Genomic DNA, 47,150 nt, shown 5'->3' with positions numbered 1-47,150 from the left:
CCGACGACGCGGCCCGCAGCAGGCCGTCGCGGTCCGCCGTCAGCAGGCCGTCGGTGTCCTCGAGGTCGACCGCCCGGGTGGCGTTCACGGCGCGGCCTTCGCGCCCGCCCCGTTGGCCGAGGCCGCGCTGATCTCGGCGCTGATCTGGGCGACCACCGCGGCCACGTCCTCGGCCGTGCGGGCCTCGACGTTGAGCCGCAGCAGCGGCTCGGTGTTGGAGCTGCGCAGGTTGAACCAGCTGCCGCCGCCCAGGTCGGCCGTCACCCCGTCCACGTGATCGAGGGAGTGGATCCGGGTGCCGAACGATTTGAGCACCGCTTCGGTGCAGCGCGCGGCGTCGGCGACCGTGAAGTTGATCTCGCCGGACGACTCGTAGCGCTGGTAGTCCGCGGTCAGCTCCGACAGCGGGCGGTCCTGCTCGCCGAGCGCGGCCAGCACGTACAGCGCCGCCAGCATGCCGGAGTCGGCGCCCCAGAAGTCGCGGAAGTAATAGTGCGCCGAATGCTCGCCGCCGAAGATCGCGCCGGTGTCGGCCATCAGCGCCTTGATATAGGAGTGCCCCACCCGGGACCGCAGCGGCGTGCCGCCGCGCTCGGCGACCAGTTCGGGCACCGCCCGCGAGGTGATCACGTTGTGGATGATCGTCGCGCCGATCTCGCGGCCCAGCTCGCGGGCGGCCACCAGGCTGGTGACCGTCGACGGCGACACGGGGTTGCCCTGCTCGTCGACCACGAAACAGCGGTCGGCGTCCCCGTCGAAGGCCAGCCCGATGTCGGCGCCGGTCTCGCGCACGAAGGCCTGCAGGTCCACCAGGTTGGCGGGGTCGAGCGGGTTGGCCTCGTGATTGGGGAAGGACCCGTCCAACTCGAAGTACAACGGCTGCAACGTGATCGAGCCGATCGGGCCGAGCACCGCGGGCGTGGTCAGACCGGCCATGCCGTTGCCCGCGTCCACGGCCACCCGCAGCGGGCGCAGCCCGGCGGTGTCCACCAGCGACCGGAGAAACTGCCCGTAGTCGGCTAGCACGTCGCGATCGCTGACGGTGCCGGGCTGTCCGTCGTAGGCGTCGACGCCGGCGATCACGTCGTCGGCGACCAGCCGCAGCCCGGTGTCGGCGCCGACCGGTTTGGCCCCCGCCCGGCACAGCTTGATGCCGTTGTAGGCCGCCGGGTTGTGGCTCGCGGTGAACATGGCGCCGGGGCAGTCCAGCTGCCCGGAGGCGAAGTAGAGCTGATCGGTGGACGCCAGGCCGATGCGCACCACGTCCAGCCCCTGGCTCGTCACGCCGGTGGCGAACGCTGCGGCCAGCGTGGGCGAGCTGTCGCGCATGTCGTGGCCGATCACGACCTGCCCGGCGCCCTCGGCGCGCATCAGTTTGGCGAAGGCTGCGCCGAGGTCGGTGACCAGCGGCTGGTCGAGCTCTTCGCCGACCAGCCCACGCACGTCGTACGCCTTGACGACACGGTGGACAGTCGCGGCGGGCCGAGACATGCGGGACTCCTGACGACGTGAACTCTTGGCCGTCAGCCTATCGGGCCGCGAAGAGCTGGAGCGGGGCTAGTGGCGATCGCAAGCGCGGCGGAGCCGGGCGCAGCGGGTCGCCACCATCGAGGCTAGTGGCGATCGCAAGCGCGGCGGAGCCGGGCGCGGCGGATCGCCACCATCGGGGCTAGTCGCTCGGATCGGGCAACACGCGCAGATGCCCGCGGCGCCGTCCGGACCGATGCTCGGGCGGTGCCAGCACGCTGCTGCTGGGCGCGGTCGCCTGGGCGCCGCCGTGATGGAGGTGCGCATCGGCGAAGCCATTCACCGGTGTCACGGCGCACGGCACGCCGCGATTGCCGCCCTCGCGCACCGCGTCCGCGAGAGCGACCAGGTCGTCCTCGTCGGGATGGGCGGGCTCGGAAAGGAGGGGTCCGGCGTGGCGCACCAGCTCCCATCCGCGGGGCGCGGTGATCCGGCCGGCATGATTGACGCACAAGTCCCAGGAATGCGGTTCCCGCGCGGTCGCCAACGGACCGACGACTGCCGTCGAGTCCGAATAGACGAACGTCAGGGTCGCCACGGCGTAGTGCGGGCACCCGGGCCGGCAACAGCGACGGGGAACGTTCACGAGCGAAAGGCTATCGTGCGCAAACGCCCCGGAAGCGCCGGACACGCGCAACTGGCCGGCCCTCGATGTGCAACCGTTACCATCGGCGCGTGGGCGATTCGCGCAGCTCCCCGCGAAGAGATCGGTTTCACGACGGATCGGCCCCGCGCCGAGCCGCCGGCCATCGACTCTTCCGCCGCGGCCGCGATATGCGCGGCCCGCTATTGCCGCCGACCGTGCCGGGCTGGCGCAGCCGCGCCGAGCGGTTCGACATGGCGGTGCTGGAAGCCTACGAACCCATCGAGCGGAGCTGGCAGGACCGGCTGAGCGAATTGGACGTGGCGGTCGACGAGATTCCGCGCATCTCGGCCAAGGACCCCGACAGCGTGCAGTGGCCACCCGAGGTGATCGCCGACGGGCCGATCCCGCTGGCGCGCTTGATCCCGGCCGGCGTCGACACCCGCGGTAACTCCACGCGGGCGCGAATTGTGTTGTTCCGCAAGCCGATTGAACGACGAGCGAAGGACACCATCGAGCTCGGCGACCTGCTGCACGAAATCCTAGTGGCTCAGGTCGCCATCTACCTCGACGTTGAGCCGTCGGTCATCGATCCGACGATCGACGACGAATAACTTTCCTGGCGCGCCGAGCGTTCGAGCGCTGCGCGCGCGGTGCGAGCAGCGTGCGTCAGATTATGCCGCGCTTGAGGCGGCGGCGCTCGCGTTCGGACAAACCGCCCCAGATTCCGAAGCGCTCGTCGTGCTCGAGGGCGTACTCGAGGCATTCATGACGGACCTCGCAACCCAGGCAGATTTTCTTTGCCTCGCGGGTGGAACCACCCTTTTCCGGGAAGAAGGCCTCGGGGTCGGTCTGGGCGCACAGCGCGCGGTCCTGCCACTGATCGGCGGCCGGCTCGGGCATGGGCTCGGGCTCGAAAGCGATTGGGGCGTCAGGGACCACGGTCAAATGGGGCCGAGCGGGGCGGTCCAGTGCCGGGTCGATGTCGGTGTGCGGCGTGCTCGCCATAGCGCTTCGAAACGTTTCGTAAGACATACGGTCGTCCGCCTCCTCAGCTGGATTGAGAGAGAGATTCATTGGTTTCCCACTGTTCTGATGTAACAGCCAATTCGAACAAGTGATCGAATCTCGGTCTGCGACACCGGAGTCGGCCGGCCAACCGGGAAATGACACTGTTGTGATTAGACACGGGTTGATCTGCCGGGTCAAGCACTTCGGCGCATTTCCATACCATCTCGTGATCGAATTTCGGCGTTTCTGTTGTTTTGGGCCTTCGGCGTGTTGATCACACAGCCCTCAACTTTCCCACGAGTTGCCCACAAGCGGTGGGGAACCGCAACTTTGAGGCACCCCCGACGGGCCCGCCACGGCGCGCTCGCCGGGCAGTACTGTCGTGCAATGTGAAGGTCACCGTTCTGGTCGGTGGGGTTGGCGGCGCCCGCTTCCTGCTGGGTGTTCAACAGCTGTTCGGGCTCGGTCAGTTTCAAACGCAACGGCATCCGGACCCGGAACCCGGCAGCCACGAACTGACGGCCATCGTCAACATTGGCGATGACGCCTGGATCCACGGACTGCGAGTCTGCCCCGATTTGGACACCTGCATGTACACCTTAGGTGGAGGTGTAGATCCGGAGCGAGGGTGGGGGCACCGCAACGAAACCTGGCACGCCAAAGAGGAATTGGCGCGCTACGGGGTGCAGCCGGACTGGTTCGGACTCGGCGACCGGGACCTGGGCACCCACCTGGTCCGCACCCAGATGCTTAACGCCGGCTATCCCCTCTCACAGATCACCACCGCGCTGTGCGACCGCTGGCAGCCCGGCGCGCGGCTGCTGCCCGCCAGCGACGACCGCTGCGAGACCCACGTGGTGATAACCGATCCCGACGACGGCAGCCGGCGGGCCATCCACTTTCAGGAGTGGTGGGTGCGCTACCGCGCCCAGGTGCCCACCCACAGCTTCGCGTTCGTCGGCGCCGAAAAGGCGGCCGCCACAACCGATGCCACGGCGGCCATCGCGGACGCCGACGTCATCCTGCTGGCGCCGTCGAACCCGGTCGTGAGCGTCGGCGCCATCCTGGCCGTCCCCGGCATCCGCGGCGCGTTGCGCGCCGCGCGCGCCCCGATCGTCGGCTACTCCCCGATCATCGGCGGAAAGCCCTTGCGCGGCATGGCCGATGCCTGCCTGTCGGTGATCGGGGTCGAATCCACCGCCGAAGCGGTCGGCCGCCATTACGGCGCGCGCCGCGACACCGGCATCCTGGACGGCTGGCTGGTGAGCGAGGACGACCGCGCCGACATCGACGGCGTGGCCGTGCGCTCGGTGCCGCTGGTGATGACCGACCCGAAGGCGACCGCCGAGATGGTCCGCGCCGGGCTGGACCTGGCGGGGGTGAGCCCGTGACGACACCGCCGGGCGAGCACGGCGCCGCCGCCGCGATCGAAATCCTGCCCGTGGCCGGGCTGCCCGAATTCCGGCCCGGCGACGATCTAGGTGCGGCCCTCGCCGCGGCCGCGCCGTGGCTGCGCGACGGCGACGTCGTGGTGGTCACCAGCAAGGCAGTGTCCAAATGCGAGGGCCGGCTGGTGCCGGCGCCGCGCGACCCCGAGGAGCGCGACCGACTGCGACGCAAGCTGGTCGACGACGAAGCCGTCCGGGTGCTGGCCCGCAAGGGCCGGACCCTGATCACCGAGAACCGGATCGGCCTGGTGCAGGCCGCCGCCGGCGTGGACGGATCCAACGTCGGGCGCGACGAACTCGCGCTGCTGCCGGTCGACCCCGACGGCAGCGCCGCGGCGCTGCGGACCGCGCTGCGCGAGCGGCTCGGGGTCGAGGTCGCCGTCGTCATCACCGACACGATGGGCCGCGCCTGGCGCAACGGCCAGACGGACGCGGCCGTGGGCGCGGCGGGACTGGCTGTGCTGCACGGCTATTCGGGGGCCGTCGACCAGCACGGCAACGAGCTGCTGGTCACCGAGGTGGCGATCGCCGACGAGATCGCCGCGGCCGCCGATCTGGTCAAGGGCAAACTGACCGCGATGCCCGTGGCGGTGGTGCGCGGCCTGGCGGTGACCGACGACGGGTCGACGGCGCGGCGGTTGTTGCGGCCGGGCACCGAGGACCTGTTCTGGCTCGGCACCGCCGAGGCCCTCGACATGGGCCGGCGCGAGGCGCAGCTGCTGCGCCGCTCGGTGCGCCGGTTCAGCGCCGAGCCGGTGCCGGCGGACCTGCTGGAGGCCGCCGTCGCCGAGGCCCTGACCGCGCCGGCTCCCCACCACACCCGCCCGGTGCGGTTCGTCTGGCTGCGGACCCCGGCCACCCGGACCCGGCTGCTGGACCGCATGAAGGACAAGTGGCGCGCCGACCTCGCCGGTGACGGCCGGCCCGCGGACTCGATCGATCGCCGGGTGGCGCGCGGCCAGATCCTCTACGACGCGCCCGAAGTCGTCATCCCGTTCCTGGTGCCCGACGGCGCCCACTCCTATCCCGACGCCGAGCGCACCGGCGCCGAGCACACCATGTTCACCGTGGCGGTCGGTGCGGCCGTGCAGGCCCTGCTGGTCGCCCTGGCGGTGCGCGGGGTGGGCAGCTGCTGGATCGGGTCGACGATCTTCGCCGCCGACCTGGTGCGCGCCGAACTCGACCTGCCCGCCGACTGGGAGCCCTTGGGCGCCATCGCCATCGGCTACGCCGCCGAACCGGCCGGGCCGCGCGATCCGGCGCAGATCGGTGATCTGCTGATCCGCAAGTGATACTGAGCCCATGACGTTCGCGGGCAAGGCGGCGGCCACGGCCGACAAGGTCCGCGGCGGCTACTACACCCCCGCGCCGGTGGCCCGCTTCCTGGCCGGCTGGGTCCGCGCGGCCGGGCCCAGGATCGTCGAACCCTCCTGCGGCGACGGCGCCATCCTGCGCGAGCTGGCCCGCCGCAGCGACCAGGTCCGCGGCGTCGAGCTGATCGAGAGCGAGGCGGCCAAGTCGCGCCGGTTCGCGCCCGTCGACCACGCGAGCCTGTTCGCCTGGCTGGCCACCGCCGAGCCCGGCGGCTGGGACGGCGTCGCCGGCAACCCGCCCTACATCCGATTCGGCAACTGGCCCGCGCACCAGCGCGATCCGGCGCTGGAGCTGATGCGGCGCGAGGGGCTGCGCCCCACCCGGCTGACCAACGCCTGGGTGCCGTTCGTGGTCGCGAGCGCCGTGCTGGCGCGCGACGGCGGACGGGTGGGACTGGTGCTTCCGGCCGAACTGCTCCAGGTCAGCTACGCCGCCCAGCTGCGCGAGTTCCTGCTGAGCCGATTCCGCGAGATCACCCTGCTGACCTTCGAGCGCCTGGTGTTCGACGGCATCCTGCAGGAGGTCGTGTTGTTCTGCGGTGTGGTGGGCCCCGGGCCCGCGCGCATCCGCACCGTGCACCTGCCGGACGCCGACGCGCTGGCGCGCGCGGACCTGGACGGCGAATGGGCACCGGCGCTGCTGCACGAAAACGAGAAGTGGACCAAGTACTTCTTGGACCCCGCCGCGATCGGGCTGCTGCGCGCCCTCAAGGGATCCGGCGCCTTGCCCAGGCTCGGCTCCGTCGCCGAGGTGGACGTCGGCATCGTGACCGGGCGCAACGCCTTCTTCACCTTCACCGACGCCCGCGCCGGCGAGCTGGGGTTGCGGCCGCACTGCGTCCCGCTCGTCTCGCGCAGCGCCCAGCTGTCCGGACTGATCTACGACAACGATTGCCGGACAAGCGATGTCGCCGCCGGGCACCGCAGCTGGCTGCTCAACGCGCCGCGCGAGCCGGCCGACGCCGCGCTGAGCGCCCACATCCGCGCCGGCGAAGCCGCCGGGGTGCACCGCGGCTACAAGTGCTCGATCCGCAAGCCCTGGTGGCGCACGCCGTCGCTGTGGCAGCCCGACCTGTTCCTGCTGCGCCAGATCCACCGGGCGCCGCGGCTGACCGTCAACGCCGCCGCGGCCACGAGCACCGACACCGTGCACCGGGTGCGCCTGAGAACCGACGTCGCCCCGGCCGCGCTGGCCGCGGCCTTCCACAACAGCGTGACGTTCGCCTTCGCCGAGATCCTGGGCCGCAGCTACGGCGGGGGCGTTCTAGAGCTCGAGCCCCGCGAGGCCGAGGAGCTGCCCATCCCCCCGCCGGCGCTCGCCGATGCGGAGCTCGCCTGCGACGTGGACCTGTTGCTGAAGGCCAACGAGACCGACAAGGCGCTCGACGTCGTCGACCGGCGCGTGCTGATCGACGGGCTGGGACTGCCGGCCGAGGTGGTGGCCGGCTGCCGCGCGGCGTGGGCGTCGTTGCGGGACCGGCGCAACCGGCGGGGGTCGCGATGAGCGTTCGGGAGTCGGCGATCGCGCTGCTGTCCGGCTGGGAACCGCCCGACGCGGCCCAGGATTCGTTGCGGCACGCCGTGCTGGCCTTCGTGCACGCCCGCGGCGACGCCTGCCAGCGCGAGTGCGTGCCCGGCCACGTCACCGCGTCGGCGCTGGTGCTCGACCACTCCGGGGACCAGGTGCTGCTGACCCTGCATCGCCGGCTGGGCCGGTGGGTGCAGCTGGGCGGTCACTGCGATGACGACGACAGCGACATCGTCGCCGCGGCGCTGCGCGAGGCCACCGAGGAGTCCGGGATCGAGGGGCTGCGCATAGGACCCCGACTGGCCGCGGTGCACGTGCATCCGGTGGTCTGCTCGCTGGGCGTGCCCACCCGCCACCTGGATCTGCAGTTCGTCGCGCATGCGCCGGCCGGGGCGCGGATCGCGATCAGCGACGAGTCCGAGGACCTGCGGTGGTGGCCGGCCGGCGCCCTGCCGGACGGGACCGATTACGCGCTCGAGTATTTGGTCGCCCAGGCCACGCGCCCGTAGCCACCCACCGAGTGTGAAGTTAGTTTCACGCTGGCAGCCGAGCGTGAAATTAGTTTCACGCTCGGCACATCCCGCTCCCTCACACGTCGGACGAGTAGCGGATCCCGCCGTCGGGAATCGACACACCGGGCCACACCCGGGCCCCGCGCAACAGCTCGCAGCGCGCCCCGATGTCGGCGCCGTCGCCGATCACCCCGTCGCGGATCAGCGCCCGCGGGCCGATGCGCGCGCCGAACCCGATGATCGAGCGCTCGATCACGCTGCCCGCCTCGACCTTGACGCCGTCGAAGATCACCGCGCCGTCCAGCCGCACCCCCGGGCCGATCTCGGCGCCGCGCCCGACGACCGTCCCCCCGACCAGCACCGCGCCCGGCGACACGGCCGCGCCGTCGTGCACCAACTGCTCGCCGCGGTGGCCGTGCAGGGCCGGCGACGGCGCGATGCCGCGCACCAGATCCGCCGAACCGCGCACGAAGTCCTCCGGGGTGCCCATGTCGCGCCAGTAGCTGGCGTCGACGTAGCCGCAGACCTTGACGCCGGGATCGGCGAGCAGCGCGGGAAACACCTCGCGTTCCACCGACACCTCCCGGCCGCGCGGGATCCGGTCGATCACCGCGCGCGAGAACACGTAGGTGCCGGCGTTGATCTGGTCGGTCGGCGGGTCCTGCGTCTTCTCCACGAAGGCGGTGACCCGGCCGGCGTCGTCGGTGGTCACGCAGCCGAACGCCCGCGGGTCACCGACCCGGACCAGGTGCAGGGTGACGTCGGATTCCTGGGCGGAGTGGAAGTCGAGCATCTGGCCCAGGTCGGCCCCGGACAGCACGTCGCCGTTGAACACCATCACCGTGTCGTGGCGCAGGTGCCCGGCGACGTTGGCGATGCCGCCGCCGGTGCCCAGCGGGTGCTCCTCGGTGACGTATTCGATCTGCAGGCCCAGCTTGGAGCCGTCGCCGAACTCCGCCTCGAACACCGCGGCCTGATACGACGTGCTGAGGATGACGTGCTCGATGCCCGCCGCCGCGACCCGCGACAGCAGATGCGTGAGGAACGGCAGCCCCGCGGTGGGCAGCATCGGCTTGGGCGCCGACAACGTCAGCGGCCGCAGCCGGGTGCCCTTGCCCCCGACCAGGATCACCACATCGACTTGCGGACCGCCCGCGGGATCTGCCACCTCAGTGTCGCCCTTCTAGGAGTTTCTGCCGCCCGGCCGCGCGCACCGCACTGCGCACCATCAGGCGGGACCGCACCGCCAGCGAGGCGCGCAGCGTCCAGCGCAGCGGAGCGCGCAACCAACCGGAATGCCGGTCGGCCAGGAACATATACGTGCTCTTGTGGTGCGCGGCCAGGTGGTTGGCGGGGTCCCCGCCGGTCGAGTGGCCCTTGTGGTGCAGCACCTCCGCCGACGGCACGTAGACGGACAGCCAGCCGGCCTTACCGAGCCGGTCGCCCAGGTCGACGTCCTCCATGTACATGAAGTAGCGCTCGTCGAACCCGCCGATCTGGCCGAACGCCGACCGGCGCACCAGCAGGCACGACCCCGACAGCCAGCCCACCGGCCGCTCGCTGGGCTCCAGGCGCTCCTGGCGGTATGCCGCCGACCACGGATTGCCCTTCCAGAACGGCCCGACGACCGCGTGCATGCCGCCGCGGATCAGGCTGGGCAGGTGGCGGGCCGACGGGTACACCGACCCGTCGGGATCGCGGACCAGCGGGCCCAGCGCCCCGGCGCGGGGCCAGCGCGACGCGGCGTCGAGCAACGCGTCGATGCTGCCCGGGCCCCACTGCACGTCGGGGTTGGCGACGATCACCCAGTCGGCGTCGCGGTCCAATTGCGCGACGGCGCGATTCACCGCCGTCCCGTAGCCCAGGTTGGCGCCGGTGTGGAACAGCCGGACGTTGGGGTAGCGCTCGACGGCCGCCTGCGGGGTGCCGTCGGTGGAGCCGTTGTCGGCCAGCAGCACGCACACCTCGCGCTCCGTGGCCAGCGACAGCGAGGCCAGGAAGCGCTCCAGGTGCGGGCCCGGTGAGTAGGTCACCGTCACGACCGGCAGGACGTCAGTCACGCGTAGAGGGTAACGGTCGATCGGCCGCGACAGCGCCGGCTGCGTCGGTTTGCGAGGCGGCCAGCGCCGCGACAAGCGCGGGGCGCCAGGGCCGCAGCGGCCGCAGGCCCGCCGCGACGGACTGACCGCTGCCCAGCGCCGAATAGACCGGCCGGGGGGCCGGCCGGGGGAAGCGGTCGGTGGAGACCGGTCGCACCCGCTGCGGGTCGGCGCCGCATTCCTCGAAGACCGCGCGGGCCTGGTCGAACCGCGAGCACGCGCCCTCGTTGGCGGCGTGCAGGATCGGCCCCGGCACGCGGTCGTCGACGATCTGCAACAGCGCGGCGGCCAGGTCACCCACGTAGGTCGGCGAACCGGTCTGGTCGTCGACCACGTCGATCGGTCCGTCCCCGGCGGCCAGCCGGCGCATGACCGCTACGAAGTCCTTGCCGGTGCCGCCGGTGTAGACCCAGGCGGTGCGGACGACGACCGCCTCGGGCAGGGCCGCGAGTACGGCGCGCTCCCCCGCGACCTTGCTGCGGGCATAGACGCCCTGCGGCGCGGTCTGGTCGGTGGGCTCGTACGGCCGGGGCGCGGCGCCGCCGAAATCCCCGTTGAACACGTAGTCGGTGGAGACATGGATCAGCTGGGCGCCGGCCTTCGCGCAGGCCACCGCGATGTGGCCGGGGCCGGCTTCGTTGACCGCGAACGCGCCGGCCTCGTCGGTCTCGGCGGCGTCGACGTTGGTGTAGGCCGCGCAGTTGATGACGACGTCGCCGCGCTGCACGATCCGCTCGGCGGCGTCGGGATCGGTGATGTCCCACTGCGACGACGTCAGCGCCAGCGTGTCGCGGCCCTGGCTCGCCGCCAACGAGGTCAAATAGCCGCCCAGCTGCCCACCGGCGCCGGCGATCACGAGTCTGGCTGACATGGTTCGAGTCTGGCATGGCCCGGAAGGCCGGGACGCAGCCCGGGGCACGCGGGGCGCCGGCTACCCGTGAAGCCCCTGTGTCGCAAGTAATGTAGTGGGATGCCTGTGCAACGTGTGGTTCGTGTGATTGCCACCGCGCTGACGCTCGCGGTCGTCCTCGGCACCGGGATCGCGTGGACCAACGTGCGGTCCTTCGAAGACGGCATCTTCCACATGTCCGCGCCCTCGCTGGGCAAGGGCGGCGACGACGGCGCCATCGACATCCTGCTGGTCGGCCTCGACAGCCGCACCGACGCGCACGGCAACCCGTTGTCCCAAGAGGAACTGGACACGCTCAAGGCCGGCGACGAGGAAGCCACCAACACCGACACGATCATCCTGATCCGCATCCCCAACAACGGGCGCTCGGCCACCGCGATCTCGATCCCGCGCGACTCCTACGTCGCCGCTCCGGGCCTGGGCAAGACCAAGATCAACGGCGTCTACGGCCAGACCCGGGAGGCCAAGCGCACCGCGCTGGTCCGGGCCGGGGCCTCCGCCACCGAGGCCGCCGCGCAGGGCACCGAGGCCGGCCGCGAGGCGCTGATCAAGACCGTCGCCGACCTCACCGGCGTCACCGTCGACCACTACGCCGAGATCGGCCTGCTGGGCTTCTCACTGATCACCGACGCCCTCGGCGGCGTCGACGTCTGCCTCAAAGAGCCGGTCTTCGAACCGCTTTCGGGCGCCGACTTCCCGGCGGGCCCGCAACGACTCAGCGGCCCCGAAGCGCTCAGCTTCGTGCGTCAGCGCCACGAGCTGCCGCGCGGCGACTTGGACCGGGTGGTGCGCCAGCAGGTGGTGATGGCCTCGCTGGCCCACCGGGTCATCTCCGGCAAGACGCTGTCCAGCCCCAGCACGGTCAAGCGGCTCGAGGCCGCCGTCCAGCGCTCGGTGGTGATCTCGGCCGGCTGGGACGTGATGGATTTCGTGCAGCAGATGCAGAAGCTGGCCGGCGGCAACGTCGCCTTCGCCACCATCCCGGTGCTCGACGGCGCCGGCTGGAGCGATGACGGGCTGCAGAGCGTGGTGCGGCTGGACCCGCATCAGGTCGCCGACTGGGTCGGTGGGCTGCTACACGAGCAGGAACAGGGCAAGACCGAGGAGATCGCGTACACCCCGGCCAAGACCACAGCCAGCGTCGTCAATGACACCGACATCAACGGATTGGCCGCCGCGGTGTCGGATGTGTTGAGCGCCAAGGGTTTTGCCGCCGGCACGGTGGGTAACAACGACGGCGGTCACGTCAAGGCCAGCCAGGTGCGCGCCGCCAAGAGCGACGACCTGGGGGCCAAGGAGGTCTCCAAGGAACTGGGCGGGCTGCCGGTGGTCGCCGACACCTCGCTGGCGCCGGGCTCGGTGCGGGTGGTGCTGGCCAACGACTACAGCGGTCCGGGTTCGGGCCTGTCGGGCGACGCGACGATCATGCCCGCGAAGGTGTCCACCGCCGGCGCGGTGGCGGCCGATCCCAAGGTTCCGGCGCCGTCGCCGATCCTGACCGCGGGCTCCGACAAGCCCGAGTGCATAAACTGACGACCTGTGCCGCAACCGATCACGCTGAGCGGGGCCATCCTCGATCCGATGCTGCGGGCCGATCCGGTGGGACCGCGCATCACCTACTACGACGACGCCACCGGCGAGCGCATCGAATTGTCCGGGGTGACGCTGGCCAACTGGGCCGCCAAGACCGCCAACCTGCTGCGCGACGAGCTGGGCGCCGGGCCGGCCAGCCGGGTGGCGATCCTGCTGCCCGCGCACTGGCAGACGGCGGCGGTGCTGTTCGGGGTGTGGTGGATCGGCGCCGAGGCGGTGCTGGCGGGCCCGGGCGACCTGGCCGCCGACCTCGCCCTGTGCACGGCCGAGCGACTCGACGAGGCGGATGAGGCGGTGGCCGGCGGCGAGGTGGCGGTGCTGTCGCTGGACCCGTTCGGCCGCCCGGCACCCGACCTGCCGATCGGGGTGACGGACTACGCCACCGCGGTGCGGGTGCACGGCGATCAGATCGTGCCCGAACCGCGGCCCGGCCCGGCGCTGGGCGGGCGATCGGTGGACGAGGTACTGGCCGATTGCCAAAGATCAGCCGCGGCAAGGGGTTTGACGTCCGGCGACCGGGTGCTCTCCGGCGCGTCGTGGCCCGGGCCCGCCGAGCTGGTGGATCACCTGCTGGCGATCCTGGCCGTCGGCGCCTCGCTGGTGCAGGTGGCCAACGCCGACCCGGCCGGACAACAGCGCCGCATCGAGACCGAAAAAGTCACCCGGGTGCTGTAGCGGTCCCGCGGCGCGGCGAGCCACGGCCGATACATATTGATATCGCTATATTTCGATGTTAACGTCGTGCAAGCATGGGCTAAACGCTGAGACGAAACAGGAGGGTTGCGGCGATGGCGGTGTACGGGCTCTTGGCGAAGGCGGCAGGCACGGTGGTCACCGGTTTGGTCGGCGTGACGGCCTACGAGGTGGTGCGCAAGGCCGTGGCCAAGGCGCCGCTGCACGAGACCGCGGTGAAGAGCGCCGAGCTCGGGCTGCGGGGCACCCGCAAGGCCGAGGAGGCCGCCGAGTCGGCGCGGCTGCGGCTCGCCGATGTCATGGCCGAGGCCCGCGAGCGCATCGGCGAAGAGGCCCCCACCCCGTCGGTCGCCGCCCCCCACGACCACGAGCACTGATCCCTTGACGCGGTCGAAAGACCCTGCGCTGCATGTTATTTCGGATGCGGCCGGACGCATGCGGGTGGCTGCCGGATGGGTGCGGGCCGACACCCGGCGCGCCGTCGCGGTCGAAGAGGCCGTCGCCAAGTGCGCGGGCGTGCGCGTGGTGCACGCCTACCCGCGCACCGGATCGGTGGTCGTCTGGTATTCGCCCCGGCGCTGCGACCGTTCCGCGGTGCTCGCCGCCATCGACGAGGCGGCGCACGTCGCCGCCGAACTGATCCCGGCCCGCGCGCCGCACTCGGAGGAGATCCGCAACGCCGACGTGCTGCGCATGGTGATCGGCGGCGCCGCGCTGGCGTTGCTCGGGGTGCGCCGCTACGTCTTCGCGCGCCCGCCGCTGCTGGGCCCCAGCGGGCGGCTGTTCGCCACCGGCGTCACCGTCTTCACCGGGTATCCCTTCCTGCGCGGCGCGCTGCGCTCGTTGCGCTCCGGCAGGGCCGGAACCGACGCGCTGGTCTCGGCGGCGACCGTGGCGAGCCTGGTGTTGCGGGAGAACGTCGTCGCGCTGACCGTGCTGTGGCTGCTCAATATCGGTGAGTACCTTCAGGATCTGACGTTGCGGCGGACCCGCCGGGCCATCTCCGAACTGCTGCGCGGCAGCCAGGACACGGCGTGGATCCGCCTCGACGACGACAACGAAGTGCAGGTGCCGATCGACACCGTGCAGATCGGCGACGAGGTGGTGGTCCACGACCACGTGGCCATCCCGGTCGACGGCGAGGTGGTCGACGGCGAGGCGATCGTCAACCAGTCGGCGATCACCGGGGAGAACCTGCCGGTCAGTGTGGTGGTGGGCGCGCACGTGCACGCGGGTTCGGTGGTGGTGCGCGGACGCCTGGTGGTGCGCGCCAGCGCGGTCGGCAACCAGACCACCATCGGCCGCATCATCACCCGGGTCGAGGAGGCCCAGCACGACCGCGCGCCGATCCAGACGGTCGGCGAAAACTTCTCGCGCCGTTTCGTTCCCACGTCGTTCATCGTCTCGGCCCTCACGCTGGCGGTCACCGGTGACGTCCGGCGCGCGATGACCATGCTGCTGATCGCCTGCCCGTGCGCGGTGGGCCTGGCCACGCCGACCGCGATCAGCGCGGCGATCGGCAACGGCGCGCGGCGCGGCATCCTGATCAAGGGCGGCTCGCACCTCGAGCAGGCCGGCCGGGTGGACGCGATCGTGTTCGACAAGACCGGCACGCTGACGGTCGGTCGCCCGGTGGTGACCAATATCATTGCGCTGCACAAAGATTGGCAGCCCGAGCAGGTGCTGGCGTATGCGGCGAGCTCGGAGATCCACTCCCGGCATCCGCTGGCCGAGGCGGTGATCCGATCCACCGAGGAACGCCACATCACCATCCCGCCGCACGAGGAGTGCGAGGTCCTGGTGGGCCTGGGCATGCGGACCTGGGCCGACGGCCGCACCCTGCTACTGGGCAGCCCCGGGCTGCTGCGGGCCGAGAACGTGCGGGTGTCCAAGAAGGCCTCGGAGTGGGTGGACAGGCTGCGCCGTCAGGCCGAGACCCCGCTGCTGCTGGCCGTCGACGGCAAGCTGGTGGGGCTGATCAGCCTGCGCGACGAGGTGCGTCCCGAGGCCTCCGAGGTGCTGAAGAAGTTGCGCGCCAACGGTATTCGCCGCATCGTCATGCTCACCGGGGATCACCCGGACATCGCCGAGGTGGTCGCGGGCGAGCTCGGAATCGACGAGTGGCGCGCCGAGGTGATGCCGGAGGACAAGCTCGCGGCGGTGCGCGATCTGCAGGACGAGGGCTACACCGTCGGCATGGTCGGCGACGGCATCAACGACGCCCCCGCGCTGGCCGCCGCCGACATCGGGATCGCGATGGGGCTGGCCGGCACCGACGTTGCCGTGGAGACCGCCGACGTCGCGCTGGCCAACGACGACCTGCACCGGCTGCTCGACGTGGGTGACCTGGGCGCCCGCGCGGTCGACGTCATCCGGGAGAACTACGGCATGTCCATCGCCGTCAACGCCGCCGGGCTGATCATCGGCGCGGGCGGGGCGCTGTCCCCGGTGCTGGCCGCGATCCTGCACAACGCCTCGTCGGTGGCGGTGGTGGCCAACAGTTCCCGGCTGATCCGCTACCGGCTGGATGCGCCGCGCGGCGCCACGAACGGCGAACGCGCCGGCTAGGGGTTCAGCAGCCGCACTGCTCGCCGCGCCAGGCGCGCAGGCCCTGCCACAGCGCGACCCCGGCGATCGCCAGCCCGACGGCCGGGTCGATCCACCACGCGCCGGAGGTTAGCGCCGTCATCGCGAGGCCGATCAGCACCCCGGCGGCCTGCGCGGCGCACAGGTAGTTCTGGATGCCTTCGGCCTCGGTGGCCCCCGAGCCCAGCCGGGCGCCCAGCCGGTGGTTGGCCCGTCCCAGCACCGGCATGAGCACCAGCGCGAGGGCGGCCAGCGCGATGCCGATCACCGACGTCTCGGCGTGCTGTGCGCCGGCCAGCTCGCGGATCGACTCGGCGGCGATGTACGGGGCGGTCAGCCAGAACGATACCGCCACACCGCGTTGCGCGCGCCGTTCGGCGTTCTGGGACATAGCGCGCGTCCCGGTGAATCGCCACACCACCATGGCGCTGGCCAGCGCTTCCGACGCGCCGCCCAGGGCCCACCCGGTCAGGGCGACCGAGGACACCGACAGCCCCTGCCACAGCCCGACGACACCCTCGACGAGCACCACCGCCAGGCTGATCCAGGCCAACCGCCGGGCCCACGCGGCGCCGCGCCGCCAGTCGGCGTCGCGCGCCGCGACGCTGCCGCATTCTGCCGTGAGGGCAACCGAAGTGGTCATGGCGCGAGGTTAGCGGCGGCGCGGCCGCCCCCTCGGCCCGCAACGCCCGGCCGTGATCGATCTGTGTCGCACCTCGCGACCCGGTCCGCGGCGCCGGTAGTTATTGTGGCTAACCAGTAGATCGGAAGGGATTTCCTCGATGGCGCGCACCGACGACGACACCTGGGACCTGGCGACCAGCGTGGGAGCGACCGCCACCATGGTGGCCGCCGGGCGGGCCCGCGCCACCCTGGACGGGCTGATCGACGACCGGTTCGCCGAGCCGCTGGTGCGCGCGGTCGGGGTCGACTTCATGACCCGCTGGGCCGCCGGCGAACTGGACTCCGCCGACGTCGACGAGCCCGGCGCCCCGTGGGGCATGCAACGCATGACCGACATGCTCGCCGCGCGGACCCGTTACATCGACGCCTTCTTCGCCGAGGCAGGCGCGGCGGGCATCGACCAGGTGGTCATTCTGGCCTCCGGGCTGGACGCCCGCGCCTATCGGCTCGCGTGGGCGCCGGGCACCACGGTGTTCGAGATCGACCAGCCGCAGGTTCTCGAGTTCAAGGCCGCCACCATCGCCGAACTCGGCGCCGAACCCACCGCCGAGGTGCGCGCCGTTCCCATCGACCTGCGCCACGACTGGCCGGCGGCGCTGCGCCAGGCCGGCTTCGACACCGGGCGTCCCGCCGCCTGGGCGGCCGAGGGACTGGTCGGGTTCCTGCCGCCCGAGGCCCAGGATCGCCTGCTGGACAACATCACCGCCCTGTCCGCCGACGGCAGCCAACTGGTGGTCGAGGTCTTCGCGAACACGGGAATCAACGGGGACGCGCTGAACGCCGCGAGCGAGAAGTGGCGGCGCAACGGGCTGGACATCGCCCTGGGCGACCTCGGGTTCCCCGGCGAGCGCAACGACGTGGCGACCTATCTGCAGCACCGGGGCTGGCAGCCGGTCCGCACCCCGCTCAACCAGCTGCTGGCCAACACCGGCCTGCCGCTGCAGTCGACCGACCCCAATGCGCCCTTCGCCCAGAATCACTACTGCACCGCGGTGCTGAACAAGACGGGGTAGACGATGCCGAACAGCAAGCCCGCCAAGCCACTTGACGGATTCCGGGTACTCGACTTCACCCAGAACATCGCCGGCCCGATGGCCGGACAGGTGCTGGCCGACCTGGGCGCCGAAGTCATCAAGATCGAGGCGCCCGCCGGCGAGGCCGCCCGGCACATCACGGCGGTCCTGCCCGGGCGTCCCCCGCTGGCCACCCTGTTCCTCCCCCACAACCGGGGCAAGAAGTCGGTGATGGCCGACCTGCGCAGCGACGAGGCCAAGCAACGGATCCTGCGGCTGGTCGATACGGCCGACGTTGTGCTGGAAGGGTTTCGGCCCGGGGTGATGGAACGCATGGGCCTGGGCCCCGACGAGCTGCAGGCGCGCAACCGCAAGCTCATCTACGCGCGCCTCTCGGCGTACGGCGGCAACGGCCCGGAGGGCAGCAGGCCGGGCGTGGACCTGATGGTGGCCGCCGAGTCGGGCATGACCACCGGGATGCCCACGCCCACCGGCAAACCGCAGATCATCCCGTTCCAGCTCGTCGACGCCGCCAGCGGTCACGTGCTGGCCCAGGCCGTGCTGGCCGCGCTGCTCAACCGCGAGCGCCACGGCGTCGCCGACGTCGTGCGGGTCGCCATGTACGACGTCGCGGTCAGCCTGCAGGCCAGCCAGCTGACCATCCACCTGAACAAGCCGACCGAGGCCCCCACGCCGGATGCTGCACCGAAACCGAAGCGGCGCAAGGGAGTTGGCTTCGCCACCCAACCGTCGGACGCGTTCAAGGCCGCCGACGGCTACCTGGTGATCAGCGCGTACGTGCCCAAGCACTGGGACAAGCTGTGCGAGATCATCGGCCGCCCCGACATGCGCGACGACGAGCGGTTCATCGACCAGCGCGCGCGGGCGCTCAACTATCCCGAACTGACCGAGGAACTCGAAAAGGCGCTGGCCGCCAAGACCGCCGACGAATGGGTGCGCCTGCTCCAGGAGGGCGGCCTGATGGCCTGCCACGCCTACACCTGGAAGCAGGTGGTGAGCACCGCGCTGTTCGCCGAGAACGAGCTGGCCCTGCCGGTCGGCGAGGGCGCCGACGAAGTCAGGGTAATCCGCACCCCGGCGCGCTATTCCAGCTTCGAGGCCGCATCGGCCGGCTGGGCCGCCGAGCCTCCCCCGGCCCTCGGCCAGCACACCGAGGAGTACCTGGGCGCGCCGCAGCCCGCGCCGTAGGCTTTCACGGCGTCAGCTTGACCACCCGGTCGTTGCCGCGGTCGGCGACGTAGACGCTCTGATCCTTGTCGACCGTCACCGCCAGCGGGGTGTTGAGTCCGGTGAAGCCGAGGACGGTCGCGGTCGTCGCCCCCGGCGGGTACTTCACCACGTCGCTCTTGTCGTGCTCGGTGACGTAGACGGTTCCGCTGTTGTCCACCGCGATGCCCCACGGCACGGACAGGTCATGAAATGGCAACTCCGACTGGGTGTTTGACGCCACGTCCAGCTTGACCACCCTGTTGTTGTCGGTGTCGGCGACGTAGACGTTGCCCGCCGGGTCGACGGCCACGCCGTCCGGATTGTTCAGCCCGTTGAACGGCAGCACGGTCTGGTTCTGCGACCCCGCGGCCAGCTTCACCACCCTGCTGTTGCCGCGGTCGGCGACGTACACCCCGCCCTGGCCGTCGACCGCCACACCCTCGGGATAGTTCAAACCGGTGAACGGCAGCGGCTTCTGATCGTTGGAGCCCGCCGCCATGCTGAGCACCCGGTTGTTGAAGTCGGCGACATACACCGTGCCCGCGCCGTCGACCGCCAGGCCCTGAGGCTGGTAGAGCCCGTTGAACGGCAGCACCGTGGTGGCGTCGGAACCGGCCGTCAGCTTCACCACCCGGCCGTACATGCCTTCGCTGGTGACGTAGACGTTGCCCGCGCCGTCCAGCGTCACCCCGCCCGGGGAGAGGCGGAAGTCAATCCCTTTGAACGGCAACACACTTTGGCCGCTGGCCTGCTTCGACGGTCCCGAGGATCCGGTGGACAGGTAGCCGACGACCGCCACGACGAACGCGACCAGCGCGACCAGCGCGATGGCGCCGACGATGAGCCACTGCTTTCGCTTGTTGTCGGTCGGCGCGGCCGGGCGCCCGAAGTCCGGGGCGGGAACGTACGCGCGGCCGGAAGCCGTTGGGGCGGCGCGGATCAGCGACGGCCGAGGGCCGGACCGCTCGCCCCGGTTCGCGCCGCCGGCCGCCGGGGGCAGCGGTCCGGCCACGGTATCGGCGCTCGGCGACGAGGCGTACGAATCGTGGCCGTCGCGCAGGATCGTGCTGGCCTTGCGCTGCTCGGAGGTGGTCAGCGCGTCATGGGCGGCGGCTGCGAACTCGCCCGCGGTGCGATAGCGGTCCTCGGGGCGTTTGGCCATGCCCTTGGCGATCACCTGATCCAGGGCGGGCGGAAACGCGCCGGGGCGCAGCTGGCTGGGCGGCGGGGCCGTCTTGGTCAGATGCGCGGCGACCAGGCGTTCGACGGTGTCGGCCCGGTACGGCGGCGAGCCGGTCAAACACTCGCTCAACACGCATGCGAGCGAATAGATGTCGACGCTGTTGGTGACCTCGTCCTCGGTGAATCGTTCCGGGGCCATGTAGTAATACGTTCCGATCGCGGTCCCCACCTGGGTCAGCCCGGGATCGGACGCGGCGCGCGCGATGCCGAAGTCCGCCAGGTAGGCGAAGTCGCTGGGGGTGACCAGGATGTTGCCCGGGGTGACGTCGCGGTGCGTCACCCCGGCGGCGTGCGCCGCGTCCAGCGCGGCGGCGACCTGGCTGATGATCGCGATCGCCCGCGGCGCGGCCAGCGGCCCCTCCCGGTGCAACAGCGTGGCCAGATCGATGCCGTCGACGAGGCGCATCTCCACGTAGAATCGCCCGTCGATCTCGCCGTAGTCGTGGATCGGCACCACGTGCGGTTCGGTCAGCCGTCCCGCGATGTCGGCCTCGCGCTGCAGCCGGGCACTGAACTCCGCGTTGCCGGAGAACTGCTGCGAGATCAGCTTGAGGGCCACCAAGCGGCGTTTGCGGGCGTCCTCGGCCTCGTACACCTCACCCATGCCGCCCTGACGCAGAAGCCGCACCAGCCGGTAGGGGCCGAACCACGACCCACCCCTGGTGGCCGGCCCGCTATCGCTCACCGTCGAGCCTCCTTCGCTGGTCCGAGGCGTCGGTCAGGAAATCGCATTGACCGCGCTCGACAACTTCGCCGTGAACGAGCTGGGCAGCGGGATGGAACCGTACTGGTCCAGTCCGTCCTGGCCCGGCCCGATCGCGGCCTGCATGAACGCCTTCACCGCGGAGCCCGTCGCCGCGTCCGGATATTTCGAGCACACGATTTCGTAGGTCGCCAGCACGATCGGGTAGGCGCCCTGCTGGGTGGGCTTGTAGAACGACGAGGTGTCCAGCACCAGGTCGTTGCCCTGCCCCTGGAAGGTGGCCCCGGCGATCGTCTTCTCGACGGAGTCCTTGGTGATGGGCACCGCGTCCGGTCCGGCCGACGTGATGATCGACGCCATGCTCAGCTGCTTGCCGACCGCGAACGACCACTCGTTGTAGGTGATCGACCCGTCGGTGTTCTGCAGCAGCGCCGACGTGCCGTTGTTCCCGCTGGCGCCCTGACCGACGCCGCCGGTGAACGTCTCGCTGGTGCCCTTGCCCCAGGCGCCGTTGGACGCGCCGTCGAGGTACTTCTGGAAGTTGGCGGTGGTACCGGACTTGTCGCTGCGGAAGATGACCGCGATGGGCGTCGAGGGCAGGTTCAGGCTCGGGTTGATGGCCTTGAGCGCCGGGTCGTCCCACTTGGTGATGGCGCCGTTGAAGATCTTCGCGACGGTGGGCCCGTCCAGTTTCAGCCCGTTGACCCCGGCGAGGTGGTAGGTCACCGCGATCGGCCCGAAGACCGTCGGCAGGTCCCAGGCCGGCGAATTGCACCGCGCCGCGGCCCGGTCGTTCTGGCCGGTGGTGGGATCCAGCGGCACATCCGAACCGGCAAGGTCGGTCTGATTGTTGACGAACTGCGTGACACCGGCGCCCGAGCCGTTGGCGTTGTAGTCCAGCGTGTAGCCCGGGCAGGCGCGGACGTAGGCGTAGACGAATTGCTCGATCGCGTTCTGCTGCGCGGTGGAGCCGGCGTCCTTGAGCACCTTTTTGCCGCCGCAGTCCACTGATGCCGGCTTGGCCCCGGAGCCCGACGAGTTCGAGTGGCCGCAGCCCGTCAGCGCCAGGGCGGTCGCGGTCGCCAGGATCAGCGGGGCGCCGTATCGAGCGAACCTCACGCAACTCCTTCGCACGTCGCGGCGGCGAACGCGCAGGCCTCACCGCCGGCTACTGCCCAGGGAACAACAAAAGTTAACCAACCGTGAATATACAAACCCTTGACATTCGATAAGAGGTCACTGTGTGCCCGCTGTTTGCAGCCCTAGCACGTAGCATCGATGGCTGATGAGAAGCCCAGGACACCGAGCGATTCCACGGTCCGTTTTCGGCACGGCCGGCTGACCGGCCGTGTTTGTCTTGCTGATCGTGCTCGGGTGGTTGATCGGCTGGCTATCGCGGCGGGCGCCGCGCGATCAGCTCCCGTTGCCGGGTAGCCGCACGACCTGAACGAAGAACTCGTCGATCTGGCGGACGGCCTTCATGAACTGATCGAGGTCGACGGGTTTGGTGACGTAGGCGTTCGCGTGCAGCTTGTAGCTCTTGAGGATGTCTTCCTCCGCCGAGGAGGTGGTGAGCACGACGACCGGGATGCGAGCCAGGTCGGGGTCGGACTTGATCTTCTCCAGCAGCTGGCGGCCGTCGTATTTGGGCAGATTCAGATCGAGCAGGATGAGGTCGGGCCGCGGCGCGTCGGCGTATTCACCGCGCCGGTAAAGGTAGTTGAGGCCTTCCTCCCCGTCGTGGGCGACGTGCAGCCGGTTCTTGAGCTTGTTGTGCTCGAAGGCTTCTCGCGTGATGAGCTCGTCACCCGGATCGTCCTCGACCAGCAGGATGTCGATGGCTCTGCCTTCGGGTGTCGTCATTGATGCGCTCCTTCCAAAGCGACCGGGTCTGCTTCGTCGTCGACGGATTCGGGCATGGGCAGGGTGAATTCGAATCGGGTCCCGTCGGTGTAGGACGTGTCGATCCGCACGGTGCCGCCGTGGTGCTCGATGATCTTCTTCACCAGCGCCAGGCCAACCCCGGTGCCGGCGTACACATCCCGGCCGTGCAGCCGCTGGAAGATCACGAAGACCTTGTCGGAGAACTCCTCCGGGATGCCGATGCCGTTGTCCGCCACGCTCAGCAACCACTGCCCGTCGTGAGTGCCGGTGCCCGGTGCGCAGTCGATGACGATGCGGGGCCGGCGATCCTTGTGCCGGAACTTGATCGCGTTGCCGATCAGGTTCTGCCACAGCATCGTCAGCAGCATCGGATCCCCGACGATCTGCGGCAGCGGCTCGGCCGGGCGCACGATCTCGGCGTCGGATTCCTCGATCGCGACGACCAGGTTGGCCAGCCCGGCGTCCAGCGTCGCGTCGAGCGCCACCTCGGTCTCGGTGGTGCCCAGCCGGCCCACCCGGGAGAAGGTGAGCAGGTCGTTGATCAGCGCCTGCATGCGCTTGGCGCCGTCGACCGCGAAGCCGATGTATTCGATGCCGCGCTCGTCGAGCTGGTCGCCGTAGCGCTTTTCCAGCAGCTGACAGAACGACGCGACCTTGCGCAGCGGCTCCTGCAGGTCGTGGGAGGCGACGTAGGCGAACTGCTCGAGTTCGGTGTTGGACCGGCGCAACTCGGCGGCCTGCTCGTCCAGCTGCGCCTGGGCACCGTGCGACACCTCGAGTTCCTCGACGATGCGCTTGCGCATGTTCTCCACGCTGATCGCCATGTTGCGAATGTCCCTGGGCCGCTTGGGAGCCGAGATGGTTTCGTCGAAGCTGCCCTCGGCGATCCGCCGGCAGGCCGCGGCCAGCGCCGCGATCGGACGGGTGATCGCGGCACGGCTGAGCAACCCCAGCACCAGGGCCGCCCCGATGACGATCAGCACCGTGGTGCCCAGCACCCAGTCGCGCCAGCCGTTGATCTCGTTGAGTTCGTCGGTGGCGGCCGCGGCGGCCACCGTCAGATGGGAGTTCTGGGTATCGAAAAGCTCACGGAGACGGTCGAATTTCATCTTCCCCACGTCGGCCGTGCGGGGGCTGATGACGCTCGGTGTCTTGGGGGCGACGTTGGCGATAAGCGGCTCGGCGTAGCTGTTCCGCCAGTCGGCGGCGGCGGCCTCGACGGCGCCCAGATCGGCCATCAACTCCGCACGCCCGCCCACCAATTGGCGGATCTCGTCGGCGGCGGCCTGTTCGGCGCGTTGCCCGTCGTAATAGGGAGCCAGGAATTGCCGGTCGGCGGCGATCAGGTAGCCACGCATCCCGGTCTCCTGGTCCCGCAGGGCCGCCTGCAGCCGGGCCGCCGCGACCCGCGCCGGCTGGATCTGGGCGGCCACCTCGTGCGACACCTCGTCGGTGCGGTGCAGCAACGCCGCGCCGACCAGCGCCCCGACGAGGACCGTAGCGCCCATGATCCACAACACGAGCGCCAGCCACCCCCGCACGGTGAGTTCCCTCAACCGAAGCGGACGCGATTCCGTCACGGGGTCGTCCTCTCCAGCCGCAGCACGGCGATGTCGTCGGTGAGGCCGCCGCGGGGCTGCGCGAGTTCCTGCGCCCCGTTGATCAGCGCGTCGACGAACGCGGGACCCGGCCGGTCGGCGTGCGTGCGGGCCAGGGCAAGCAGGCCGTCCTCGCCGAGCCGTTGCGTGCCTTCGCCCGAATATCCCTCGTAGAGCCCGTCGGTCAGCAACAGCAGGCCCTCACCCGCGCGCAGCTCCAGCTCTTCTCGCGGCCAGTCACCGGCGAGCAGACCCAGCGCCGGGCCGCCCGGCGGCTCCAACCACTCCACCGTTCCGCCGGCCTGCAGCAGCATCCCGGGATGCCCGGCGCGGACGACGCTCATCCCCGGACTGTCGGGCGAGATCTCCAGGCTGAGCACGGTCGCGAAAATCCCGGTGCCGGTGCGTTCCGAATACAAGACCCGCTCGAGCTGGCGCATCCGTTCGACGCCGTGCACCCCGGCGAAGGTGAGCGCGCGAAACGCGATCCGCAGGGCCGCGCCCAGCGCCGCCTCGTGTGGGCCGTGCCCGGCGACGTCGCCGATCAGCACGTGCACGACCCGGTCGGGCGTCTGGACCACGTCGTAGAAATCCCCGCACAGCAGCGCGTCCTCGCGGCTCGGCCGGTATCGGGCGACGATGGCGATGCCCGGGTTGTCCAGCAGCAGCGGCGACGGCAGCAGTCCGCGTTCCAGCAGCGCGTTCTCCCGGGCCCGCAGCTGCGTCGCGTGCAGATCGGCGGCGATGAGCTCGGCACGCTTGCGCTCGATCGCGTACAGCAGCGCGCGGCGCAGCATCTCCGGCTCGACCCGGCCCTTCACCAGGTAGTCCTGGGCACCGGCGGCGACGGCCGACGCCCCGAAGTACTCGTCGTTCAGCCCGGTCAGCACCACGATCGGAACGGTCGCGTCGAGGGTGGCGATGCGGTTCAACGCGTCGAACCCGCTGGCGTCGGGCAGGTGCAGATCCAGCAGCACGCAGTCGGGCCGCGAGGACGCCAGCTCGCGTTCGGCGTGCTCCATGGACTTCGCCCACACCACCCGGATGTCGGTGGCCGCGTCGGTGATCAGCTCTTCCACCAGCACCGCGTCGGCGCGGTCGTCCTCGACCAACAGCAACGACAACGACTGCCAACTCGCCGTCGGCGTGGCGACAGCGCGCGTCGGTATCAATTCCCGGCCATCTGTGAACGGGCTCGGGTAGTCACGTTCTGCACAGCAGACCCCCTTGCCGCGATACGACCCTTTGCTCCGTGAGGTGGTCGGACGTGAGTCGGTGGCTGTTTACCGACTGTCGGTGTGGACTTCACGCACCGAGTGGAGATCCTAAGCGGTGCGGTTCGGCTTTTCCCAGCAGCATCGCCGAAGGCGATCAGCGCAGCAGCGCCCGCGACATCACGACGCGCTGAATCTGGTTGGTGCCCTCGTAGATCTGGGTGATCTTGGCGTCGCGCATCATCCGCTCGACGGGGAAGTCCACGGTGTAGCCGGCCCCGCCGAACAGCTGCACCGCGTCGGTGGTGACCTCCATCGCGACGTCGGAGGCCAGGCACTTCGAGGCGGCGGAGATGAAGCCCAGGTGGGATTCGCCACGCTCGGCGCGGGCGGCGGCGTGGTAGACCATCAGCCGCGCGGATTCCACCTTCATGGCCATGTCGGCGAGCATGAACTGCACGCCCTGGTTGTCGCTGACCGGATGGCCGAACTGCTTGCGGTCCTTGGTGTAGGCGATGGCGGCGTCCAGCGCGCCCTGGGCGATGCCGACCGCCTGGGCACCGATGGTGGGCCGGGTGTGGTCCAGCGTCGCCAGCGCGGTCTTGAAGCCGGTACCGGGCTCGCCGATGATCCGGTCGCCCGGGACGCGGCAGTTCTCGAAGTAGAGCTCGGTGGTCGGTGAGCCCTTGATGCCGAGCTTGCGCTCCTTGGGCCCCACCGAGAAGCCCTCGTCGTCGGCGTGCACCATGAACGACGAGATGCCGTTGGCGCCCTTGTCCGGGTCGGTCACGGCCATCACCGTGTACCAGCTCGACTTGCCGCCGTTGGTGATCCAGCACTTGGCGCCGTTGAGGATCCAGTCGTCCCCGTCGGCCTTGGCGCGGGTCCGCATCGAGGCCGCGTCGCTGCCGGCCTCGCGCTCGGACAGCGCGTAGGACGCCATCGCGGTGCCGTCGGCGATCGAGGGCAGCACCTGCTTCTTCAGCTCGTCGGAGCCGCGCAGGATCAGCCCCATGGTGCCCAGCTTGTTGACCGCCGGAATCAGCGACGCCGACGCGTCGACGCGGGCGACTTCCTCGATCACGATGCAGGCCGCCACCGAGTCCGCGCCCTGCCCGCCGTATTCCTCGGGCACGTGTACGGCGTTGAAACCGGACGCGTTCAGCGCCGCCAGCGCCTCCTCGGGGAACCGGGAGTTCTCGTCCACGTCGGCGGCGTGCGGGGCGATCTCCTTCTCCGCCAGCGCGCGGATCGCCGCCCGCAATTCGGTGTGCTCCTCGGGCAATTGGAACAAATCAAAGGTGGGGTTTCCGGCCCATCCAGCCATCTCGGCCTCCTATTGCTACTCGCCGGTAACTTTACCCTGACGCTGCTGGAGCGCCTCATCCTTGGCCCGCACGCTCGCGGCCAGCTGCTCCTGGAACTCCACGATCCGCGCCCGCAGCGCCGGGTCCGAGGAACCGAGGATGCGCACGGCCAGCAGGCCCGCGTTGCGGGCTCCCCCGATGGAGACCGTGGCCACCGGCACACCGGCGGGCATCTGCACGATCGACAGCAGCGAGTCCAGGCCGTCCAGGCGCGCCAGCGGCACCGGGACGCCGATCACCGGCAGCGGCGTCGCGGAGGCGACCATGCCCGGCAGGTGCGCGGCTCCCCCGGCCCCCGCGATGATCACCTCGATGCCGCGCCCGGCCGCGTCGCGCGCGTAGTCGAACATCACCTGCGGGGTGCGGTGCGCGGAGACGACCCGGACCTCGGCCGGCACGTCGAACTCGGCCAGCGCCGCCGCGGCGTCGGCCATCACCGACCAGTCGCTGTCGCTGCCCATGATCACGCCGACCCTCGGCTGCTTACTCATGGTCATTTATGCCGCTTCTCCCGCCATTGTCGATCGCACTGCCCTGTTCATCGTCGCCGGCATGTGGATCCCATCCGTCCGCCCACTGCCCGTGTGACAACCAGTGTGCCGCCAGCTCGGCGCGTTCCCGCAGCTTGGCGACGGTGTCACGATCCGCCGGCCCCGAGCGGACGAAGTTGATGTGGCCGACCTTGCGGCCGGGTCGTTCCTGTTTGCCGTACAGGTGCACGCGGGCGTCGGGCATCCGCGCGAACAGGTGGTGCAGCCGCTCGTCGACGCTCATCCGCGGGATCTCGGGGGCGCCCAGCACGTTGGCCATAACCGTCACCGCCCCCAGGGCGTCGGTGTCGCCCAGCGGGTAGTCCAGCACCGCGCGCAGATGCTGCTCGAACTGGCTGGTGCGCGAGCCGTCCATGGTCCAGTGCCCGGAGTTGTGCGGCCGCATCGCCAGCTCGTTGACCAGCAGGTCGCCGTCCACCGTCTCGAAGAGCTCGACGGCGAGCACCCCGACCACGCCCAGCTCGGCCGCCAGCCGCAGCGCCAGCTGTTGCGCGGCGGCGGCCCGTTCGCCGGACAGCTCCGGCGCGGGAGCGATCACCTGCACGCAGATCCCGTCCCGCTGCACGGTCTCGACGACCGGCCACGCGGCACCCTGGCCGAACGGCGACCGGGCCACCAGGGCGGAGAGTTCGCGGCGCAGGTTCACCTGCTCCTCGGCCATCACCGGCACCCCATCGGCCAGGAACGCGGTCGCGATCTCGCGGGCGTGCAGCGGGTCGCGCGCCATCCGCACCCCGCGCCCGTCGTAGCCGCCGCGGACCGCCTTGACGACCACCGGGCCGGCGATGCGCCGCGCGAAGGCGTCGAGTTCGTCGACGCTGCCGATCTCGGCGTAGCGGGGCACCGGGACGCCCAGGGCCTCCAGCCGGCGGCGCATGACGAGCTTGTCCTGCGCGTGCACCAGGGCCTGCGGCGGCGGGGCCACATTGACGCCCTCGGCGACCAGCTTGTCCAGCAGTTCGTTCGGCACGTGCTCGTGGTCGAACGTCAGCACGTCGGCACCCGCCGCCACCCGGCGCAGGTCGTCGATGTCGGTGTGCGATCCGAGGACGACGTCGGGCGCGACCAGCGCGGCCGGCTCGTCGGCGGCGGTGGCCAGCACCCGCAGCGTCTGCCCCAGGGCGATCGCCGCTTGGTGGGTCATTCGGGCAAGCTGGCCGCCGCCGACCATCGCGACGACGGGGACCGCGCGGGGGGCGGTCCGGGACGCTGCGGAGGGGGCGGCGCCCGGCGGGCGTGTACTCGGCACGGCCATCATGGTGTCACGGCGAAACTCCCCGGCGCTAAAGGCGTGTTGACCGGCGCCGACACCGAATTGTTACGTACAATTTTGCGTCGAATTTGTGTCCGTCCGTACACTGACGTGTTGTGTCCTTCGCCGAAGTCACGATTTCGCGTCTGCCTAGGGTTATGCAGCCCTATTTGCTACGCCACCACGAACTGATCAAATTCGCCATCGTCGGCGGAACCACATTCGTCATCGACTCGGCGATTTTCTACACGCTGAAGCTGACAATTCTCGAGTCCAAACCGGTGACGGCAAAGGTGATCGCCGGGATTGTCGCGGTGATCGCGTCCTATGTGCTGAACCGGGAATGGAGCTTCCGCAATCGCGGCGGGCGCGAGCGCCACCACGAGGCGCTGCTGTTCTTCGCGTTCAGCGGCGTGGGGGTGTTGCTGTCCATGGCGCCGCTGTGGTTCTCCAGCTACGTGCTGCAGCTGCGCGAGCCCACGGTGTCGCTGGCCGTCGAAAACGTCGCCGACTTCATCTCGGCCTACATCATCGGCAACCTGCTGCAGATGGCGTTCCGGTTCTGGGCGTTTCGGCGCTGGGTGTTTCCCGACCAGTTCGCCCGCGACCCGGAGAAGGCGCTGGAGTCCGCCCTTACCGCCGGCGGCATCGCCGAGGTCTTCGAGGACGAGATCGAAAACGACAACGTCACCCTGCTGCGCGCCTGGCGCAACCGGGCCGGCCGGCTGGGTCAGCTGGGCGATTCCTCCGAGCCCAGGGTGTCGAAGACTTCGTGATACAGCAGCGCGTGCACCTCGCGCAGCCGCGGAATGTCGTAGAACTCCAACGGATCTTGTGACGCCGATTCGATGATCAGCGTCCCGGTGCGGAACATCCGCTCGGTGATGCGGTCGCGGAATTCCACGCTGTTGATTCGGGCCAGCGGGATGTCGATTCCGGTGCGGGTGAGCACCCCGTGCCGAAACATCACCCGGCGGTTGGTCACCACGAAGTGGGTGGTCAGCCAGCTCAGAAACGGCCACAGCGTCAGCCAGCCGACGATCACCAGCCAGACGCCCCAGATGACGCCGTAGATGATGTTCTTGGCGAGCTGCTCCCAGTGCGTCGAGTTGAGGTAGCCGGAGCCGAACGCGGCCAGGCCGGTCACTCCGATCAGCACCAGCACCGGCCAGATCAGCCGCTTCCAGTGCGGGTGGCGGTGCACGATGACGTGTTCGCCGGCGGCCAAGACGTTATCCGGGTAGCCCATGACGCCGACATTAGCTGTGCGCCGCGCTTGCGATCGCCACTAGCGCAAGCCACTAGCGCAAGCCACTAGCGCAAATGGTGGCGACCCGCTGCGCCCGGCTTCACCGCGCTTGCGATCGCCACTAGCGCAAATGCACCACGTCACCGGCCGCGACGACGACGGTCTGCCCGCCGCTTTCCAGGCACAGCCTGCCCTGGTCGTCGATCGCGGTGGCGGTCCCGTCGACCTGTTTGCCGCCGGGCAGGTGCGCGCGCACCCGGTTGCCGATGGTCAGGCTGCGGGCCCGGTAGTCGGCGGCCAGGGCCCAGTCGGCCCCCCGCGCGGCGCGCCAGCCCACGATCCGGCGCCCCAGCTCGCGCAGCAGGGCCGACACCAGCTGGGTACGGTCGGGCGCGGCGACGCCCAGGTCCAGCAGCGACGTCGCGCCGGGGCCGTCGATCTCCTCGGCGGATTGAGTCACGTTGAGCCCCAAGCCGATTACCACGACGGGCTTCGCCACCTCGGCCAGGATCCCGGCCAGCTTGCCCGGTGAATCCGGCGGCCCGGCCAGCACGTCGTTGGGCCACTTGAGACCCGCCTGGGCCCCGGTGCCCGCCAGCAGTGGCGTCACGGTGTCGACCACCGCCACCCCGGTGGCCAGCGGCAGCCAGCCCCATCCGGTGGTGGGGACGTCGACCACGCTGACCCCCACCGACATGGTGATCTGGGCCCGCGGCGTGGCCGACCAGCCGCGGCCGTGCCGGCCGCGCCCGGCGGTCTGGTGCTCGGCGATCAGCACGGCGCCGGCGACGTCGTCGCCCGCCGCCGCGCGGGCCAGCAGGTCGGCGTTGGTGGAGCCGGTCTGCTCGACGACCTCGAGCTTGCGCCAACCCAGCCCGGTGCCGATCAACTCGGCGCGCAAGGCGCCCTCGTCCAGCGGTGCTCGAAGCCGATCTCGTTCCGTCACCGCACCCAGCCTAGAACTCAGGGCTGACGGTCGCGCATGTCCAGCACGGCCAAATGGCTGAACAGCATGCTGGTTCCGATCGGATTGCCGCCGCCGGGATACGCCGTGCCGCTGGGCGCGGCCATCGTGTTTCCCGCCGCGTACAGGCCGGGGATCGGGTGACCGGCGCGGTCGAGCACCCGCGCCGCGGTGTCGGTGCGCAGACCGCCCTTGGTGCCCAGATCGGAGAGGCCGAACGCGGCGGCGTGATACGGCGGGGAGTCGATGGGGACCAGCGGCGAGGCGCCCGCCGAGAAGGCGCGGTCGAAGGCCTCGTCGCCGCGGCCGAAGTCCTCGTCGACGCCGGCGGCGGCGAAGGCGTTGAACCGCGCGACCGTCGCCGCCAGCCGCTCACCCGGCACGCCGATTTTCGCGGCGAGTTCGGTGAGGGTGTCCGCGGTGTGCCACAGGCCCGCGGCGACGTATTTTTCGGTCTCGACGATGGCGACGTTGGCCGCCTTGACCGGCGGCACCTCGCCCTCCTTGTCGTCGTAGATCATCCAGTACGGCAACGTCATTGACCCGTCGGCCACCTGCGCGATGATCTCGCGGCCGGCGCGGTCGTAGGCCCGGGACTCGTTGACGAAGCGGTTGCCGTCCTGGTTGACGAAGATGCCGCCGGTGAACCACAGCGCGAACGCGGACCGGCCGTCGGGATGCGTCATGCCCGGCGACCACCAGGCCTGGTCGAGCAGGTCGGTGTCGGCGCCCGCGGCGATGCCGGCCTGCAGCGCCAGGCCGCGACTTCCGGGGCCCCCCATGGTGTCTCGCGACGTTCCCGGCACTCCGTACCGGCGACGCAGCTCCTCGTTGGCCTCGAAGCCGCCGGCGGCCAGCAGCACGCCCCGGCGGGCGCGGATGGCGCGGCGCTCGCCGCCGGTCTCGACGATGGCGCCCGTGACGCGGCCGTCGGTCACCACCAGCTCCACCAGCGCGGCGTCGCGGCGCAGCGACGCGCTCGGGTATTGCCCGATGGCCTTGAGGAACCGCGCGATCAGGGCGCGGCCCCCGAGGTAGTAGTCCGACGGGGGTTCGGCGCCGAGCCGGTCGGTGTCCAGCGGCCCGCGGATCGCCTCGCGGAATTCCGGGGCGGCGGCCACCGCCAGCGGCTTGGCCGCGATATGGCGCTGACCGTCCAGGCGCGCCTTGGGCGCCTTGCCGTAGTAGTCGGGCCAGGGCAACGGCACGAACTTCAGGTTCGGGTCGGTTTCCAGGTATTCGATCAGCGGCGCGCCGCCGCGGACGAAGGTTTCCTGCAGGTCGCGCGGCGTGCGGTCACCGACCACGGCGCGGTAATAGGTCAGCGCGTCCTCGATGGTGTCGTCGGTTCCGGCGCGCAGCAGCACCGGATTGCACGGGAACCAGACGCCGCCGCCGCCGGAGTAGGCGGTGGTGCCACCGAATTTCGACGTCGCCTCGACGAGCAGCACGTCGAGGCCCTCGCGCGCCGCGGTGTAGGCACCGGTCATGCCGCCGCCGCCCGAGCCGGCAACCAGTACGTCGCATTCCTGCGCCCAGTCGACCATCGCCACTCCTGCGCTGCCGTGATTAGGTTCTCAAAACCGCCGGTGCCACCCGGTTGTCCGACGACGATACCGAGCGACATCGGCGACGCGACGATTACTTAAGGGCTGCTTAAGGGAGACCGGTGGGGCTGCCGATACCATCGCACCCATGACGAGCGTTACCGACCACACTGCGGAACCCGCTGCCGAGCACACCATCGACATCCACACCACCGCGGGCAAGCTGGCCGAGCTGCACAAGCGCCGGGAAGAGTCGCTGCACCCGGTGGGCGAAGAGGCTGTCGAGAAGGTGCACGCCAAGGGCAAGCTGACCGCCCGCGAGCGCATTCTCGCCCTGCTCGACGAGGACTCGTTCGTCGAGCTCGACGCCCTGGCCCGGCACCGCAGCAAGAACTTCGGCCTGGAGAACAACCGCCCGCTGGGCGACGGTGTGATCACCGGCTACGGCACCATCGACGGCCGCGACGTGTGCATCTTCAGCCAGGACGCCACGGTGTTCGGCGGCAGCCTCGGCGAGGTGTACGGCGAGAAGATCGTCAAGGTCCAGGAGCTGGCGATCAAGACCGGCCGCCCCTTGATCGGCATCAACGACGGCGCCGGCGCGCGGATCCAGGAGGGCGTCGTCTCGCTGGGCCTGTACAGCAAGATCTTCCGCAACAACATCCTGGCCTCCGGCGTCATCCCGCAGATCTCGCTGATCATGGGCGCCGCCGCGGGCGGGCACGTCTACTCCCCCGCCCTGACCGACTTCGTGGTGATGGTCGACCAGACCAGCCAGATGTTCATCACCGGGCCCGACGTCATCAAGACCGTCACGGGTGAGGACGTCACCATGGAGGAGCTGGGCGGCGCCCACACCCACATGGCCAAGTCGGGCACCCTGCACTACGTGGCCTCCGGCGAGCAGGACGCCTTCGACTGGGTGCGCGACCTGCTGAGCTACCTGCCGCCCAACAACGCCACCGACGCGCCGCGCTACGCCGAGCCGCATCCCCCCGGCGCCATCGAGGACAACCTCACCGAGGAGGACCTCGAGCTGGACACGCTGATCCCGGACTCGCCCAACCAGCCCTACGACATGCACGAGGTGATCACCCGAATCCTCGACGACGACGAGTTCCTGGAGGTCCAGGGCGGCTACGCGCAGAACATCGTCGTCGGGTTCGGCCGCATCGAGGGCCGCCCGGTCGGGATCGTGGCCAATCAGCCCACCCAGTTCGCCGGCTGCCTGGACATCAACGCCTCGGAGAAGGCGGCCCGGTTCGTGCGGACCTGCGACTGCTTCAACATCCCGATCATCATGCTGGTGGACGTCCCGGGCTTCCTGCCGGGCACCGGCCAGGAGTACAACGGCATCATCCGCCGCGGCGCCAAGCTGCTGTTCGCCTACGGCGAGGCCACGGTCCCCAAGATCACGGTGATCACCCGCAAGGCCTACGGCGGCGCGTACTGCGTGATGGGCTCCAAGGACATGGGCTGCGACGTCAACCTGGCGTGGCCGTCGGCGCAGATCGCCGTGATGGGAGCGTCGGGCGCCGTCGGGTTCGTCTACCGCAAGCAGCTGAGCGAGGCGGCCAAGGAGGGCCGCGACGTCGACGCGCTGCGCCTGGAATTGCAGCAGGAGTATGAGGACACGCTGGTCAACCCCTACGTCGCCGCCGAGCGGGGCTACGTCGACGCGGTGATCCCGCCGTCGCACACCCGCGGCTACATCGGCACCGCGCTGCGCCTGCTGGAACGCAAGATCTCCCACCTGCCCCCCAAGAAGCACGGGAACATCCCGCTATGACCGAGACGAACGGTTCGGGCCCTGTGGCCGACGAAAACGGTTCTGCGCCAACCGAAGACGCGGCGCACACGCACGAGCCGCACATCCAGATCCTGCGGGGCGAGCCCACCGCCGAGGAGCTGGCCGCCCTGGTCGCGGTGCTCGGTTGCGCCGGCGGCGCCCCGGAGCCCGAACAGCCCGAGCGGACCCGCTGGGGCCTGCCGGTGGACCGGCTGCGGTTCGCGATGACCAACTATCAGCGGCTCACGTTCCAGCAGATGACCCACATGCGGCATTGACCCGCCTGGTGCTGGCGTCGGCGTCGACCGGCCGCCTCAAGGTGCTGCGCCAGGCCGGCGTCGATCCGCTGGTGGTGGTCTCCGGCGTCGACGAGGACGCCGTCGCCGCCGCGCTGGGCCCGGACGCGTCGGCGGACGAGGTGGTGTGCGCCCTGGCCGAGGCCAAGGCCGACCAGGTGGCCGGCACACTGGACGGTGACGTCGCGGCCAATTGCGTTGTCATCGGCTGTGATTCGATGCTGTCGATCGACGGCCGGCTGTGCGGCAAGCCCGGTACGGTCGAGGCCGCCGCGGGCCAGTGGCGCCTGATGGCCGGCCGCTCCGGCGAGTTGCACACCGGGCACTGCCTGCTGCGGCTGCGCGACGGGGACATCACCCACCGTGAAGTCGAATCACGTTGCACCACAGTGCATTTCGCCAGTCCATCGGCAGCGGATCTGGACGCCTACGTGGCCCACGGGGAACCGCGGCACGTGGCGGGCGGCTTCACCCTGGACGGCCTGGGCGGCTGGTTCGTCGACGGCATCGACGGCGACCCGTCGAACGTGATCGGCGTCAGCCTGCCGCTGCTGCGGTCGATGCTGGAGCGGGTCGGGCTGTCGGTATCCGCGCTGTGGGCGGACAACGCCGTAGCAGGCCCCGGCTCCCAGGTCGGGCCATGACGGCCTCCTGGACGGAGTTCGCCGCCGGAGCGCCCGGCATCGCGGCCGTCTTCACCCGCCGACACCGCGCCACCGGGAATCTGTGCATGCTTGCGACCACCCGATCCGACGGGTTCCCGCGGATTTGCCCGTTGGAGCCGCGAATCTTCGAGAGCCGATTGTGGCTGCCGGGAATGCCGGGCACCACCAAATTCCGGGATCTGGAGCGTGATCCACGGTTTTGCCTACACACCGCGACCGTCGACACCCAGCTGACCGACGGCGACGCCAAGCTGTGGGGACTCGCGCATGAGTGCTCCGACGCGGCGCGACGCCGGCGATTCGTCGACGACTTGATGCAGGACACCGGACTGGATCTGCGCGGCGAGGACTTCGCGTTTTTCGGCACCGAGATCACTGGCGCATCAGCGATCGAGCTGCGCGGCGACCACCTCGAGATCACCGTCTGGAAGCCGGGTGGGCCCGAACGGACGGTGCAGAAGCACTGAGACACCGGTGACACTGGGCACTGGGTAAACTTTTACCTGTGCCGCTTCCCCCCGATCCAAGCCCGACACTGTCGGCCTACGCCCACCCGGAGCGCCTGGTGACCGCCGACTGGCTGTCCGCCAACCAAGGCACCCCCGGCCTGGCGATCGTCGAATCCGACGAGGACGTGCTGCTCTACGACGTCGGCCATATCCCCGGCGCGGTGAAGGTCGACTGGCACACCGACCTCAACGACCCCCACGTCCGCGACTACATCGACGGCGCGCAGTTCGCGGAGCTGATGGATCGCAAGGGCATCGCCCGCGACGACACCGTGGTGATCTACGGCGACAAGAGCAACTGGTGGGCCGCCTACGCGCTGTGGGTGTTCACGCTGTTCGGCCACCCCGACGTGCGGCTGCTCAACGGCGGGCGCGACCTGTGGCTGGCCGAACGCCGGGAGACCACGCTGGACGTCCCCACCAAGACCTCCAGCGGCTATCCCGTAGTCACCCGCAACGACGCACCCATCCGCGCCTTCAAGGACGACGTGCTGGCCATTCTCGGCAGCCAGCCGCTGATCGACGTGCGCTCGCCGGACGAGTACACCGGCAAGCGCACCCACATGCCCGAATACCCGGAGGAGGGCGTGCTGCGCGGCGGCCACATCCCCACCGCGCGGTCGATCCCGTGGGCCAGGGCCGTCGACGAGAGCGGGCGGTTCCGCAGCCGCGAGGAGCTCGAGGAGCTGTACGGCTTCATCGAGCCGGACGACAAGACCGTGGTGTACTGCCGCATCGGCGAGCGGTCCAGCCACACCTGGTTCGTGCTGACGCATCTGCTGGGCAAGCCCGGGGTGCGCAACTACGACGGATCGTGGACCGAGTGGGGCAACACCGTGCGCACGCCGATCGTGGCGGGTGAAGAGCCGGGCGCCGTCCCGGTCTGAATGGCGGCGACGCGATTGACTGTCCGATGAGCCTGCCTGCCCCCTTAGCCGAAGTGGTGTCCGACTTCGCCGAAGTGCAGGGCCAGGACAAGCTGGCGCTGCTGCTGGAATTCGCCAACGACCTGCCAGCGCTGCCTCCCGACCTGCAAGAGGCGGCCATGGAGCCGGTGCCCGAGTGTCAGACGCCCCTGTTTTTGCATGTGGACGCCAGCGACCCCGACCGGGTGCGGCTGCACTTCAGCGCGCCCGCCGAATCGCCCACCACGCGCGGGTTCGCGTCGATTCTGGCGACCGGCCTGGACGAACAGCCCGCGGCCGCCATTCTGGCGGTGCCCGAGGATTTCTACGCCGACCTCGGGCTGGCCGCCCTGATCAGCCCGCTGCGGTTGCGCGGCCTGTCGGCGATGCTGGCCCGGATCAAGTGCAGGCTGCGCGAGTCGTCCTGAAAAAAGGTGGGCCGCCTCGTCGGGCCCAACGGCGCGGCGCTTAGACTTCCCGAGAACTCGTTGTAAGAAATTCTCTTAGAGAAGCCCGCAGAAATACGTCTGCGGTTATGCCAAACAGGAGGCGCTGTGGCTAGTCACGCCAGCTCGAGGATCTCCAAAGTGCTCGTCGCCAACCGCGGCGAGATCGCTGTCCGGGTGATTCGCGCGGCCCGCGATGCGGGCCTGTCCAGCGTGGCGGTGTACGCCGAGCCCGACGCCGACGCGCCGCACGTGCGTCTGGCCGACGAGGCGTTCGCGTTGGGTGGTCAGACGTCGGCCGAGTCCTACCTGGACTTCGACAAGCTCCTCGACGCGGCCGCCAAGTCCGGCGCCAACGCCGTGCACCCCGGCTACGGATTCCTCTCGGAGAACGCCGATTTCGCCCAGGCAGTCCTGGACGCGAACCTGATCTGGATCGGCCCCAGCCCGCAGTCCATCCGCGACCTCGGCGACAAGGTCACCGCCCGCCACATCGCCGCCCGCGCGCAGGCCCCGCTGGTCCCCGGCACCCCCGACCCGGTCAAGGACGCCGACGAGGTGGTGGCCTTCGCCAAGGAGTACGGCGTGCCGATCGCCATCAAGGCGGCGTTCGGCGGCGGTGGCCGCGGCATGAAGGTGGCCCGCACCATCGAGGAGATCCCCGAGCTGTTCGAGTCGGCCACCCGTGAGGCCGTCGCCGCGTTCGGCCGCGGCGAGTGCTTCGTCGAGCGCTACCTGGACAAGCCGCGCCACGTCGAGGCGCAGGTGATCGCCGACCAGCACGGCAACGTCATCGTCGCCGGCACCCGGGACTGCTCGCTGCAGCGCCGGTTCCAGAAGCTGGTGGAGGAGGCTCCCGCGCCGTTCCTGACCGACGCGCAGCGCAAGGAGATCCACGAGTCCGCCAAGCGGATCTGCAAGGAGGCGCACTACTACGGCGCCGGGACCGTCGAGTACCTGGTCGGCCAGGACGGCCTGATCTCCTTCCTGGAGGTCAACACCCGGCTGCAGGTCGAGCACCCGGTCACCGAGGAGACCGCCGGCATCGACCTGGTGCTGCAGCAGTTCAAGATCGCCAACGGCGAGAAGCTGGACCTCACCGAGGATCCCACGCCGCGCGGGCACGCCATCGAGTTCCGGATCAACGGCGAGGACGCCGGGCGCGGTTTCCTGCCCGCCCCCGGTCCCGTCACCCGCTACGACATCCCGACCGGGCCCGGCGTCCGGCTGGACTCGGGTGTGGAGGCCGGTTCGGTCATCGGCGGCCAGTTCGACTCGATGCTGTCCAAGCTGATCGTGTACGGCGCCACCCGCGAGGAGGCGCTGGCCCGCTCGCGGCGGGCGCTGGACGAATTCCACGTCGAGGGCCTGGCCACCGTCATCCCGTTCCACCGCGCCGTGGTGTCCGACCCGGCGTTTATCGGTGACGGCGAGAGTTTCTCGGTGCACACCCGGTGGATCGAGACCGAGTGGAACAACACCATCGAACCGTTCACCGGCGGCGAGCCCCTGGACGACGAGGACGCCCGGCCGCGCCAGAAGGTGGTCGTGGAGGTCGGCGGCCGCCGGCTCGAGGTGTCGCTGCCCGGCGACCTGGCGCTGTCCAACGGCGGCGCCGCCGACCCGGCGGGGGTCATCCGCAAGAAGCCCAAGGCGCGCAAGCGCGGGGCGCACGCCGGTGCGGCCGCCTCCGGCGACGCCGTCACCGCGCCCATGCAGGGCACCGTGGTCAAGGTCGCGGTCGAGGAGGGCCAGGAGGTCGCCGCGGGCGACCTGGTCGTCGTGCTCGAGGCGATGAAGATGGAGAACCCGGTGACCGCCCATAAGGACGGCGTCATCACCGGACTGGCCGTCGAGGCCGGCGCCGCCATCACCCAGGGCACGGTGCTCGCCGAGATCAAGTAACGGTTGCTGAGAGTTTTCCCAGACAACGTTGTAGGGCCTGGCCACCGCGAGTAGGGTTGCGGCAAGGTTGAGTTCACAGCCGCCCCGGATACGTCCATGACGTGGGAGTAGGCGGCGCTCGTTCCTTCTCCGACCCCTCGTCGCACGGCTGGCGTATCGACAGCACGAATCCCCTCAAGGGATGGAGTCAGCGATGTCTGTGGCGCAATCGTGGCAACAAAGCCGCACAGCACAATTCACCGCCCGTTGGGGCCCGACGGGCACCCTGATCACCGTGGACGGGGAGCTCGACGCGGCCAACGCCGATCAGCTCGCCGCCTACGTGCGGCAGAGCACCAACCGGTCGCGGCGGGTGATCCTGGACCTGCGCGGCCTGAAATTCATTGGTACTGCGGGCTTTTCAGCATTGCACCGGATCAACGTGGCGTGCTCGGCCGCCCAGGTGTCCTGGGCCATGGCCCCCAGTCCGGCGGTGGCGAGGTTGTTGCGGGTCTGCGACCCCGACGCCACGCTTCCGGTGACCACGGCGCGGGCCGAGCCGCTGCTGGAGCCGCTGCGGGTGGACGACGGCGACGAGCCGCGGCCGCTACTGCAACTGGTCCCGGAGCCGCGTTAGCGACTTCGCCAGCAGTCGCGACACGTGCATCTGGGAGATGCCGACCCGCTCGGCGATCTGGGTCTGGGTCATCGACTCGAAGAACCGCAGCACCAACACCGTTCGTTCCCGCTCGGGCAGCGCCTCGAGCAACGGACGTAGCGACTCCTGATCCTCGATGCGGTCCAGGCCGGTGTCGACGTCACCCAGCGTGTCCGCGATGGCGCGGGCTTCCTCTTCCTCGCTGCCGCCGCCGCTGTCGATGGACAAGGTGTTGTAGGAGCTGCCGGCGACCAGGCCCTCGACCACCTCTTCGCGATCCATTTCGAGCTCGGCGGCGAGTTCGGTCGCCGTCGGCGCCCGGCCCAGCCGCTGCGACAAATCGGCGGTGGCGGTGCCCAGCCGCAGGTGCAGTTCCTTGAGCCGCCGCGGAACCTTGACCGACCAGCTGTTGTCGCGGAAGTGCCGGCGAACCTCGCCCATGATGGTCGGCACGGCGAAGGACACGAAGTCCGAGCCGGCGTCGACGTCGAAGCGAACCACGGCATTGACCAATCCGACGCGCGCCACCTGCACGAGGTCGTCGCGCGGTTCGCCGCGGCCCTCGAAGCGGCGCGCGATGTGGTCGGCTAGCGGCAGGCAGCGCTCGACGATCTTGTCCCGTTGACGTTGGAATTCCATGGAGTCGGGCGTGACGTTGGCCAACTCACGGAACATGTCCGGAACATCGGCGTATTCGTTCGGACGCGAAACCGAACCGCCGGCAGCTCGCGCTGTCACCTGCTGGAGGCCGCCCGTCGCGCCGTCAGCGTGATGCCGAAAACGCTGCCGGTTTCATTGGGTTCGCGACCGTCATGGAAGGTCTGGACGTCGTCGGCCAACGACGTCAGCACGTGCCAACTGAAGCTGCCGGGGGCCACCACGTCGTGGGTGTCGCAGGCCGCGGACGCTTCCACCACCAATTGGTCGTCTTGCGGGTCGACCACGACGATCAGGGTCGCGTCGGGGGTGGCCGAACGAATCAACCGGGTGCACACTTCGTCGACCGCGAGCCGCAGGTCTGCCACCGCGTCGAAGTCCAAGTCCTCGAAGGTGCCGATCGCACCGACGAGGGTGCGCAGCATCGCGAGGTTCTCCAGTCGCGCAGCGACATGAAGTTCGACGGCGCGGTGGCCGCGCGGACGCTTGTTAGCGTGCAATCCAGCATCGTTCATATGGTCTCCCGGCAATGTTTGACTGACACTACTACTGCTTCGCAGCCCGCCGTGGACGTCGCGCTCGAGCCGGTTAGTCATGACCGCCGCCGGGTATTCGGCCCGATGTGCACGGGCCTGACACGACAGACGCGACGCGCCGGTAGGGGCGCGTCGCGGTGATCGCCGGGGTCACGCTGGTCGTCTTGATCCTGGTCGCAGTAGGCATTGATGTCGGTGTGTTCGTGATGTTGTCCCCCATGATGGGGTGACCACGCAAACGCAACCGTTCCGGCACTCATCATGGTGCAGACCTGATACCCACAAGTTCGCGGCCGTAACCGCGGATTCGGCTTTCATGCGGTATTTCACACGGCTCGGCGTCGGGGCAGGTCACCGGGGGGAAAACGCGCCGGATGGTCGTCAGCCGGCCGGCCCTAGCTGGCCGGCCACTGCCGGTGCACCTCGGGGTGTTCGGTGTACCAGCGGTCGGCGATCCGGCGAATCCTGCGGTGCTCCACCGCCAGCCACGCCAGCCCCAGCACCGCGGCGATGACCGCGATGATGCCGGCGGTCATGCCCTCGTGGTGATGTCCGCTGCCGAAGGCCGCGATGCTGCCGCAGGCCCCGATCACGCTCGCGACGACCAAGAGGTACCCGGGCCAGTGCAGGACGTCGATCAGCGACTCGCCGGCGAGCGGCCGCGTCGTCCTCAGATGGTCGACGGGGTCATGGTAGGTGTCTCCCATAGCTGCTCCTCACCGCACCATCAACGTTAGATCGCGGGAGAGCAAACCTAAAGAGCCAGCACAGGCCCCGCGATCGGAGCAACACCCATGGCGACCATCAACGCCATCGCGGTCAGCAGGAACCACCCCGCGCCGTGCCAACCCCACCAGGTCCCCTCGGCCTTCCACACCAGATAGGTGCGCACAAACGCCCAGATTCCGCCCACCAAGGCGATCAGCGGGCCCCCGAACGCCAACAGGGTGCGCTGGGGAGGACCGCATGCCACGGTGTCCACACTCACTCCCGGGCACGTACTCACCCAGACCGCCGCGACCAACAGGAAGCCGACGGCAGCGAGCGTGGCCAGAACGGTGAACCGGACGGCGGCCAGCACCTCACCGTCCTCCTGCCCCAAGCGATCGCCACCTGATCGCGCATCCGCTTTCTGCATCGTCGTCACCTCCCCTTCGGGCTTCACGCTCATTTTTTATCGTTCGCCGCGTCGCATTGGTTACCGCGCTAGCTTGTGGGCCGCAGTCCCGCGCTGGTACCAGCGGAAGGCGCACGGGATCAGATACCCCGCGGCAAACCGGGGTAAACCGCTCGACGCGAGGTCAGCGCCTAGATCAGGACCCTCAGCGCACCGCGGACGGCGCGGATCGCGGCGTCGATCTCCGCGCGCGAGACAGACCGGCGGCGGACGGGAATCCGGCACCGACTCGTGGAAGGCCTTCATGCGCCAAAGTGCCGATACCGTCAATTATTCCGGCGAGTTAGCGCTGGCCCAGGGCGTGAAGTCCGGATGAATCCAAAGTGGCCGGGGTCTGATGTCGTATGAGTACTATCTGTCACATGCCGACAGCCCGCAGGCGGTTATCCCCCGAGGATCGACGCGCTGAGCTGCTCGCTTTAGGGGCAGAGGTCTTTGGGAAGCGGCCCTACGACGAGGTCCGCATCGACGAGATCGCGGAACGCGCCGGGGTGTCGCGGGCCCTGATGTACCACTACTTCCCCGACAAGCGGGCATTCTTCGCGGCGGTGGTCAAGGACGAGGCCGACCGCTTGTACGAGAACACCAACATGGACGACGCCACCGGCCTGACCATGTACGAAGAGGTCCGGACCGGCGTGATGGCCTACATGGCCTACCACGAGCAGAACCCCGAGGCGGCGTGGGCCGCCTACGTCGGCCTGGGCCGTTCGGATCCGGTTCTGCTGGGCGTCGACGACGAAGCCAAGAACCGCCAGCTCGAGCACATCATGAGCCGGATCAGTGACCTCGTGGCCAAGACCCCTGCGGGGAAGCTCGAACCCGACGTCGAGCGGGACCTCCGGGTGATCTGCCATGGCTGGCTGGCGTTCACCTTCGAGCTGTGCCGGCAGCGCATCATCGACCCCACCATCAACGCCGATCGCCTCGCCGACGCCTGCGCGCACTCGCTGTTCGACGCCATCGCCCGCGTCCCCGAGATCCCCGAGGAACTGTCCCACGCGATGGCGACCGCACGGATCGAGCAGCGCTAACCCCGACGCCTTGTCGGTGCCCGTTGGCACGATGGTCAGGTGAGCACTCGCGCCGATTCCGGGCCGCCCGGCCGCGCCGACCCGCTGGGCCGGTTCAGCGCGATCACCCGTGAGTGGTTCACCAGCACCTTCGACGCACCCACCACCGCGCAGGCCGAGGCCTGGAACGCCATCGCCGACGGCCACAACACCCTGGTGATCGCCCCCACCGGTTCGGGTAAGACGCTGGCGGCGTTCCTGTGGGCGCTGGACAGCCTCGCCGCCTCGGCCGAGCGTCCGCCCGGCACCCGGGTGCTCTACGTGTCCCCGCTCAAGGCGCTGGCCGTCGACGTCGAACGCAACCTGCGCACTCCCCTGGCCGGGCTGACCCGCATCGCCGACCGCCGCGGCCTGCCCGCCCCCGACATCAGCGTGGGGGTCCGTTCCGGCGACACCCCGCCCGCCACCCGCCGCCAACTGATCACCCGCCCGCCCGACGTGCTGATCACCACGCCCGAGTCGCTGTTTTTGATGCTCACCTCGGCCGCCCGCGAGACGCTGGCCGGCGTGCAGACGGTGATCGTCGACGAGATCCACGCCATCGCCGCAGGCAAGCGCGGTGCGCACCTGGCGGTGTCGCTGGAGCGCCTCGACGCCCTGCGGGAGGGCGCACCCGCGCAGCGCATCGGGTTGTCGGCCACGGTGCGCCCGCCCGAGGAGCTCGCGCGGTTCCTGTCCGGGCAGGCGCCGACGACCATCGTGGCCCCGCCGTCGGCCAAGACGGTCGAGCTCACCGTGGCTGTGCCGGTGCCGGACATGGCCAACCTGGCGAACAACACCATCTGGCCCGACGTGGAGAACCGCCTGGTCGACCTGATCGAATCGCACAACTCGACCATCGTCTTCGCCAACTCGCGGCGGCTGGCCGAGCGACTTACCGCTCGGCTCAACGAGATTCACGCCGAGCGCAGCGGCGTGGAATTGTCCAGCGACGCCAACCCGAAGGTGGCCGGCGGCGCCCCGGCGCACATCATGGGCAGCGGGCAGACCTACGGCGCCGACCCGATCCTGGCGCGCGCCCACCACGGCTCGGTCAGCAAGGAACAGCGCGCCCTGGTCGAAGAGGACCTCAAGCGCGGGCTGCTCAAGGCGGTGGTGGCCACGTCGAGCCTGGAGCTGGGCATCGACATGGGCGCGGTCGATCTGGTGATCCAGGTGGAGGCGCCGCCGTCGGTGGCCAGCGGCCTGCAGCGCATCGGCCGGGCCGGCCACCAGGTCGGCGAAGTCTCGCAGGGCGTGCTGTTTCCCAAGCACCGCACCGACCTGATCGGCTGCGCGGTCAGCGTGCAGCGCATGCTGACCGGCCAGATCGAAACCATGCGGGTGCCCGCCAATCCGCTCGACATCCTGGCGCAGCAGACCGTGGCGGCGGCCGCGCTGGAACCGCTGGACGCCGATCGGTGGTTCGACACCGTCCGGCGGGCCGCCCCGTTCGCGACGCTGCCGCGCAGCGTGTACGAGGCCACCCTGGACCTGTTGAGCGGCAAGTACCCGTCCACCGAATTCGCCGAGCTGCGACCGCGATTGGTCTACGACCGCGACACCGGCACGCTGACCGCCCGGCCCGGGGCGCAGCGGCTGGCCGTGACGTCCGGCGGCGCCATCCCCGATCGCGGGCTGTTCACGGTCTATTTGGCCTCCGAAGCCGACAAGCCTTCGCGGGTAGGCGAACTCGAAGAGGAGATGGTCTACGAGTCGCGTCCGGGCGACGTCATCTCGCTGGGCGCCACCAGCTGGCGGATCACCGAGATCACCCACGACCGGGTGCTGGTGATCCCGGCCCCCGGGCAGCCCGCCCGGCTGCCCTTCTGGCGCGGCGACGGCCTGGGCCGCCCGGCCGAGCTGGGCGCCGCGCTCGGCGCCTTCACCGGCGAGCTGGCCGGCCTCAAGCGCGCGGCCTTCGACACCCGCTGCGCCGAACTGGGTTTCGACGCGTACGCGACCGACAACTTGTGGGGCCTGCTCGAGGAGCAGCGCGAGGCCGCCGGGGTGGTGCCCACCGACACCACGCTGCTGGTCGAGCGGTTCCGTGACGAGCTGGGCGATTGGCGGGTGATCCTGCACTCGCCGTACGGACTGCCGGTGAACGGTCCGCTGGCGCTGGCGGTGGCCCGCCGGCTGCGCGAGCGTTACGGCATCGACGAGAAGCCCACCGCCTCCGACGACGGTGTCGTGGTGCGGCTGCCCGACACCCTTTCGGATACCGGTGAAACCCCGCCCGGGGCAGACCTTTTCGTCTTCGACGCCGAGGAAATCGACCCGATCGTGACCGCCGAGGTGGGCGGCTCGGCGCTGTTCGCGTCGCGGTTTCGCGAGTGCGCGGCCCGCGCCCTGCTGTTGCCGCGGCGCCACCCCGGCCGCCGCTCGCCGCTGTGGCAGCAGCGCCAGCGCGCCGCCCAGTTGCTGGAAGTGGCCCGCAAATACCCCGACTTCCCGGTGGTGCTGGAGACCATCCGCGAATGCCTGCAGGACGTCTACGACGTCCCGGCGCTGACCCTGCTGATGACCGGCATCGCGCAGCGGCGGGTGCGGGTGCTCGAGGTCGAGACGCAGCGGCCGTCGCCGTTCGCGGCGTCGCTGCTGTTCGGCTACGTCGGCGCGTTCATGTACGAGGGCGACAGCCCGCTGGCCGAGCGGCGGGCCGCCGCGCTCTCGCTGGACAGCACGCTGCTGGCCGAGCTGCTGGGCCGGGTGGAGCTGCGTGACCTGCTCGATCCCGAGGTCATCGCCGCCACCGGCCGCCAGCTCCAGCACCTCGCGCCGGACCGCGCCGCCCGCGACGCCGAGGCCGTGGCCGACCTGCTGCGGCTGCTGGGCCCGCTGACCGAGGACGAGGTGGCCGCCCGCGCGGGCGGAGCCGACGTGGGCGGCTGGCTGGAGGGGCTGCGCGCGGCCCGGCGCGCGCTGACGGTCTCGTTCGCCGGCCGCAGCTGGTGGGTGGCCGTCGAGGACATCGGCCGACTGCGCGACGGCATCGGGATCGCGGTTCCGCTCGGCGTGCCGGCCGCCTTCACCGAGGAGGTGGCCGACCCGCTGGGCGAACTGCTGGGCCGCTACGCGCGCACCCACACCCCGTTCACCACGGCCGAGGCCGCCGCCCGGTTCGGGCTGGGGCTGCGGGTGACCGCCGATATCCTCGGCCGGCTGGCCGGGGACGGCCGGCTGATGCGCGGCGACTTCGTCGCCGCGGCCGAGGCGCCGGGGGCGCCCGTGGCGGGCGGCGAGCAGTGGTGTGACGCCGACGTGCTGCGCATCCTGCGGCGGCGGTCGCTGGCGGCGTTGCGGGCCCAGGTCGAGCCCGTCAGCACCGCCGCCTACGGCCGGTTCCTGCCGGCCTGGCATCGCGTGGGTGCGGCCGAATCATCGCGCTCCCCAGGCCATTCCGGGCTGGACGGCCTGATGTCGGTGATCGATCAGCTGGCCGGCGCGCGGATGCCCGCCTCGGCGATCGAGCCGCTGGTGCTGGCCCCCCGGGTCCGCGACTACTCCCCCGCGCTGCTCGACGAGCTGCTCGCCTCCGGTGAGGTCACCTGGTCGGGGGCCGGGTCGATTTCGAGCGGTGACGGCTGGATCGCGTTGCACCCCAGCGAATCCGCGCCGCTGACGCTGGCCGGGCCCGCCGACATCGAGTTGGGCGACGCCCACCGCGCCGTGCTGGACACGCTGGCCCCCGGCGGCGCCTACTTCTTCCGCCAGCTCACGCAGAGCGGGTTCGGCGAGTCCGAGCTCAAAGCCGCGCTGTGGGAACTGATCTGGGCCGGCTGGATCACCGGCGACACCTTCGCCCCGGTGCGCGCCCTGCTCGGTGGCGCCGGAACCCGCAAGCGCTCGGCGCCCGCGCACCGGTCGCCGCGGCTGAGCCGCTACAGCGTCGCGCATCCACACTCCCGGCCCGCCGACCCGACCGTGGCCGGCCGGTGGTCGATCCTGCCCGCCCCGGAACTGGATTCCACGCTGCGCGCCCACTATCAAGCCGAACTCCTGCTGGGCCGCCACGGCGTGCTGACCCGCGGCGCGGTGTCCGCCGAGGGCGTGCCCGGCGGATTCGCCACGCTGTACAAGGTGCTGAGCACCTTCGAGGACGCGGGCCGGTGCCAGCGCGGTTACTTCATCGAGTCGCTGGGCGGGGCGCAGTTCGCCGTCGCGTCGACCGTCGACCGGCTGCGCGCCTACTCCGACGGGGTCGACCCCGAG

At 70.3% G+C, this 47,150-nt stretch carries 44 protein-coding genes; 22 read left to right on the top strand and 22 right to left on the bottom strand.

The window, feature by feature from the left end; genetic code table 11:
* Positions 1–84: 84 nt before the first annotated feature.
* On the bottom strand, positions 85–1,491 hold the full coding sequence (locus DQP57_RS18045) for a phosphomannomutase/phosphoglucomutase (RefSeq protein ID WP_112634133.1): 1,407 nt from the start codon (positions 1,489–1,491) through the stop codon (positions 85–87).
* Between the two features lie 178 nt (positions 1,492–1,669).
* Positions 1,670–2,113 carry a DUF3499 domain-containing protein gene (locus DQP57_RS18035; protein ID WP_205869155.1) on the bottom strand — a complete coding sequence of 148 codons (444 nt, stop codon included), beginning with the start codon at positions 2,111–2,113 and terminating at the stop codon, positions 1,670–1,672.
* Positions 2,114–2,301: 188 nt separating this feature from the next.
* On the opposite strand from DQP57_RS18035, the gene DQP57_RS18030 reads away from it, so the two are divergent.
* Positions 2,302–2,724, top strand: a complete 423-nt coding sequence (locus tag DQP57_RS18030; RefSeq protein WP_112634131.1) for a metallopeptidase family protein — start codon at positions 2,302–2,304, stop codon at positions 2,722–2,724.
* A gap of 55 nt (positions 2,725–2,779) precedes the next feature.
* On the opposite strand, the gene DQP57_RS18025 is transcribed toward DQP57_RS18030, so the two are convergent.
* A complete protein-coding gene (locus DQP57_RS18025; RefSeq protein ID WP_066868492.1) occupies positions 2,780–3,118 on the bottom strand; it encodes a WhiB family transcriptional regulator in 339 nt (112 codons plus the stop codon).
* 392 nt (positions 3,119–3,510) lie between these two features.
* Between DQP57_RS18025 and cofD the strand changes: the two genes are divergently transcribed.
* The 4 genes from cofD to DQP57_RS18005 are packed head-to-tail and all read left to right on the top strand — an operon-like array spanning position 3,511 to position 7,979.
* Positions 3,511–4,512 (top strand): 2-phospho-L-lactate transferase, encoded by a 1,002-nt coding sequence (gene cofD, locus DQP57_RS18020; protein WP_112634130.1) that lies wholly within the window; start codon positions 3,511–3,513, stop codon positions 4,510–4,512.
* Positions 4,509–5,861, top strand: a complete 1,353-nt coding sequence (locus DQP57_RS18015) for a coenzyme F420-0:L-glutamate ligase (protein WP_112634129.1) — start codon at positions 4,509–4,511, stop codon at positions 5,859–5,861. Before cofD ends, DQP57_RS18015 begins: the two co-directional genes overlap by 4 nt.
* Before the next feature lie 10 nt (positions 5,862–5,871).
* Positions 5,872–7,446 (top strand): class I SAM-dependent methyltransferase, encoded by a 1,575-nt coding sequence (locus DQP57_RS18010; RefSeq protein WP_112634128.1) that lies wholly within the window; start codon positions 5,872–5,874, stop codon positions 7,444–7,446.
* Positions 7,443–7,979, top strand: a complete 537-nt coding sequence (locus tag DQP57_RS18005) for an NUDIX hydrolase (protein ID WP_112634137.1) — start codon at positions 7,443–7,445, stop codon at positions 7,977–7,979. The genes DQP57_RS18010 and DQP57_RS18005 overlap by 4 nt, the downstream gene beginning before the upstream one ends.
* A gap of 79 nt (positions 7,980–8,058) precedes the next feature.
* Here DQP57_RS18005 and DQP57_RS18000 read toward each other — a convergent pair whose 3' ends face one another.
* The 3 genes from DQP57_RS18000 to rfbD are packed head-to-tail and all read right to left on the bottom strand — an operon-like array spanning position 8,059 to position 10,952.
* Positions 8,059–9,150, bottom strand: a complete 1,092-nt coding sequence (locus DQP57_RS18000; protein ID WP_112634127.1) for a sugar phosphate nucleotidyltransferase — start codon at positions 9,148–9,150, stop codon at positions 8,059–8,061.
* A 1-nt stretch (position 9,151) separates the two neighbouring features.
* Positions 9,152–10,042, bottom strand: coding sequence for a glycosyltransferase family 2 protein (locus DQP57_RS17995; protein ID WP_112634126.1), 891 nt, complete (start codon positions 10,040–10,042; stop codon positions 9,152–9,154).
* Positions 10,035–10,952, bottom strand: coding sequence for a dTDP-4-dehydrorhamnose reductase (gene rfbD, locus DQP57_RS17990; RefSeq protein WP_112634125.1), 918 nt, complete (start codon positions 10,950–10,952; stop codon positions 10,035–10,037). Before rfbD ends, DQP57_RS17995 begins: the two co-directional genes overlap by 8 nt.
* 99 nt (positions 10,953–11,051) lie before the next feature.
* Here rfbD and DQP57_RS17985 point away from each other — a divergent pair, with 99 nt between their 5' ends.
* The 4 genes from DQP57_RS17985 (at position 11,052) to ctpC (ending at position 15,845) form a co-directional block, all read left to right on the top strand.
* A complete protein-coding gene (locus DQP57_RS17985) occupies positions 11,052–12,524 on the top strand; it encodes an LCP family protein (protein ID WP_112634124.1) in 1,473 nt (490 codons plus the stop codon).
* A gap of 6 nt (positions 12,525–12,530) precedes the next feature.
* Positions 12,531–13,259 (top strand): TIGR03089 family protein, encoded by a 729-nt coding sequence (locus DQP57_RS17980; protein ID WP_205869154.1) that lies wholly within the window; start codon positions 12,531–12,533, stop codon positions 13,257–13,259.
* A 113-nt stretch (positions 13,260–13,372) separates the two neighbouring features.
* Positions 13,373–13,654, top strand: coding sequence for a DUF1490 family protein (locus tag DQP57_RS17975; protein WP_112634123.1), 282 nt, complete (start codon positions 13,373–13,375; stop codon positions 13,652–13,654).
* A gap of 58 nt (positions 13,655–13,712) precedes the next feature.
* The gene (gene ctpC / locus DQP57_RS17970) at positions 13,713–15,845 is read left to right on the top strand and encodes a manganese-exporting P-type ATPase CtpC (RefSeq protein ID WP_112634122.1); all 2,133 of its coding nucleotides are present in this window, start codon (positions 13,713–13,715) and stop codon (positions 15,843–15,845) included.
* Between the two features lie 4 nt (positions 15,846–15,849).
* Here the strand turns inward: ctpC and DQP57_RS17965 are convergent, their stop codons facing one another.
* Complete coding sequence (locus tag DQP57_RS17965) at positions 15,850–16,506, bottom strand: cation transporter (RefSeq protein WP_112634121.1); 657 nt, start codon at positions 16,504–16,506, stop codon at positions 15,850–15,852.
* 139 nt (positions 16,507–16,645) lie between these two features.
* Between DQP57_RS17965 and DQP57_RS17960 the strand changes: the two genes are divergently transcribed.
* Together DQP57_RS17960 and DQP57_RS17955 are read left to right on the top strand one after the other, a co-directional pair.
* Positions 16,646–17,560: a class I SAM-dependent methyltransferase gene (locus DQP57_RS17960; protein ID WP_112634120.1), complete on the top strand. Its 915-nt coding sequence runs from the start codon at positions 16,646–16,648 to the stop codon at positions 17,558–17,560.
* Positions 17,561–17,563: 3 nt separating this feature from the next.
* On the top strand, positions 17,564–18,769 hold the full coding sequence (locus DQP57_RS17955; protein WP_112634119.1) for a CaiB/BaiF CoA transferase family protein: 1,206 nt from the start codon (positions 17,564–17,566) through the stop codon (positions 18,767–18,769).
* 4 nt (positions 18,770–18,773) lie between these two features.
* On the opposite strand, the gene DQP57_RS17950 is transcribed toward DQP57_RS17955, so the two are convergent.
* The 8 genes from DQP57_RS17950 to DQP57_RS17915 all read right to left on the bottom strand — a co-directional run bounded on the left by DQP57_RS17950 (position 18,774) and on the right by DQP57_RS17915 (position 28,607).
* Complete coding sequence (locus tag DQP57_RS17950; protein ID WP_112634118.1) at positions 18,774–20,717, bottom strand: serine/threonine-protein kinase PknD; 1,944 nt, start codon at positions 20,715–20,717, stop codon at positions 18,774–18,776.
* A 33-nt stretch (positions 20,718–20,750) separates the two neighbouring features.
* Positions 20,751–21,854, bottom strand: coding sequence for a phosphate ABC transporter substrate-binding protein PstS (pstS, locus tag DQP57_RS17945; RefSeq protein WP_112634117.1), 1,104 nt, complete (start codon positions 21,852–21,854; stop codon positions 20,751–20,753).
* Positions 21,855–22,148: 294 nt separating this feature from the next.
* Positions 22,149–22,598: a response regulator gene (locus DQP57_RS17940; RefSeq protein WP_066868516.1), complete on the bottom strand. Its 450-nt coding sequence runs from the start codon at positions 22,596–22,598 to the stop codon at positions 22,149–22,151.
* The gene (locus DQP57_RS17935) at positions 22,595–24,199 is read right to left on the bottom strand and encodes a sensor histidine kinase (RefSeq protein WP_112634116.1); all 1,605 of its coding nucleotides are present in this window, start codon (positions 24,197–24,199) and stop codon (positions 22,595–22,597) included. The genes DQP57_RS17940 and DQP57_RS17935 overlap by 4 nt, the downstream gene beginning before the upstream one ends.
* Positions 24,196–25,341, bottom strand: a complete 1,146-nt coding sequence (locus DQP57_RS17930; RefSeq protein WP_112634115.1) for a PP2C family protein-serine/threonine phosphatase — start codon at positions 25,339–25,341, stop codon at positions 24,196–24,198. The genes DQP57_RS17935 and DQP57_RS17930 overlap by 4 nt, the downstream gene beginning before the upstream one ends.
* A 247-nt stretch (positions 25,342–25,588) precedes the next feature.
* Positions 25,589–26,758, bottom strand: a complete 1,170-nt coding sequence (locus DQP57_RS17925; RefSeq protein ID WP_112634114.1) for an acyl-CoA dehydrogenase — start codon at positions 26,756–26,758, stop codon at positions 25,589–25,591.
* A 15-nt stretch (positions 26,759–26,773) separates the two neighbouring features.
* Entirely contained in the window at positions 26,774–27,295 is a 522-nt protein-coding gene (gene purE, locus DQP57_RS17920) for a 5-(carboxyamino)imidazole ribonucleotide mutase (protein WP_112634113.1), read from the bottom strand.
* The gene (locus DQP57_RS17915; RefSeq protein WP_430919614.1) at positions 27,282–28,607 is read right to left on the bottom strand and encodes a 5-(carboxyamino)imidazole ribonucleotide synthase; all 1,326 of its coding nucleotides are present in this window, start codon (positions 28,605–28,607) and stop codon (positions 27,282–27,284) included. The genes purE and DQP57_RS17915 overlap by 14 nt, the downstream gene beginning before the upstream one ends.
* 110 nt (positions 28,608–28,717) lie before the next feature.
* Here DQP57_RS17915 and DQP57_RS17910 point away from each other — a divergent pair, with 110 nt between their 5' ends.
* A complete protein-coding gene (locus DQP57_RS17910) occupies positions 28,718–29,377 on the top strand; it encodes a GtrA family protein (RefSeq protein WP_112634111.1) in 660 nt (219 codons plus the stop codon).
* On the opposite strand, the gene DQP57_RS17905 is transcribed toward DQP57_RS17910, so the two are convergent.
* The 3 genes from DQP57_RS17905 to DQP57_RS17895 form a co-directional block, all read right to left on the bottom strand.
* Positions 29,332–29,850, bottom strand: a complete 519-nt coding sequence (locus tag DQP57_RS17905) for a PH domain-containing protein (RefSeq protein ID WP_112634110.1) — start codon at positions 29,848–29,850, stop codon at positions 29,332–29,334. The two genes, DQP57_RS17910 and DQP57_RS17905, sit on opposite strands and share 46 nt — an antisense overlap.
* A 121-nt stretch (positions 29,851–29,971) precedes the next feature.
* Complete coding sequence (locus DQP57_RS17900) at positions 29,972–30,796, bottom strand: biotin--[acetyl-CoA-carboxylase] ligase (RefSeq protein ID WP_112634109.1); 825 nt, start codon at positions 30,794–30,796, stop codon at positions 29,972–29,974.
* 17 nt (positions 30,797–30,813) lie between these two features.
* Entirely contained in the window at positions 30,814–32,361 is a 1,548-nt protein-coding gene (locus DQP57_RS17895) for an FAD-binding protein (protein WP_112634135.1), read from the bottom strand.
* A 148-nt stretch (positions 32,362–32,509) separates the two neighbouring features.
* Between DQP57_RS17895 and DQP57_RS17890 the strand changes: the two genes are divergently transcribed.
* The 8 genes from DQP57_RS17890 to DQP57_RS17855 all read left to right on the top strand — a co-directional run bounded on the left by DQP57_RS17890 (position 32,510) and on the right by DQP57_RS17855 (position 39,492).
* Positions 32,510–34,150 carry an acyl-CoA carboxylase subunit beta gene (locus DQP57_RS17890; protein ID WP_112634108.1) on the top strand — a complete coding sequence of 547 codons (1,641 nt, stop codon included), beginning with the start codon at positions 32,510–32,512 and terminating at the stop codon, positions 34,148–34,150.
* A complete protein-coding gene (locus DQP57_RS17885; protein ID WP_112634107.1) occupies positions 34,147–34,428 on the top strand; it encodes an acyl-CoA carboxylase subunit epsilon in 282 nt (93 codons plus the stop codon). The genes DQP57_RS17890 and DQP57_RS17885 overlap by 4 nt, the downstream gene beginning before the upstream one ends.
* On the top strand, positions 34,425–35,090 hold the full coding sequence (locus tag DQP57_RS17880; protein ID WP_112634106.1) for a Maf family protein: 666 nt from the start codon (positions 34,425–34,427) through the stop codon (positions 35,088–35,090). Before DQP57_RS17885 ends, DQP57_RS17880 begins: the two co-directional genes overlap by 4 nt.
* Positions 35,087–35,578: a pyridoxamine 5'-phosphate oxidase family protein gene (locus DQP57_RS17875; protein WP_112634105.1), complete on the top strand. Its 492-nt coding sequence runs from the start codon at positions 35,087–35,089 to the stop codon at positions 35,576–35,578. The genes DQP57_RS17880 and DQP57_RS17875 overlap by 4 nt, the downstream gene beginning before the upstream one ends.
* A 38-nt stretch (positions 35,579–35,616) precedes the next feature.
* Positions 35,617–36,507, top strand: a complete 891-nt coding sequence (locus DQP57_RS17870; RefSeq protein ID WP_112634104.1) for a sulfurtransferase — start codon at positions 35,617–35,619, stop codon at positions 36,505–36,507.
* 14 nt (positions 36,508–36,521) lie between these two features.
* A complete protein-coding gene (locus DQP57_RS17865) occupies positions 36,522–36,953 on the top strand; it encodes a SufE family protein (RefSeq protein ID WP_112634103.1) in 432 nt (143 codons plus the stop codon).
* Between the two features lie 126 nt (positions 36,954–37,079).
* Complete coding sequence (locus tag DQP57_RS17860) at positions 37,080–38,876, top strand: acetyl/propionyl/methylcrotonyl-CoA carboxylase subunit alpha (protein ID WP_112634102.1); 1,797 nt, start codon at positions 37,080–37,082, stop codon at positions 38,874–38,876.
* 181 nt (positions 38,877–39,057) lie between these two features.
* Positions 39,058–39,492 carry an STAS domain-containing protein gene (locus DQP57_RS17855; protein ID WP_112634101.1) on the top strand — a complete coding sequence of 145 codons (435 nt, stop codon included), beginning with the start codon at positions 39,058–39,060 and terminating at the stop codon, positions 39,490–39,492.
* Here the strand turns inward: DQP57_RS17855 and DQP57_RS17850 are convergent.
* From DQP57_RS17850 to DQP57_RS17835, 4 genes are all read right to left on the bottom strand, one after another.
* Entirely contained in the window at positions 39,463–40,251 is a 789-nt protein-coding gene (locus DQP57_RS17850) for an RNA polymerase sigma factor SigF (RefSeq protein ID WP_112634100.1), read from the bottom strand. The genes DQP57_RS17855 and DQP57_RS17850 overlap by 30 nt on opposite strands.
* The gene (locus DQP57_RS17845) at positions 40,248–40,685 is read right to left on the bottom strand and encodes an ATP-binding protein (RefSeq protein WP_007773234.1); all 438 of its coding nucleotides are present in this window, start codon (positions 40,683–40,685) and stop codon (positions 40,248–40,250) included. Before DQP57_RS17845 ends, DQP57_RS17850 begins: the two co-directional genes overlap by 4 nt.
* A gap of 416 nt (positions 40,686–41,101) precedes the next feature.
* The gene (usfY, locus tag DQP57_RS17840) at positions 41,102–41,413 is read right to left on the bottom strand and encodes a protein UsfY (protein WP_112634099.1); all 312 of its coding nucleotides are present in this window, start codon (positions 41,411–41,413) and stop codon (positions 41,102–41,104) included.
* A gap of 47 nt (positions 41,414–41,460) precedes the next feature.
* The gene (locus DQP57_RS17835) at positions 41,461–41,844 is read right to left on the bottom strand and encodes a hypothetical protein (protein WP_112634134.1); all 384 of its coding nucleotides are present in this window, start codon (positions 41,842–41,844) and stop codon (positions 41,461–41,463) included.
* Positions 41,845–42,245: 401 nt separating this feature from the next.
* Between DQP57_RS17835 and DQP57_RS17825 the strand changes: the two genes are divergently transcribed.
* Both DQP57_RS17825 and DQP57_RS17820 read left to right on the top strand, forming a co-directional pair.
* Positions 42,246–42,917: a TetR/AcrR family transcriptional regulator gene (locus tag DQP57_RS17825; protein WP_112634097.1), complete on the top strand. Its 672-nt coding sequence runs from the start codon at positions 42,246–42,248 to the stop codon at positions 42,915–42,917.
* Positions 42,918–42,956: 39 nt separating this feature from the next.
* Positions 42,957–47,150: ATP-dependent helicase (locus tag DQP57_RS17820; protein ID WP_112634096.1), on the top strand; the 4,194-nt coding region annotated here is incomplete at its 3' end.

The sequence above is a fragment of the Mycobacterium colombiense genome (genome assembly GCF_003284935.1).
Taxonomy (GTDB): Bacteria; Actinomycetota; Actinomycetes; order Mycobacteriales; family Mycobacteriaceae; genus Mycobacterium; species Mycobacterium arosiense_A.
Note: the sequence above shows the minus strand (reverse complement) of the source record. Positions and strands in the feature narration are given on the sequence as shown.

Bases quoted from the DNA above. Each gene is read 5' to 3' on its own strand.
- rfbD (WP_112634125.1), bottom strand. From the start codon at position 10,952: ATGTCAGCCAGACTCGTGATCGCCGGCGCCGGTGGGCAGCTGGGCGGC.
- DQP57_RS17895 (WP_112634135.1), bottom strand. From the start codon at position 32,361: ATGGTCGACTGGGCGCAGGAATGCGACGTACTGGTTGCCGGCTCGGGC.
- DQP57_RS17885 (WP_112634107.1), top strand. From the start codon at position 34,147: ATGACCGAGACGAACGGTTCGGGCCCTGTGGCCGACGAAAACGGTTCT.
- DQP57_RS17915 (WP_430919614.1), bottom strand. From the start codon at position 28,607: ATGATGGCCGTGCCGAGTACACGCCCGCCGGGCGCCGCCCCCTCCGCA.
- DQP57_RS17845 (WP_007773234.1), bottom strand. From the start codon at position 40,685: ATGAACGATGCTGGATTGCACGCTAACAAGCGTCCGCGCGGCCACCGC.
- DQP57_RS18045 (WP_112634133.1), bottom strand. From the start codon at position 1,491: ATGTCTCGGCCCGCCGCGACTGTCCACCGTGTCGTCAAGGCGTACGAC.
- DQP57_RS17835 (WP_112634134.1), bottom strand. From the start codon at position 41,844: ATGCAGAAAGCGGATGCGCGATCAGGTGGCGATCGCTTGGGGCAGGAG.
- DQP57_RS17975 (WP_112634123.1), top strand. From the start codon at position 13,373: ATGGCGGTGTACGGGCTCTTGGCGAAGGCGGCAGGCACGGTGGTCACC.
- DQP57_RS18025 (WP_066868492.1), bottom strand. From the start codon at position 3,118: ATGGCGAGCACGCCGCACACCGACATCGACCCGGCACTGGACCGCCCC.
- DQP57_RS17890 (WP_112634108.1), top strand. From the start codon at position 32,510: ATGACGAGCGTTACCGACCACACTGCGGAACCCGCTGCCGAGCACACC.
- DQP57_RS18030 (WP_112634131.1), top strand. From the start codon at position 2,302: ATGCGCGGCCCGCTATTGCCGCCGACCGTGCCGGGCTGGCGCAGCCGC.
- DQP57_RS17985 (WP_112634124.1), top strand. From the start codon at position 11,052: ATGCCTGTGCAACGTGTGGTTCGTGTGATTGCCACCGCGCTGACGCTC.
- DQP57_RS17875 (WP_112634105.1), top strand. From the start codon at position 35,087: ATGACGGCCTCCTGGACGGAGTTCGCCGCCGGAGCGCCCGGCATCGCG.
- DQP57_RS17925 (WP_112634114.1), bottom strand. From the start codon at position 26,758: ATGGCTGGATGGGCCGGAAACCCCACCTTTGATTTGTTCCAATTGCCC.
- usfY (WP_112634099.1), bottom strand. From the start codon at position 41,413: ATGGGAGACACCTACCATGACCCCGTCGACCATCTGAGGACGACGCGG.
- DQP57_RS17960 (WP_112634120.1), top strand. From the start codon at position 16,646: ATGGCGCGCACCGACGACGACACCTGGGACCTGGCGACCAGCGTGGGA.
- DQP57_RS17955 (WP_112634119.1), top strand. From the start codon at position 17,564: ATGCCGAACAGCAAGCCCGCCAAGCCACTTGACGGATTCCGGGTACTC.
- DQP57_RS17825 (WP_112634097.1), top strand. From the start codon at position 42,246: ATGCCGACAGCCCGCAGGCGGTTATCCCCCGAGGATCGACGCGCTGAG.
- DQP57_RS17855 (WP_112634101.1), top strand. From the start codon at position 39,058: ATGGAGTCAGCGATGTCTGTGGCGCAATCGTGGCAACAAAGCCGCACA.
- DQP57_RS18005 (WP_112634137.1), top strand. From the start codon at position 7,443: ATGAGCGTTCGGGAGTCGGCGATCGCGCTGCTGTCCGGCTGGGAACCG.
- DQP57_RS17905 (WP_112634110.1), bottom strand. From the start codon at position 29,850: ATGGGCTACCCGGATAACGTCTTGGCCGCCGGCGAACACGTCATCGTG.
- DQP57_RS17940 (WP_066868516.1), bottom strand. From the start codon at position 22,598: ATGACGACACCCGAAGGCAGAGCCATCGACATCCTGCTGGTCGAGGAC.
- purE (WP_112634113.1), bottom strand. From the start codon at position 27,295: ATGACCATGAGTAAGCAGCCGAGGGTCGGCGTGATCATGGGCAGCGAC.
- DQP57_RS18010 (WP_112634128.1), top strand. From the start codon at position 5,872: ATGACGTTCGCGGGCAAGGCGGCGGCCACGGCCGACAAGGTCCGCGGC.
- ctpC (WP_112634122.1), top strand. From the start codon at position 13,713: ATGCGGGTGGCTGCCGGATGGGTGCGGGCCGACACCCGGCGCGCCGTC.
- DQP57_RS17965 (WP_112634121.1), bottom strand. From the start codon at position 16,506: ATGACCACTTCGGTTGCCCTCACGGCAGAATGCGGCAGCGTCGCGGCG.